The following is a 57,671-nucleotide window of genomic DNA, read 5'->3' as shown; positions in this document are numbered from 1 at the left end:
CTAGCGCCAATTCCAGAGCTGTCTGTCGGGCGGCATGAGAAGAGATAACTGGATAGCGGCCAATCAGAACTCGTTTAGTCTGCCCACCCACGTCTTTCTGGAAATACCAAGTCTTTGACCTTTTCCCAACAAAGAGCACCAGCCCTTTGATCTCCTTGTCCCAGTACTTCTGAGTGCCCGCCAGAGAGTGTGGGAGCTTCTTAGCATATGTTTCGGTGAGCTTCGGCATTTTGTCGGCTTTTTGTCGGAAACGGAAGGAAATACATGGCATTTATTGGCATGGCATGCCAAAATTAATCATTTATTTTCTGATAGTTGTCAACCTCTGAGCACACATGGAAACTCACATTTTTAGCTTGGAAGGCTAAGGTCTTACCACTACACAACGCCCGCTCAGTGGAATTTCGTGATATTTCATCGGCTTTGAGAGGTCAAGGCCGTGATGGTACAAAATATCGGATTTAGGAGCACCGAATATTTGGCCCGCGATCCGCTGTTGTAATGATGTAGATTTCGTTCACGTCCAATGCGCTCGTAAACACGAATTCAAACCGAATTCGCCGAAGGCAAGCGCTTACGCTCTCGTTGCAAAACCCGGTTTCGCCCAGTCGATCACGTTTTTGCGACATTATGTCGCAAATGGTCTACAAAGATACGAGGATGTGCAAGCCGATCTCTAATTCTCAGCACACAAGCATCCTTGATTGACTGAAAGGGAGAAGAGTAAATGTCAGTTAAACCACCCTTTACCGAAGTCGAGGTGCAGCGAGCTGCGTCCGGTTTCTACAAGGGACACAGTCTCGAAATTGCCTTGCTCAGCAAGGCGATAATGGTCGGACTTGTCCTTTGGGCGCTAATATTTCCCGCAAACGCAAACGGAGTTCTGGGCAGCCTGAACTGGCGTCTGCTCGAAGGTTTTAACTCTTTTTACATCATCATCGTTGGTTTGTTTTTCTTCTTTTTGCTGGTTGTCGCGGTTCTTCCTCAAACCGGACGGCGCGTCATGGGTCGCCCGGGAGAGGGCATAGAGTTTTCCAACTTTTCTTGGTTTTCCATGATGTTCGGCGCAGGTCTTGGTGTCGGCCTCATGGTGTTTGCCACGGCAGAACCACTCGGCCTTTGGGGATCCAACCCTATGGTGCTTGCGGGCAGCGTGGAGCCAAATACCGAAGGCGCATTGAAGCCGGCATACCGCTACACATATCTGCACTATGGATTCCACGCTTGGGCAATCTATGTGGTTACGGGGCTGTCGCTTGCCTATTATGCGTACACGCGTGGCATGCCGCTGACCATTCGCTCAGCACTGACGCCGCTCTTTGGCAAGCTGATGAATGGCATACTTGGGCACATCGTTGATGTTCTAGGAGTAGTCGCAACCATTCTCGGTGTTTCCGTAACCATCGGTTATGGCGTTTCCCAGTTCATCGATGGCCTTTATGCGATCACGGGCATGGACTGGATGATGGATATGTCGGGTGACACACCCGCTCCAGGTACTGTTGGCCTGATATCCGGGCTTGTGGTTATTATGGGTCTTTCGATCATTTCGGCGGTATCTGGTGTGGGACGTGGTGTGAAATACCTCTCAAACCTCAATTTGGTGCTGTCCCTGATCCTGCTTATGACCTTCGTGGTATTCGGGTCGTTCCTGTTCGCGATGACAACTTATGCCTCTGCGATGGTTGATTATATCCTGAACTTTCTGTCGCTCAGCTTTGCGGCATATAGCCCGCAAGCGGCGGCTGATTTCGCCGCCGGACTGCCCGCAGAGGCTGCTCCATTTGCGGATGCGTTGCGAGGTGGTGCGACAAATGCTTGGGGGTCGTTTGACGGATTCCGTTCAGGTCTAGAAGGGGACGCGGCGGCGTTGCCCGACGAAGTTCTTCAAGCCGCCTACGCAGCCGGAGAGCAGGGGCGACAATTCGGCTGGCAAGCTGGTTGGACAACGTTTTACTGGGCCTGGTGGATTGCATTCTCACCGTTTGTTGGCCTCTTCCTCGCGCGTATCTCGCGTGGTCGCACGGTGCGTGAGTTTATCGTCGGTTGTGTCTTCGCGCCTGCGCTGGTTTGTTTTGCCTGGATGACCATATTGGGCGGCACTGCGATTGACCTAGAACTGACAGGTGGCGCCGAAGGCACCATTATTGGTGCGTCAAACACAGCCAAGCTCTTTGTGACCTTGGGCGAGATGATCTCAGGCGGGTTCTTATCGGCAATCACCATCATGTGTGTTGTGTTGATTATGACCTTCCTCGTCACGTCAGCTGACTCCGGTATTCTCGTCATGAACACAATCATGTCTGGCGGCGATCAGGAAGTTGGCAACAAACACAAGATCATCTGGGGCGTCATCCTCACGGCTGTCATCGGTGCGCTATTGATGGCCGCGGGCGACAACAACCCGATGGATGCGCTGCGCAATGCCATGATCATCGGCGCATTGCCCTTTACAATGGTTATGGGGCTCATGTGCATTTCGTTAGGCAAGGCACTTTACCGTGATGGGCTGCGCGAGAAATCTGGCGATACTCAAGCGGCGGAATAATTACGCAAAAACAATTGGGCAGAGGCGCAGACTTCTGCCCGTTTTTTTAAGATACTCTAGACAACAGAGAGCCTCTGCCCGGCCAACCATTCCGGCGTCTACTGAGAGAACGTGTCAAATGCTTTAAGTGCCTTTGCGCTATAGGCGTAGGACGGTCCACCACCCATATAGGTTGCCATGGCCAGAGCCTCGCACACCTCCTCGCGGGTGGCCCCCAGCCGCACCAAAGAGCGCATGTGAAACCCGATGCAACTCTCACACCGGGTCGCAATGGCAATTCCCAACGCCATGAATTCTTTGGTTTTTTCGCTAAGCGCGCCATTGGCCTTGGCCGCCTTGCCCATTACACCAAAACCTTTGACCGTTTCAGGCACCTCTTTAGAAAACGAGTCTATGTCGGCCTCGGCTTCGGCCATGAATCTATTCCAGTCCATATTCGGCTCCTTATTGGCGCTCATCGGCCCCCATCCTTCGCTCTAACCAACGAACACCGGCGCTGATGATCAACACAAGGACCAGATATTCCAGTACTAGCAGAGTATAAATTTCCAGCGGTCGGTATTCGGTGACCACCAGCTCATTTGCCCGCCGGGTCAGCTCCTGCATCCCAATCACCGACGCAAAAGCGCTCATCTTGACGATATAGATAAACTGGTTTGCCAGAGGCGGCAGAATGCGCCGGATCGCCTGAGGCAAGATCACATAACGCATGGTCTGAAAGTAGTTCAGACCCACAGTCTGGGCGGCCTCACTTTGCCCTTTGGCAATCGACTGAATGCCAGCACGATAAATCTCGGCGGTGAACGCGCTATCAGACAAGGCCAAGGTGATAATCGCGCCCCAGAACGGGTCGATGGGAACGTTAATTCCCATTGAGCGGAAAATGATCGGCAGCCCATAAAACACCCAAAACAACATGGGCAGCAACGGAATGGACCGGACAAGTTCTACATAAACCCTGTTCACGATGCGCCAACCACGCTTGGTCGACAGACCGGGCAAGGCAACCAGCAGCCCCAAAGCAATCGAAATCACGGCGGCAATCACTGAAATCAGGATGGTATCGCCCATACCCGACAACAGGAACTTCACATTGATCCATCCAGTCTCGGACCTCGGATCAATCACATACCAGCCCCACGTAGATGAGGAAGAACAGCCCGCCAAAACCAATAACGGCAACAACATAAAGACGGTTCTTTTCATGAATCTGCCCTCAATGCTGCAAGATCTGAGACAGGAAAGTCCGGCAACGTTCTGATTTTGGTTTGGTGAAAAAATGTTCAGGTGGGCCCTGTTCGACAATCTCGCCTGCATCCATGAACACCATTTTGTCGGCCACCTTGCGGGCAAAGCCCATCTCGTGCGTGACAACTACCATGGTCATGCCATCCTCTGCCAAGGAAACCATTACGTCCAACACTTCAGAAATCATCTCTGGGTCAAGTGCCGATGTCGGTTCATCAAACAGCAACACTTTGGGTTCCATACACAATGATCTGGCAATAGCCACACGTTGTTGTTGTCCACCAGAAAGCTGCGCGGGACGCTTGTCCGCCTGATCTGGGATGCGGACGCGCTCAAGGTAGTGGCGCGCTCGTTCTTCTGCGTCCTTGCGGCTCAAACCCCTTGCTTTTATGGGTCCAAGGGTCAGATTTTCTAACACACTCAGATGCGGAAACAGATTGAATTGCTGGAAAACCATTCCAACTTCTGAACGGATCGCTTCCACTGACTTTGGATCATTTGTCAATTCGACCCCACCCAGACGAATGATTCCTTCTTGATGTTTTTCCAGTTTGTTAATGCATCGCACGACTGTGGACTTACCCGACCCGGACGGCCCGCAAATCACTACCTTTTCGCCGCTGCCAACCTTCAGGTCGATATTTTTGAGAACGTGAAATGTGTCGAACCATTTGTTCACGCCGATCATCTCGATCGCGGCCTGTGACATTCGCTCTCCAGTCCCTGATTGCTTCACGGTTAGGTCAGTTCGTGAGGTTATTCTTGTCTTAACTTTTAAATCAAGGCCAATATGGCAGCGATCAATCACAAGAATACCAACACGGAGCACATGATGAGAAACCTGATGAAAGTCGCCGCAGTTGCAGCGGTTAGCCTAGCGCTAACTGGTGCAGCGCATGCCCAATCCGCCTTGAACGAGATACTGGACACTGGGGTTCTCAAGGTAGGCACAACCGGCGATTGGAATCCGATGTCGCTACGCGATCCGGCCACCAACAGCTACAAGGGGTTCGATATCGACATTATGACCGAGCTGGCCTCTGACCTCGGCGTTGAAGTTGAGTTCGTACCAACCGACTGGAAAACACTCGTAAATGGTGTTGTTGCCGGCAAATACCACATGACCGGTTCTGCGTCGATCTCCCCTGCAAGAATGAAGGTCGCAGGCTTTTCCGAAAGCTATATCTCGGTCGAACTTTTCCCCTTCACGACAAAGGAACAGTTCAACGATTTTGACGGGTATGACTCGATCAACCAGCCCGGCGTCAGAGTGGCGACAACACTTGGCACAACTTTCGAGAAATACGTGCGCGAATGGTTCCCCAACGCCGATATCAAAGTCGTCGAAGCCCCGGCGCGCGGTTTTCAAGAAGTTCTCGCCGGTCGCGCGGATGTCTTCATCACCTCAAACATCGAGGGGTCAACACTCGAAGCCAAATTCCCCATTGTACGTGTGAAAAACGCGGGACCGCGTTCGCCTTCTCCAATTGCAATGTTGCTTCCGCAAACCGATCAGGTTTGGATCAACTACGTGAACAATTGGGTCAAGGTGAAAACTGCTCAAGGATTCTTTGACGCAAACAAGGAAAAGTGGGGCCTTTAATCCCACCAATCACTAACGACAGCAACGCCCGGTCTTGTCAACGGCCGGGCGTTTTCTTTTTACCAAACGCTTTCGTCTGGAATCCATCGGCCACCAGACAAATGGTCAGCGGCGCAAGATTCACTTGGCCCTGAACAAAGTTCTGGTGCACAAGTGGCGCTTAAACCATTCCTTTTAGGGGCGTGTCGCAAAACAATGAAGCTTGCAGATATGACCTGGTATCAGGTTCAGGACCGCATCGATCAGCGGGCGGCTGTTATTCTGCCCACTGGCTCAACAGAACAGCATGGACCGATGGGGCGTATTGGCACTGACACCACCTGTGCTGAAGCGGTCGCATTGGAGACTGCGCATCTCTGCAACGCAATTGTTGCGCCGCCCCTTGCCTACACACCCGCCCCCTTCAACACCGGGTTTCCCGGCACCGTGTCCCTCTCGCCCACGCTGTTCGAAGCAATGGCGCGCGAGATCGTGAGCGGATTGCTGGACCAAGGGTTCGTCGGGGTCTTTGTCGTCAACGGTCATGGCGCAAATCTCGAACCGTTGCGCGCCATTGCATCAGAAAACGAAGCCCGGATGCACATCCTCAGCTGGTGGGAACCAGACGAGGTAAACGCCCTGCGCCAAAACCTCTATGGCAGTTGGGAAGGCATGCACGCCACACCCTCCGAAGTTGCCATCACTCAACATCTGCAAGGTGTCCTGCCTGAAAACGAGGCGGCCTCTCCGCCTGCACCCCTCAGCGCCGAGTATATTCGCGATCACAGCGGTGACCGCCACGGCCCTACGGATCAACACCGCGCCCAGTTTCCCGACGGGCGGGTCGGCTCTCACTCTGCGCTTGCCACCCCTGAGGATGGCGAACGCCTGCTGCGCCTCTCTGCACAGGGTGTGGCTCAGGCATTTGTCGCCTTTCAAACTCGTGCAATGGCCTTGTCCTAGGTGAAACGCTCCGGGTGAATATTGAGGGACGCACTTTCAACTGCGCCCCCCACTTGCTAGACTAGTGAAAAGAGCAGTTAACCAGACGGGGCTCACCTATGGGTTTGCAACATCCCGCCGATATCGCCGCCATGATTAAGGCGGCTGGAAAAAAGAACGGCAAACACCTGCAATACGGGGCCGTGCCTTTTCGCATTGTAGATGGCAAAACACAGGTTCTTCTAATCACATCACGGCGTACGCATCGTTGGATTGTCCCCAAAGGCTGGCCCATTACCGCATTAAAACCGCACAAGGCTGCCGCCACCGAAGCATGGGAGGAAGCCGGCGTGCGAGGCACGGCCTCAAAGCACTGTATAGGCGTCTATTCCTACCCCAAACTACGCAAAAACGGCCGCACAAAAATTTGCACCGTGCTGCTGTTCCCGATCGAAGTGCGCAAACTCGCCAACAGCTTTCCAGAGCGAGGACAGCGCAAACGCAAATGGCTGCGCCCGAAAAGGGCCGCCGCGCGTATCGAAAACACCGAACTTGCCAAGATCATTCGCCGCTTTGATGCGCAATTGCTGCGCTAGTCGCGCTTGAACACGTCTGTCACCGGGATTAACTTGATACACCCAAGCCATGCCGCCATAACGGGCGGCAACAAGGTTAAGACTTCGTATGATCAACTACACTCTCAAATGCGCCAACGACCACCGGTTTGACAGCTGGTTTCAGTCTGCGGACGCGTATGAAAAACTGCACAAGGCCGGAATGGTCGTCTGTGCGATCTGCGGTAATGGCGACATCGCAAAAGCCATGATGGCACCGCGCGTGCGACCAGCACGGAATGCCGCCGCAAAACGTCCCGATACAGAGCAAGCCGCGCAAGCGCCAGCCGATCGCCCCCTTTCTGCCCCAGCCAGCCCCACCGAACAGGCGCTGGCCGACATACGCCGCAAGGTTCAGGAAAACTCCGACTATGTCGGCAAAGATTTTGCCTCCGAGGCCCGAGCCATGCACGAAGGCACCGCACCCGAACGATCGATCTACGGCGAAGCCAAGCTGGACGAAGCAAAAGCCCTTATCGAAGACGGCGTGCCCGTCGCCCCTCTCCCCTTCAACATCGGTCGTAAAACCAACTGACAGGACACTCCTAATGCACGCACTTATCACCGGCGCCAATCGTGGCATTGGCCAAGCCCTTGATCAGACACTGCGTGCCAAAGGGTACGACGTTACCGGCACATCGCGCGCCGGTGGTGAATTCGAGCAACTCGACGTCACCGATTTCGCCAGCCAGTCACAGCTGGCACAGCGTTTAGACAGCCGCCCGATTGACCTTTTGGTCTGCAATGCGGGTGTCTACCTCGACAGGGGACAGAACCTTGCCGATGGCTACCCAGCCGACATGTGGGCGGCGTCCTTTGCCGCGAACGTCACAGGCGTGTTCCTGACGGTTCAGGCACTCTTGCCCAATCTGCAACTTGGCCACGTGCCCCGCATCGCGATCATTTCGTCGCAAATGGCGTCACAGGAACGCGCACCGGGGGGATCATACATATACCGCTCATCCAAGGCAGCTGCGCTTAATCTGGGCCGAAACCTCGCTGCTGACTTGCACCATATCGGCATCGCTGTGGGAATCTACCACCCCGGTTGGGTCCGCACTGACATGGGCGGCGAACAGGCCGACATCTCGGTTAAAGAAGCTGCCAATGGTCTCAGCGAACGTTTTGAAATACTTTCGCTCGACACCACAGGTTGCTTTGAAACCTGGGACGGACGTCCACACGCCTACTGACATTTATGGTGGAAACCACCTCTCAGGCCGTTGCACCCTGCCCTGCCTGCCCCTAACACTGTGTCCAACACATTTTTCAGAGGAGGTTTCCATATGTCCGACGGCCCCACATACGGCTTTGACACACTACAAATTCACGCAGGAGCGCGGCCAGATCCGGCCACTGGCGCACGCCAGACCCCCATCTATCAATCCACCGCGTATGTGTTCCGCGATGCAGAGCACGCCGCCGCCCTCTTCAACCTTCAGGAAGTTGGCTACATCTATTCCCGCCTAACCAATCCAACCGTCGCCGTGCTGCAAGAACGCATCGCAACGCTCGAAGGCGGCGTTGGCGCAGTCTGCTGTTCCTCAGGGCACGCGGCGCAAATCATGGCCCTGTTCCCGTTGATGCAGCCGGGATGCAACGTTGTGGCCTCGACCCGGCTATATGGCGGCACCGTTACCCAGTTCAGCCAGACCATAAAACGGTTTGGCTGGTCGGCAAAATTTGTCGACACCGACGATCTCGACGCCGTCAAAGACGCCATTGATGAAAACACGCGCGTGGTGTTCTGCGAATCCATTGCCAATCCAGGTGGCTACATCACAGATATCGAAGCGCTCGCTGGTATCGCCGATGGTGCGGGTGTCCCGCTGATCGTCGACAATACCTCGGCCACACCGTACCTGTGTAACCCCATTAGCCTCGGCGCGACGCTGGTTGTGCACTCCACAACAAAGTACCTGACCGGCAACGGCACTGTCACCGGTGGCTGCATCGTGGATTCCGGCAAATTCGACTGGTCCGCGAATGATAAATTCCCGTCGCTCAGCGAAGCAGAACCTGCCTATCACGGCCTCAAATTCCACGAAACGTTCGGTCCACTTGCGTTCACATTCCACGGCATCGCCATTGGCCTGCGCGACCTTGGCATGACCATGAATCCCCAAGCCGCACATTATACGCTGATGGGCATCGAAACTCTGTCGCTGCGTATGGAGCGCCACGTGGAAAACGCCAAAACCGTCGCGGGCTGGCTCGAGTCTCACGATCTGGTGGACTACGTTACCTACGCGGGCCTGCCCTCATCTCCGTATTACGAGCGCGTCGCCAAAGTGTGCCCCAAAGGCGCCGGTGGCTTGTTCACCGTTGCCCTAAAAGGTGGCTATGAGGCCTGCGTGAAGTTTGTGGATAGCCTCGAAATCTTCAGCCACGTAGCCAACCTGGGCGACGCGCGGTCGCTGGTGATCCACTCAGCCTCCACAACTCATCGCCAATTGACACCAGAGCAGCAAGAGGCCGCGGGAGCGGGGCCAAATGTCGTGCGCATTTCAATTGGGATCGAAAACTCAGAAGACTTGATCGCAGATCTTGATCAGGCGCTGAACACAGCGCATTCCTGATCTTTAAGTTCAGTGGGGCGAGGCTGATCCACGCCCCACTACTCGCCGACTACTCGGCCAATTCCCAAACAATCTGTACCTGCGCTTCCAACGCCAGTTCGCCTGCCGCAACCGGTACGGCCGCAGAATCTGCCATTGATGCGGCACGCATCATCTCAGGGCGTGGCCTGCTGCCACCGCTCTCGGAAATTGACACGATCCTGCCCAGACGAACCCCTGCGGCCTCTGCATACAGCTCAGCCTTGGCACGCGCGTCAACCACAGCCAGTTTACGTGCCTCATCCTGCATATTGCGCGGCTCGCGCACATCAAATCTGACACCGTTCACATCATTGGCCCCAACGGCCACCAGATCCCCAAGAATTTCGCCCAGATTATCCAGATCCCGCACGCGAACGCTGACTTGGTTGGACGCACTGAACCCAACCAACCTTGGCCCACCGTCATCATAACTGCGGTGATCCCGCACTGGATCAAGCCGGATACCGCTGGTCTGCATATCCCGCGGCTCAACTCCGGATGCAGACAATGTCACGAGGATCTTCTCCACCGTCCCGCTCACCTGATCCATGGCGGCCTTGGCCGACTTGGCCTGATGCGTCGCACCTACCGTCACCACAGCCATATCCGGTTCGGCATACACCGTTCCAGTTCCATTCATTGTTATTCGGCCCTGCTCTGCATAGGCCGTCCCAGTCATCGCCATCAGCAACACCATCACCATACCAAACCGCATGCAATTCCTCCTTTTTTCGGAGCATACACCCCAACATGTAGTTCTCACCCATGTTTCGACCAGCACCCCACAGGCTTTTTCTTCCCAATTGGCAATAACTTGCTATAAATCTCTTCGTAGCCCGCAGAAGACTCCAATCTGCCTCGTTCGAATGCTAGAGCCGACTAATGAAACCGAATTTTGCGCTTTCGCTTTCTTTTGAAGGGATCAGCCTGCTTTACCGCGTGGCTGAAGGCTGGCACCTATTGGGTGAGGTCGCACTGGATTCAGAGGATCTGTCGGGTGAATTGGCCAAACTACGCCAGCAAGGCGAAGAGCTTGCCCAAGGTCTATTCACCACAGCCGTCGTTGTCCCTAATGAGCAGATAAAATACCTGTCGCTTGACACCGGACGCATCCGCGAGGCTAAGCGTCGCGATGCAGCTGTTCAAGCTCTGGAAGAAGCAACGCCCTACAAGGCTCATGAACTGCGCTACGACCTGCTTGCGAATGGGCGCACAACACAAGTTGCAGCAGTCGCACGCGAGACGCTGGACGAAGCGCTCTCATTTGCAAATGAGCACGCTTTCAACCCGGTTATCTTCACGGCAATCCCCGCGGCCGACACATTCGCAGCAGCACCAAATTTCGGCCCCACAGCGACAGCAACCAAACTGCTTAACGGCACCCCGATTGAAATTGACACGACGCCAATTAGCATTGTCGCCAGCGGGCCGCTCCCCCTACCCGAAACGCCCGCGCCACGACCGCAAACACCTGAGAAATCAAACACAGAGCCGGCCAAGCCTGTTCCCGACACGGATGCTTCGCCCGAAGTGGCCAGCACGCGCGCTGACCGCGCAGAGGATCCAGTTCCCGAGGCACCTGTCTCATTCGCCTCTATTCGCGCCCGGCGCGACACACCCGCCCCGGCGCCCTCCGCATCCTTGAGCGGGACGACTCGAACCTCAACAGGTGCAAACGCACCAAACATACCCGACTCTGGCAGTCTGACAGCGGAACGGTCGGTTCGCTTTGATCCTGCCCGCGTCGCCGCGGGTTTGAAACATGATGCCGGTCCCCTCCCGGACCATGAGGAAGCGCCGCCGGCAAGCTCTGACGAGCCGACTGACATACCTGACAGCTCATTCTTTAGCCGTAGAGGCGCGTCAAAATCCCCGCCAAGGCCGAGGAAAAATGGCGGTTCCTCCAAAGACGCGAAACACAAGACCGCATCCGAAAAACAGCGACTGACGGTCTTCGGCGCGCGCTCCGAGCAACAGATAGGCGGCAAGCCGCGCTATCTCGGGCTGATCATGACAATTGTGCTCCTGATCTTTTTTGCGGCCGTTGCGCTCTGGGCAACTGTATTTCTAGAAGACGGCGTTGCAGGGTTGTTCAAAAAAGATGACAGTTCGCAGATTGTGCTGCTCGAACCTGAGGCTGCGGTTGTCCCTGATCAGCCCATCATCCCAACAGTTGCACCTGATACGGCGTTCCAAAACGAACCTTCCCGCCAGACTAATTCCGATGTCGTCAAACTAACGGAGCCATCAGAGCTTGTGCAGCCACTTGCGGAGGCTGAGGCACTTAATGTGGAAGCGACCACACCCTCTGAAAATGCCGACATCACAGACAGTGCCGAAGCAGAGGCATTGGCCAATGACGCGCCGACTGCACTGCTTTCTGATACCGAAGCCGAAGCTAGATATGCAGTGACAGGCATCTGGCAACTGGCGCCTTTGCCGCCAGAAACCCCAACATCGCAAGGCACCGAAGACATCTATGTCACTTCAATTGACCGCGTCGTAACCGCCTTTGATGCGGTTGCTTTGCCGTCCATTGACAGCCTGCTCAGCGATCAGGCCATGACGAGCCTGTTGAACCCTGTCGCGCCGGGATCCACTTTTGACCTTGATGACCGCGGCGTCGTGACAGCGTCTGCTCAAGGCACACTCAATCCCGAAGGTGTAATGGTATTTCTTGGCCGTCCCGTTGTTCTTCCACCCAGCCTGCCGGACCGCAGTGAAACCGAAGGCCGTGCGCTGTCTCGTGATGATGAACTTCGCATTGCGGCCATTCGCCCGCAAATCCGACCTACCGACCTGATCGAAAGCAATCAACGTGCTACGCTTGGGGGCTTGTCCCGGCAAGAGTTGGCAAGCCTGCGGCCCAACGTGCGACCGCTTTTGGAAAAAGAAGAGGCCGAGGCAGACACCACCGCGACGGAACTTGCGGTGCTGACATCCGTTCGGCCGCGTCAACGCCCGTCTAATATCGCACAGCTTGCTCAGCGCTCAAAACCGTCTGAGCCAGTCGTCGCTGTACCTGCGGCAGCGACGCTTACCCCCAAAATACCGTCCACCGCGTCGGTCGCACGTCAGGCAACCATCCAGAATGCAATCAATCTCAACCGGATCAACCTGATCGGCGTCTACGGAACGAGTTCCAATCGCCGCGCCTTGGTCCGGCTGGCCAGTGGGCGCTACAAAAAGGTTCAAGTGGGTGATCGCATCGATGGCGGCAAGGTCGCCGCGATTGGCGAACAGGAATTGCGCTATATTAAGTCAGGCAAGAACTTTGTTCTGAAGATGCCTAAGAGCTGATCTCTTGACCACCCTTAAAACGGCCGCCACGGCGATTACACGATAATTGGCCCATCGGTTTTACAAATGTGCTCCACCACATACAAAAACGCCGCGCAACCAACGGCTGCACGGCGCTTCCTCCCTCCGGTTGGACCGGCTTGTTATTCCGCAGCACTCAACTCGCCGTTTTCGATCTGCTCGCGCTCAATCGATTCAAACAGCGCCTTAAAGTTCCCCTCGCCAAAACCGTCATCCCCTTTGCGCTGAATAAACTCAAAAAAGATCGGGCCGATTACTGTTTTGGAGAATATCTGCAACAGGATTTTCGTCTCACCACCATCAACAACACCTTCGCCGTCAATCAGTATCCCGTGCTTCATCATGCGCTCCATGGGTTCGTCATGGCCTGCGACACGCTCGTAACTAAGCTTGTAGTAGGCTTCATTCGGCCCCGGCATAAACTTCAGCCCTTTTTCCGCAATTGCGTCTGTAGATGCATAGATATCGTCTGAACCGACTGCGATATGCTGAATTCCCTCGCCTTTGTATTTCTTGAGGTAGGCCACAATCTGCCCGGTTTCGCCGCGATCCTCGTTGATCGGAATCCGGATTTTCCCACAAGGCGACGTCAGCGCTCGACTCAGCAATCCTGTGAATTTTCCTTCGATGTCAAAAAAGCGGATCTCGCGAAAATTGAATAGATCGCCGTAGAACTTGAACCACTTATCCATGTTCCCCTTGAACACATTGTGTGTCAGGTGATCGAGATAGTAAAACCCATCGCCCTGCGGTTTGGACGTCACCAACCAATCAAATTCGTTATTGTACGGCGATGTGTCAAAATACTGATCGGTGAAATAGATCAAGCTACCGCCGATCCCCTCAATCGCAGGCCAATCCAGCGTTTTGTCCGCCGCGTCGTAAGGAACTGCGCCTTTTGAGACTGCATGGTCATAGGCCTTTTGCGCATCAACAACTCGCCATCCCATTGACGGCGCACAGGGCCCGTGCTCGTCAACAAACCGCATTGCAAAGCTGCCCGGCTCATTATTCAGAACATAGGTCACATCGCCTTGTTGCCACAACTCAATCGCCTTGGTCTTGTGATTTGCTACATGTGCAAACCCCATACGCGCGAACAAATCGCGCAGCTCTTGCGGCTCGGGATGGGCAAATTCAACAAATTCGAATCCGTCCGTGCCAGCAGGGTTATAATCCGAGATCTCGGCACGTGGCGCATCATGCGGGAAAGGGCCCATATCGCGTCTCCTGTTAAGGGAATGTCTGTATTTTGTTCGCTAAGGATAAAATACGTGCTCAGCTACGCTATTTTTCCGCAAACTGCCGTGCGTTTCGCTGTAAGAATGCGTATGGTGAGCGAAATTCCCGCAAGACACGCAAGGTTTACGCACGTGCTTGATCAAACAGATACCCGCCTGCTCTCGGCGCTTCAAAAAAATGCGCATCTCACAGCTCAGGAACTGTCCGAGATTCTCAACCTGTCGCCCAGCCAGATCGGGCGCCGTCGACAACGGCTCGAGTCCGAAGGGTATATCCAAGGGTATGCCGCACGCCTCGACCCGGACAAGGTTGGTCTGCATGTACAGGCATTTGTTCAGGTTCAGCTTGGCACCCATGGCCCCGAACAGGCGCAAAGTTTTTCGACCTTGATCTCCACGCGCCCCGAAGTCGTGAGCGCGTGGACGCTAACAGGTGATGCCGATTACCTGCTACGTGTATATTGTGGCGACCTAAATGCATTAAACCGCTTGATACATGAAATCCTTTTGCCCCACTCAGCCGTGAGCCGGGTGCAAAGCCAAATTGTCATGGACCAACTCAAGCGCGACGCACCATTGCCGACCTAGAAGGTCAGGACAGGACAGAACATGGAAAATATCCTCTATCAGGCGACAATCTTCCTGCTGACTGCGGTTATCGCAGTGCCAATCGCTGCGCGGCTGGGCCTTGGGTCGGTCCTTGGGTACCTCGCCGCTGGGATCCTTATCGGTCCTATTCTCGGCCTCGTCGGCTCCAACGAGACCGAAGACCTGTTGCACGTGGCGGAATTTGGCGTTGTGATGATGCTGTTTTTGATCGGGCTGGAACTTGATCCACGCGCGCTTTGGGCCATGCGACACAAGCTGATCGGGCTGGGTGGGTTACAAATTGGCCTGACCGGCGGGGCGGTCGTCGTCGCGGCAATGTTGATGGGAATGCACCTGAATACGGCCATCGCTGTGGGTATGATCTTTGCACTGTCCTCCACCGCCATCGTTCTGCAAACTCTGTCGGAAAAGGGTCTGATGCAAACTGGCGGTGGGCGCTCGGCTTTTTCAGTCCTTTTGACGCAGGACATCGCCGTCATCCCGATGCTCGCCATCTTGCCGCTTTTTGCCATGCCCGAGTTGTTTGAGATCGCCAGTGACGGATCAATCCACAAGGAAACAGCAGCACATCACGGCGAACACACGTTGTCGCTGGTCGAGGGTCTGCCCGGATGGGGTGTGACGCTGGTAACAATCGGCGTTGTTGGGGCCATTGTTATCGGTGGTATGTATCTCACCCGCCCGGTCTTTCGCTTCATTCACGCTGCCCGTTTGCCTGAGATGTACACCGCACTTGCACTGCTGATCGTTGTAGGCATTGCCTTTCTCATGATTCTCGTCGGCCTGTCACCGGCGCTTGGCACATTTCTGGCGGGCATGTTGCTGGCCAACTCCGAATTCCGACATGAACTTGAAAGCGATATCGAACCGTTCAAGGGCCTCTTGCTCGGCCTGTTCTTTATCACCGTTGGCGCACAGATCGACTTTGCTGTTCTGGCCCGCTCGCCCGGCCAAATCATCGGCCTTGCTGTTGGCCTGATTGCACTCAAGGCAACTATTCTATTTTTCCTTGGTCGAGCCTTCGGTCTGCGAAAACGCAACCTGATGCTGTTCACGCTCAGCCTTGCTCAGGCCGGTGAATTCGGCTTTGTACTGATTTCGTTTTCAACCCAGCAAAACGTGCTACCGCTCTGGGCCTCCGAGCGTCTTTTGCTTGTCGTGGCCCTGACAATGCTTATCACCCCGGCGCTGTTTATTCTCTATGATCTATTGTCGAAATACGCGTCAGACCAGACCGACGATGAACAGCACGAAGAAGACGAAGTTGACGAGCGCGGCACAGTAATAATAGCCGGAATTGGTCGCTTTGGTCAGATCGTTAACAGGCTGGTGCGATCCGCCGGTTTCCAGACCGTGGTTCTGGACCACGACATGCGCACCATAGAAATGATGCGCCAGTTTGGGGTCAAAGGGTTCTTTGGCGACCCGACCCGCCCGGAAATGCTGCACGCCGCAGGATTAGGCGAAGCCAAAGTGCTAGTTGTCGCGATGGACGATCGCGAGGCATCACTAAAACTCGTCGCTTATGCACGACGCGAGCGCCCTGACCTGCACATCGTGGCGCGGGCTTATGACCGCGGTCAGGTGTTCCGCCTCTATCAGGCCGGCGCCAACGACATTGTCCGCGAAATGTTCGACAGCTCCTTGCGGGCAGGTCGCTACGTTCTCGAAAATGTCGGCCTTTCAGAATACGAAGCTGCACAGGCCGAGCACATATTCTATCGACACGACCGCTATTCAGTTCAAGAGCTTGCCGAACTTTGGCGTGAGGATGTCCCCGTCGCCAAAAACAAGGCCTATATCGAACGCGCGAAAGAGCTGGAAACCGAGCTTGAAGCCCGGCTTCTCGCTCAGACCGAAGAAAACACCAAAAAAAGCGCTTAGACGTCTGACACGCCCGCCTCGGCAAAGGTGGCCATGCCCGAATGGCAGGCTACCGCTGCCTTTAGCACATTGATCGCCACCGCCCCGCCCGAGGCTTCGCCCAATCGCATGTTCAGCGACAACAAGGGTTCTTTGCCTAGCCTGTCCAACACAGCGCCATGTGCCGCCTCGGCACTGGCATGGCCCGCGATGGCGTGATCCAGCGCGCCGGGCACGGCCTCAGCCAAAGTCGCCGCAGCCGCAGAACAGATAAACCCATCCAATATTACCGGAATACGCAGATAGCGCGCACGCCCAATCGCTCCTGCCATTGCCGCCAACTCGCGTCCACCAAGACAGCGCAGCACGTTCAACGCATCCGCACCCTCGTGCAATGCCACTCCTTCGCGCACCACGCGCGCCTTGTTGGCCAAACCGGCATCGTCAACACCCGTGCCACGGCCAACCCAGTCATCTGCCGCGCCGCCATAAAGGGCATGTGCAATGGCTGCGGCCGAGGTCGTGTTGCCAATGCCCATTTCGCCCACAACCAGCAGATCCGTGTCAGCCTTCACGGCATTCCAGCCAGTTGCCAATGCCGCGACCACCTCTTTTTCGCTCATCGCGGGCGCATGCGTAAAATCAGCAGTGGGCGTTTCCAGCGACAACGCATGAACATCCAGCGTTGCACCCGCCGCGCGGCTCAACTGATTGATCGCCGCACCGCCATGCTGAAAGTTCAGCACCATTTGTTCAGTAACTTCCGCCGGAAAGGCCGAAACCCCTTGTGCCGTCACTCCATGGTTCCCGGCAAACACGATCACCTGCGGCGATGCGATTTCGGGCCGCGCCGTTCCACGCCAGCCTGCGTACCAGATCGCCATGTCTTCCAACCGGCCCAACGCGCCCGGAGGCTTGGTCAATTGACCGTTGCGTTCTTCGGCTTGCTGCACGGCATCCTGATCGGTCCCGGGCGCCTCTGCCAGCACTTTTCGAAATGCCTCAAGGGTAGAAAATTCAGCGGCCATGTCCAAGCTCCTGTTGATCTCTCAAGTCCATCGCTGTTTACCTGAATGCCAACGCTCGGCAAGGCAGGAAAAAGACGCAGCCATGTCCAACAACGACGCCCTTATCCGTCCCGGCGATATTCTGACGGCTATCGCATTGCTTTCGCGCCTTCCGGTTCGGGCCGACTTCACACGTGGCGCGCGCGCTGCCTGGGCCTATCCGCTCGCCGGGGTCGCCATAGCCGCAATCGCCGCCGCGCCGACCGCTGGCGCTCTTGCCCTTGGATTGGCCCCGTCTCTCGCGGCACTGATCTGGCTCTCCGCATCGGTCGTCCTGTGTGGGGCCATGCACGAAGATGGCCTCGCCGATTGTGCCGACGGGTTCTGGGGCGGCTGGGAACCGGCCCGCCGCCTCGAGATTATGAAGGACAGTCACATCGGCGCGTATGGCGTTATTGCAATGTGCCTTTCACTCGCGGCACGCTGGGGGACGCTCACCCTCATCCTGAGCAGTCAGAACTGGCTTTGGGGCCTCATCGCCATCGCCCTACTGTCGCGCGCAACAATGCCTGTATTGATGTCGGCGCTGCCAAATGCCCGCAACACCGGCCTCAGCCAATCCCAAGGGCGCCCGCAGCGCGCAACAGCAACCCTCGCTGCGGCCGTTGCTGTGCTCTGCGCGCTGGTCTTAACGGGGCTCAGCGGGCTCTGGCTCGCGACATTGGCTGGCCTGACTGCCGTCACATGCGCCGCTATCGCGCGCAACAAAATCGGTGGCCAAACCGGCGATGTCCTTGGTGCAACGCAACAAATCACGGAAGTTACACTGCTGTTTGCGTTGACCGTCTTTAGCGGCTAAAGCCCTTCAGTTTCGATATGGATTACCTCACCACAATGCTTGCAATGTACCGCATCCAAATCATGCCGCAGCAGCCCACATTTCGCGCACTCGCACTGTGCCTTCCTCGGCTTTAATATCGCGCGCGCCAGCTGCACAAACAACGTGACCCCAACCACCATGACGACCACCGAAAACGCCTTGCCTGCAGGTGTGTTCAGCGTGATATCGCCAAACCCCGTGGTCGTCAGCGTCGCGACCGTAAAGTAAAGCGCATCCAGATAAGGCGTCGTCGTTGCCTCCCGATCCAGAAAAAACACCAGAACCGCCAGCGTTGTGACCATCACAAACACCAACAGGTTCACCGTAGCGATCACCGTGTCTTCGTGTTCACGAAAAAATCGGCTGTCGCGTCGCATGTCGTCCAGCAATCGGTAAGAATGCACCAGCCGCAAGCCCCGAAGCACCCTCAAAAAGGCCAGATTACTGGTCAAAAACGGATCCAGTAACAGCGATAGAATCACCAAAATATCCGCAATTGTATAGACCCGGCGCAACAGCCAAATCGGATCCTCGGCAACCCACAGGCGCGCCAGCAAATCCGCCAGAATGATAAAGCCAACCGTCAGGCTGGTTGCATTCAGCCACAGCCCTTGGTCCAGATGCGCCGTGGCAACAAAAAACCCAATCGTTACAACGTCAAACAGGATCAGCGCATAACGAAACTGAACCGACCCTTTCGCGTCGCCATGATAAAGAGATGTCAGTTTTGCCTTCAGCTTCTGCATAGCGATATCATAACCGCGCCCACCCCGCATTGGGCAAGCCTCGTTTTGGCCAAGACCTCAAAAACAAACAAAAAAGGCCGCCCCAATCAGGAGCGGCCCAATTCAATTGATGTCTGATCAGATTACGCAGCCGCTGGCGCGCGCGAGGTCAGCACATCGCCAATTTGCTTAGCCGCAGCAACCTCGTCACCTCCGGCCACAGCACCAACTTCACGGGTCAAGCGCTCTAGCGCCGCTTCGTAAAGCTGACGTTCGGAATAGCTCTGCTCGCGCTGATCGTCACTGCGATGTAGGTCGCGGACCACTTCGGCAATTGCGATCAAATCGCCCGAGTTGATTTTTTGTTCATATTCCTGCGCACGACGGGACCACATGGCCCGCTTGACCTTGGCTTTACCCTTAAGCGTTTTCATCGCCTGGTTCACCACGTCGGGCGAACTCAGCGAGCGCATCCCAATCTCGGTTGCCTTGTTGGTTGGCACCCGCAGGGTCATCTTGTCTTTCTCAAACGAGATCACGAACAGCTCCAGCTGCATCCCTGCAACTTCCTGTTCCTCGATCGAAACAATCTGCCCAACGCCGTGGGCCGGATAGACCACATATTCGTTTGGGCGAAATTCATTCTTCTTGGCTTTGCTCATGCACACTTCCTAAGATATGTCCCGTCAGATCAGAAAAAAAACACCGCCGCAGAAACAAGCGTTTCCGAAACGGGGCACCTTCCGGTCAAAAAAACCACCCTTGGCAGAACGCGCAGGGATGGCTCACAGGCAGTTATTTTCTTTGTAACAGCAGTATAACACAAAATCAGGGCCGGTGAAAGCGCAGCGACCTCAACAGGTGATTAACGTCTTAACTTTCAACATGTTACACGGAAACCGCGCCACAAATTGTTGAAAAGGCAGAGCGAATCGATTCTCTGCTCTTACGTCACGGTATTTCGGGTCAGCCGCCCTCGCCGGGTGCTTCCGAGAAATACTTGTCCATCTTGCCTTGCTCGCCATCACGTTCATCCGCTTCAGGGAGCGGATCCTTCTTGGTGATGATCACCGGCCAGATTTCCGAGTATTTGCGATTAAACTCAACCCACTTTTCCATGTCCGGCTCGGTATCGGGTCGAATGGCGTCTGCCGGGCATTCCGGTTCACAAACACCACAGTCGATGCATTCATCCGGATGAATCACGAGGAAGTTTTCTCCCTCATAGAAACAGTCCACCGGACAAACTTCCACGCAATCGGTGTATTTGCAGGCTACACAATTTTCAGTGACGACGTAGGTCATGGCTCAGTTTTCCACATATGTTTGCGGACCTAGCTAAATCAGCGTGTCCTAATCTTCAAGGCGGGTGCTGCGCAAAGAAACGAGATTGCGGCGATCCTTCTTGGTCGGACGTCCTTTTTCGCCAGCTCCGGGCGCCCTTGGAACGGATTTCTGCTCTGGTGTCAAATCTTCGTATAATGTTTGCGCTTCAGGCGCCGGCCCCCGTCGCTCGCCAAGCTCCAGAACCTTGACCACCCGAACCTGTTTGGCCTGCGGAAACGTCAAAACATCCTCAAACTTGACCGCGTGGCTGGCCTTTGAAATCTTTTGTCCGTTTATCCGCAAATGACCGCCCGTAACCACCTTGGCGGCAAGCGAACGGGTCTTGAAAAACCGCGCGTGCCAAAGCCATTTGTCTACGCGCAGTTTTCCGACCGGGTCACTCACCCATCAATCCTTGGTTTTCAGCCCCATAAGCGCGGCTGCAAACGGATTGTCCGGGTCGATCTTGTCTTGTTTGGGTGGGCGCGACTGGAATTGTTTGGGTCCACTTTCACGACGTGGGCCTTTGCCCTTTGGTTTGCCACCTTTGCCTTGCGGCTTGGCGCCCTTGCCACGTGGTGCGTTCCCGCCCTGTTCGCGGCGGCCCTGCGGCGCACCGCGGCGCGGGCCGCGATTGGCTTGACGTCCAGCCCAGGTGAACGTGAAGAACACTTCCATCTCTGGCTCGGCCGCGTCCACCGCTTCACTGTCGCTTGCCTCAGTTGCAACCGGTTCCTCTGTGGGTCTTTCCCCCTCAACAGCAGACGGGACATCCTCGGATGTTTCCACCGATTCGTCCGCTTGAACAGGCTCAGCCGATGCGCTTTCCACGGTCTTAGCTGCATCTTCCTCAGTGTCAGTAGCGGGTGCGGCCTCAGCCGCGACCTTAACCTTGGCGCGCTCACCTTTCTCCGCCTTATAGCCCAGCCCTTGCATGAGATCGCCAAATTGCTCCAGCGTCATACCGGTAATCGACAGCATATCCGCCTTGGCTTCAAAACCACCACGGCTGTCTTCCACACGCAGCATATCCGCCAGACGTTCCAGCATATCGATCCGGATCGCCCGATCTCCAGCAGCGCGATAACCCGCCATTGCGTGATACCCACGCGGCGCGCCCTGACCAGCAGGTACCGTCACCAAACCCGGAGGTGGCGCTTCGGGAAACTCCTGCAAACCATTCGCCAAGGACCACAATACCAAACGCAACCGCGTTGGCGCTGGCTTCAACAGCAATGGCATAAATATCGTAAACTGGCCAAACCGGATACCGTGTTTGCGCAGCGCTCCCCGTGCATCCTGATCCAACTCTTTAACTTCATCGGCCACGTCACCGCGTGGAATAATGCCAATGTTTTCAACAATGCGGTACGCAAAACCACGCGCCAGCCCGGTCAATTCCTCATCACGGCTAAGGTTCAAAAGCGGCTCAAACAAAGCGGCCACTTTACGATCGATAAAGTGCTGCAGACGGCGTCGCACTTTTTCCGCAACATCGGTCCCGGCCTCTTCGTCGACAAACACGTCAACCAAGGGCTTCATCGGCTCAGCCCCGGCGACCAACTTGCCCACCGCGTGCTCGCCCCACATCAGGCCGCCCTGTTCGGTAAAATCGATCTCGGTATCAGGAGCGTTATAAAACCGATCTGCGCGCAGATGGAATTGCGGCGCCAGCGCCTTGATGGCTGCTTGCTGCAGCGTCTTGGCCTCTTGTCCGGTTTCAGCCTTATCCGCGCTAAAGCGGAATCCTTCGAGGCGCCCGACGAATTCACCTTCGACGGTCACTTCACCATTGTCATTCACTTCGGCCAAAAGGGCCTCCTTCTGCTTGAGCCGGCGCAACAACACTGACGTGCGCCGGTCCACAAATCTCTGCGTCAGACGCTCATGCAATGCATCCGACAGGCGATCTTCTACAGCGCGTGTCTCTCCGCGCCAATGGTTTTCGTCATCCACCCAGCCCTTACGCTGTGCGACATATGTCCAAGTCCTGATAAAGGCCAGCCGTTTTGACAGCGTATCGATGTCACCGTCCGGCCGATCCAACCTGCGCACCTGACGCGCCATCCAGTCATTCGGAACGCGGCCGGCCTCATGCAGATAGGCAAATATACCCTCAATCAAACTCGCGTGCTCTGCATGACTGATTCCCCGGAAATCCGGAATGCGACATACGTCCCACAACAACCTGACCGACGCTGCATCACTGGCTCTTGCGCGAATTTCCGCCTGCCCTGCCAGTGATTTAAGCGCCCAAAGATCATCAGCCTCGCGCGCCTTAACCAGTATCGGATCGTCAGGCGATGTCTCCAACGCCGCAATCAACGCATCAATGGTGCCGAATTCAAGCCGCGCACTACGCCAATTCAGTTTCTTAATGGGCGTAAAGCGATGCTCCATGATCGCGTCGGCGACCTCTTCGTGCAACGGCCCCGCTTCGCCCGTTACTCCAAAGGTGCCGTGGCTCATCCCGCGTCCGGCACGTCCGGCAATCTGAGCCAGCTCATTGGGCGCCAATGGTCGCATACGCCGGCCGTCAAACTTGGTCAGCGACGAAAACGCCACGTGATCAATATCGAGGTTCAGCCCCATCCCGATTGCATCGGTTGCCACTAGAAAATCGACATCGCCGTTCTGATACATCTCGACCTGAGCATTACGTGTGCGCGGGCTTAGTGCCCCCATCACCACCGCCGCGCCACCTTTTTGGCGCCGGATCAATTCCGCGATGGCATAAACATTGTCGACCGAAAACCCGACCACCGCCGACCGTGGCTGCATCCGCGAAATCTTGCGCGGACCTGAATAGCTCAACGTCGACATCCGTTCACGCCGCATAAACTGAACACCCGGGATCAGATCCGCTATAACGCCGCGCATGGTGTCACTGCCCAGAAAAAGGGTCTCGTGCGTACCGCGCGCGCGCAACAGACGATCGGTAAAAACATGCCCACGCTCGGGATCAGCACATAGTTGAATTTCATCAATCGCCAGAAAATCCGGCCCCATGCCCTCGGGCATAGCCTCAACGGTACAAACCCAGTATTGCGTACGGGGCGGCACTATCCGCTCTTCCCCGGTAACCAGCGCCACAACCGAAGGGCCGCGCACTGCGACGATTCGGTCATAGACTTCTCGCGCCAACAACCGCAACGGGAGCCCGATCACACCGGTGCGATAGCCCAACATGCGTTCGATGGCATAATGCGTCTTGCCGGTATTGGTCGGCCCCAATACCGCGGTAATCTGCTTTTCAGCGGCCATTTTTCCGCCCGTCCCGATTCAGCCCGTTGCCTCAGTTGATCACAAGTCGCGCCCGCGCACGCGCGGTTCGAGTCTTGCCAAGGCTTCTGTTAGGCCCGGCTGATGCGGATGTATAGCCTTGACCTGCATATATGCCTCATAAGCGCCTTCTGGCCGGTCCATGGAATCCAGGATAGAGGCCAACCCCATGATGGCGTCAAAATGCTGCGGATTCAGCGCAATTACATGTTCCAAATCGCCAATCGCCGGTCCGTAGAGGTCCATTTCATAATAAACCCGCGCCCTTTCGGCCCACCCCTGAGCAAATCCCGGCGCGTGGTCGATCACGGCTGTGAAATGCTCGACAGCCGATTTCAGATCCTCACGCTCAAAGGCGTCGCGCCCCCGTTTCAAAAGATAATCAGCCGAAGCTGATCCTGACAGGCTCCACTCCCGGCGTAACCGATCTGCATAGGTCTCCGCCGCGCCCGGCTCGGCATCGCGCAACTGCTCCAACAGCCCCGAAACACCGCCCATATCCGGATTAGCTTTGGGGACAGCTTCCTGCCCATAAACAACCACAGGCTGCGAAAGCGCAAAAAACATCATAAATGCCGTGACGACAGGTTTGAGATATTTCATTAAGGTGACCATAACGTAAGGGATTGTAGCCTGTGCCGCATCATAACCCAAGATGGGCACGACAAAGTGAAGGATCAACCACATGAGCGACCTCCTGACTGCCGCCGTAGCCGCACTGACTGAAAAACTTGGTGGAGACGCCTTTGACGGTTCGGCCAAATTTGCCATCGAAGATGAAGGTGCCATCATTATCGACGGCGACGGCGTACGCGCCTCGGACGAGGACGCGGATGTCACGCTGATGGCCGATGCAGATACGTTTCAATCCATCCTCGACGGCGAATTGAACCCAACTGCGGCTTTCATGTCGGGCAAGCTCACCGTGGACGGTGACATGGGCGCGGCAATGCGCCTTGGGTCAATCCTCGGCTAATGACATTCCGCGCCGCGCCTTTTTACCACGACGTCGCTGAAGGCCCACATGCCCAGGCATGGTGGCTTGATACGTCTGATGGCGTGCGCATTCGCGCGGCCTGCTGGGCGCATGAAAACGCCCGAGGAACGGTATTTCTGTTCCCCGGGCGCACTGAATACGTTGAAAAATACGGGCGAACGGCTGCGGACTTTGCGGCGCGAGGATTTGCACAGGTGGCCATTGACTGGCGCGGCCAGGGCCTTGCGGACCGACAGGTAAACAACCGCCTGATCGGCCATGTGCTGCATTTTGATGACTACCAGAAAGACCTCGCCGCCGTGATGGCGATGGCCAAAGAACAGGATCTGCCGCGCCCCTGGTTCCTGGTGGCCCACTCGATGGGCGGCTGCATCGGTCTGCGCGCTCTGCTAAACAACATGCCCGTGAATGCGGCGGTCTTTACCGGCCCAATGTTCGGCATTCGCCTGTCCACAGCACTCAGGCCGATTGCATGGGCCCTGTCTTGGTCCAGCCGCCATTTCGCACAAAGCCATCGCCTTGCACCCGGCACAATTGAAACCACATACGTGCTCGCCGAGCCGTTCGAGGACAACACGCTGACCACCGACCCGGACATGTACGCCTATATGAAACGGCAGATGACAGATCACCCTGACCTCGCACTGGGTGGTCCCAGCCTGCACTGGCTGTTTGCCGCGCTCACCGAATGCCGCGCCCTGCGGACCCTCCCCTCGCCGAAAACACCCTCGCTCACATTCCTGGGAACCAACGAACGCATCGTCGACACAGCGGAAATCCACGATCGCATGTCCCGGTGGCCAAACGGCACGCTGGAAATGGTGCCGAACGGCGAACACGAGGTCATGATGGACAGCCCCACCACTCGCGCCGCCATTTTCGACCAGTGCGCTGCACTCTTCGCCAAACACACTTAACCAGATCCTCAAGCCCATGCGGGCTTTCCTCGCCCCGAGCAATCCCCCTCATTCTCAATGTTCCCAAATACCCGGGGTGAATTGGGCCTTAGCCCAAGAGGGGCAACGCCCCACTGCCCCTTGAACCCCACGCCTCCCTCTGCCTATCTAACGCTCAACCTATTCCCATCAGGAGACGACCATGCTGAACCTTCCCTTTCCCGTTCGTGACGCCAACGCCCAAAGTGGCTCCGACGGCCTGGGCAGTTTGCCCGAATGGGACCTCAGCGATCTGTACAAAGGCGACGACGCCCCTGAACTGTCCGCTGATTTAGACTGGCTCGAAACTGAATGTGCCGCATTCGCCGCTGACTTCGAGGGCAAACTGGCTGACCTGTCAGCCAGCGAACTCCTGACAGCCGTGCAGCGTAACGAAAAAATCTCACAGGTCTCTGGCCGCATCATGTCGTATGCGGGCTTGCGTTATTACCAACTGACGACAGACGCTGAACGTGCCCAGTTCACGGCCAACTGTCAGGAAAAGCTGACAAACTTTTCCACGCCGTTGGTTTTCTTCACCCTCGAACTCAACCGGATCGAAGATGAAGCCCTCACGAGCGCCTTTGCAGAAAACACCGATCTGGCACGCTATGAGCCCGTATTTCGCCGCATTCGCGCAATGAAGCCACACCAACTTTCGGACGAATTGGAAAAATTCCTGCACGATCTGGGCGTGGTCGGCGACGCGTGGGAACGTCTGTTTGACGAAACCATTGCCGGGCTGATGTTCACGGTGAACGGTGAAGAGCATAATATCGAGGGCACGCTTAACTTTCTGACTGACCCCAATCGCGACAACCGCGAGGCTGCAGCATATGAACTTGCCCGCGTTTTCAACGAGAATCTCAAAATCTTCGCCCGAGTGCACAACACCGCGACCAAGGAAAAAGAGGTCGTCGACCGCTGGCGCAATATGCCCACCGCTCAAACCGGTCGTCACCTCTCAAACGACGTAGAACCCGAAGTGGTCGAGGCCCTGCGCGACGCTGTTGTCGCTGCTTATCCTAAACTCAGCCATCGCTACTACGAACTTAAACGCAAATGGCTGGGCCTTGATCGGATGCAGGTCTGGGACCGCAACGCACCCCTCCCGATGGAGGACCCATCCACCGTCTCATGGGAAGACGCCCAGAAAACCGTGATGGACGCGTACAATGCATTTGACCCGCGCATGGGCGACCTGGCCGAGCCGTTCTTTACCAAGGGATGGATCGACGCGGGTGTGAAACCTGGCAAAGCGCCCGGCGCATTTGCCCACCCCACTGTCACCAACGTGCACCCCTACGTGATGCTGAACTATCTCGGCAAACCACGCGACGTGATGACCCTTGCTCACGAACTCGGGCATGGCGTACATCAAGTTCTTGCCGCTGATCAGGGCGAGATGCTGTCCTCCACCCCCCTCACCCTCGCCGAAACTGCGTCCGTCTTTGGCGAAATGCTCACCTTCCGCGCTATGTTAGACGGTGCCGAAACCAAGGAACAGCGCAAGATCCTGCTGGCGGGCAAAGTCGAGGATATGATCAACACGGTCGTGCGTCAGATCGCCTTCTATGACTTTGAGTGCAAACTGCACGCCGCACGCCGCGAAAGCGAACTGACCCCGGATGACATCAACGCTATCTGGATGTCGGTACAGGCCGAATCCCTCGGCGAAGCGTTTGACTTTATGGAGGGCTATGAAACCTTCTGGGCCTATATCCCGCACTTCGTGCACTCGCCCTTCTACGTCTACGCCTATGCCTTTGGCGACGGCCTCGTGAACGCGCTCTACGCCGTTTACGCTGAAGGCGGCGAAGGCTTTGAAGACAAGTATTTCGACATGCTGCGCGCCGGTGGCTCCAAACACCACACGGAGCTGCTCGCTCCGTTTGGCCTTGACGCATCCGACCCAAAATTCTGGGACAAAGGCCTTAGCATGATCTCTTCGATGATCGATGAGTTGGAAGCGATGGAGGACTGATCCGCTTTCCTCACGGGAACAAAAGTAAAAGGGCGCAACCGATTAATTCGTTTGCGCCTTTTTTTAAAGATACGGCCGTTCGAAAGTAATGTTCTTATCACAATCAAGGCTATGATTATCCTCACTAAGCAGAATAGAATCTGAAGTACACAGCCTCAACACAGCAAGATTGCTCGCCACAACCGATAAGTGCATTCGGATGGAAGGCTATAGATCAATAATTTATGAAGAAATTACAGATATTTATATTGACGCCCAAAGGCGTCAAGACTAAGAAACCGACCATCGATCAAAACAAAGAAAATCCACTTTAGGTTGAACATGTTTAAGATTTCCACGGCTTCCGCCGCCACTATAACTATGCTTGCAACTCACCCTGCCAATGCAGTTGAAATTACCGGCGGCAGTATTAAACTTGGTTATTCCCAATTCACTAATCAGACCACGACTGGTCAGACCCTCAGCAACACTACACTCGACACCTCTACCGAACTGGGTTTCAATCGAAACACGTCGGCTCAGCTGGATCTAGGCCTCAACTCTTACGGTGCCTCCAATTTTGACGGTCATAACGTTGCGCTGCACGGTATTTACCACGCAAACGAAACCACTTCATTTGGCGCGTTTATTGGTCAAGACGGGCTGGAATCGAACGACGTCAATTTTGCTGGTTTTGAACTTGGTGTCGAGGCGCAGGCGCTGGATCTTGAGACCTTTTTCATGACCGATATCGACAACAACAGCGACGGGCGTATTTTTGGCATTTCAGGTGATTACGAAATAACGGACTCCTTTGAAGTTACGGGCCAAATTTTGCTTGGCGACTTTGGAAACCTGAACTTTGATCGTTATTCGGTCGGTGTGCGTTACAAAACTAGTAATTCTTTTGCGCTGACGGCTGATCTTGGCGCGGCACGGGCTGAGGCATTCGGGGTCTCAGATTCCGAAACCTTCATCGCTCTGGGTGCCGAATACAAGTTTGGCGCGGAGCGTGGCGCCACCTTCGGCAAACGAAGCCTGCTTTCGGTCATCCCGGGCCTTTAACCGACCACAGCACTGGTGCGTACCGAAATGCGGCACGCACCGCACATCCCAACTTGAAGCATGTGACCCATGTTTAGCCACATGGCGAAGTTGCACCAAAAGCACCTAGGCACGATCTCTAGCACTAGCTCTGCCTTAATCCAGAGTATTGCCCCACATAATCTTATGAGCAACTCATCGGTGCTCAGTCGGCGACCAGAAACTGGAGATGCACCGACAAACCGCTGAGGCCCCAGCGATCTGGCAGGACAATGAAGCCAGGTTCGAAGGAATTGAAGGTACGCCTTAGCGTAATAGATCGTCGACAATGCCGACCGCATCGACGACTGTCGACAGATCTTCGGTGACTTCCAGAATCTCGTTATCTACTTTGATATACCGGTTTCCATTTCCAGGAGGCTTCAGCTTCCATTTCGACAAGTCACCAATGCTGTCCCACTTTAAGTCACCGGGAAGCTTTGCACCACGTGTGTATTTCTTGATCTGACCCGGAGGTATTTTGTCCGCGCCTTTACCATTGCCTATGCTTTTAGCTTTGTTCTTGCCCGGCTTGTCCTTTGCTTTGTCCTTTGCAAACGATGGCACGGCGACCCCAGTCGCGCCCAATGCCAACATACTGGTCAAGAGTGTTCGTCTGTTATACATGATGCCCTCTTTCGATTTTCCCCAATGTGCCCAATCGGCGGCGCGCAAAGCGGCAGAATTGCCTCAGCAATTGTCGAATCAAACCAAATTTCGATCAATAATCTACAAACCTAACGTGCACACCATCGTAAGACACCACGTATACCACGTATCCGGATGTCGGTTATATGCGACCTTGGCCCACCAACCGCACAGAAGTGCTTTTTTTTTCAGCACAAATACGACTAACCTGTTTGTGACACCACATTCTGGCAGGTACGCCTTGTACCCAAAAAAGCAGGAGACGAAATGGACCCCATCGCGTTCACACTGGAAATGGGCGTCGTCTGCGCGATGCTAGCCTTCACGGTGTTTCTCTTCGTCTCCGAAATCGTACGAATTGATCTCGCCGCCATCCTCGTGCTCGTGATCCTCGGCATCCTCAGCTATGCACCGCCGCTGCACAACCTCGCCGACGTGAACCAACTATTCGACGGCTTTGCCTCAAACGCCGTGATCTCAATCATTGCGGTGATGATCGTGGGCGCTGGATTGGACAAGACCGGCATCATGAACAAGGTCGCCGCCACCATCATGAAACGCGGCGGCACATCCGAGGCGCGCATTCAGCCGATCATCGCAGGAACCGTTGGCGTGATCTCCAGCTTCATGCAAAACGTTGGCGCCGCCGCCTTGTTCCTGCCTGTAGTCAGTCGCATCTCCACCCGTTCGGGTATCCCAATCAGCCGCCTCCTTATGCCAATGGGCTTTTGCGCAATCTTGGGCGGCACCATGACTATGGTCGGCTCCTCGCCGCTGATCCTGCTCAACGACCTTCTGGCAACAGCCAACAGCAACCTACCCCCAGAACAACAAATGGACCTCTTTGGCCTGTTCTCGGTAACGCCAATCGGCGTTGTCCTTGTCCTGTCGGGCATTGCGTATTTTCGGTTACTTGGGCGCTGGGTACTACCGCGCGCCTCCGAAGGAGATAGCACCGGCACCGGTCAGGGCACGCAGGACTATCTAAAGCGTGTCTACGGTCTTAAGGCGGATGTATTTGAGGTTATCGTGCCCGAGAAAAGCGCGCTGGTTGGCCAGATTCTGGCCGATATTAACCACAATGAACACCTCTATATCATCTCGACATTCTATCGCGGCAAAACATCCATGGTTCAGGTGCTGACCGCCGAAATCGCCGCCCCGTGCCGCCTTGCCATTATCGGTCGCAAGTCTGTGGTCAAGGAATTCGGCGCCAAATACGGTCTAACAATCCTACCCCAACTCGACGTCTTTGCCGAAGAGTTTGCCCCTACGAATGCCGGCATCGCAGAAGTTGTCATCGCGCCTGACAGTAAGGCCATCGGCAAATGCCCACGCGAATTATTGTTTCGCAAAACCTACGGCATGTCGCTGCTGGCGATCCACCGTGGCGAAGACACCATGAGCCACGTCGAAACAGAAACCCACACGCCAACACAAATTGGGCTGGTCGAGTTTCAGGCTGGCGACATGCTTGTCGCCCATACCCGCTGGGACAGTCTGATGCGGGTCAAACGAGATCGCGATTTTGTTGTCGTCACAACCGACTTCCCCCAAGAGGAACTACGCCCGCAGAAAGTCGGCTGGGCGCTTCTTTTCTTTGCCATTTCGCTGTCGATGATCCTATTTACCGATGTGCGCCTTTCGCTCTGCCTTCTGACGGGTGCGGTCGGAATGCTGCTGACCCGCGTTCTGTCCATTGATGAAGCTTATGACGCCGTTGGTTGGAACACAGTATTCCTCTTGGCCTGCCTTATCCCGCTGGGACAGGCCGTGCAGAATACCGGAACGGCAGAATGGATCGCCCAGAAAATCCTTGTCCTGCTGAACGGGTGGCCGCTCTGGTCGCTTCAGGCTGGAATCGCAATTTTGGCAACGGCCTTTTCGCTGGTGATGTCGAATGTCGGGGCGACTGTGCTACTGGTCCCACTCGCGATCTCCATCGCCATCGCCGCAGGTGGCAATCCTGCAGTCTTTGCTCTGACTGTGGCGATCTCCACCTCAAATTCCTTCATCATCCCCACCCATCAAGTCAACGCCCTGATCATGGGGCCTGCCGGCTACAAGGTGGTCGATTTCGTCAAGAGCGGCGGCATCATGACTATCGTGTTCCTCGTGGTCTCGCTGACAATGCTGAACGTAGTTTTTTAAAGACGGTCCCGTTTCAGCTAATAGCCATTGCAACCGCGCCGGGGGGCGGGCAACGGAGTGGGTGGGTGGGCGTTGTCCGCCCCCCGGCTCAGACACTTGCAAAAATCGTATCAAGCATGGCTTGCGTGCCGCGCGCGTCCTCTAGCGTCCAGGCATAATCCGCCCCATCTCGCACACTGCGCCCAAAGGCCTCAACCTGTTTCACATACTGATTGATGCCAGTGAACCGCTCCACCACAACCCGTTGATCTGGATAAGACAGCCGCACCTCTGCCTGATCAAACACGTTGGCATTAAACGGACATGTCAGGCTCATCACTCCCTTATCACCGTGAAAATGCATCTCCTGCCGATTGGCCATGCGAATGCCAGTGAACCCCTGATACGTGAACCCCGGGAATGCAAAACCAACATCCGCAAACAAATCAAACCCGTCTTGCATTTGCACACGCGCATAATCCAGCTTTTCCGGCTCCTGCCCTGTCGCCCACCGAACGCTGCCCATCGTATAGACACCTATATCGCGCAACCCGCCGCCACCGGTGCCTGCCTGATTGCGAATATTGTCCATATCGTTGTTATAAAAAGAGAATGCCGCATTCACGTGCAAAAGGGTGCCAATGGCGCCCTCATCCAACAGCGCCTTGGCACGTTGCCACTGGGGATGGTGCACAATCATATACGCTTCTGCCGCCAACAGCCCCGCTTTGTCGCGCGCATCAATCAAACGATCAATCTGCCCAACATCCAGCCCAACCGGTTTTTCACACAAAACAGCCTTGCCCGCCTCCAGCGCCTTGATCGACCACTCAACGTGCAAATGGTTGGGCAGCGGGATGTAAACCGCATCGATGCTTGGATCTGCCAGTAACGCTTCATAGCTGTCATGCACCGCCACTCTGGGCGCAAATGCCTGAAAGCCCGCGGCTTTCTCTGCACTCGACGTGGCCAGCGCCGCCAACTCTGCGCCATGGGCTGCATTGATCGCAGGCCCCATGTGATTGCGCGCAAAATTTGCAGCCCCCAAAATTCCCCATCGTACAACCTGATCCATCTTAATATGCCCTCCTGTTACCGCTAAACCCTATGCAGCAACCCACCGACACACAAGCCGGTCAGACTATCCAAATCCCGACGGTGAAAACTGCCCCATGCGCTCACTCAATGTCCGTCGCCACACCTTTGACCTCAGGTCCAGCCCATTCTGACGAAAAAACCAAAACAAAAATGCCTCAAACGGCCAATCTGTCTGCAATGCACTTGCCACAGCCCGCCCTGTCTCCAAAGGCGTCTCAACAGTCACAGCGCAATGATGAAAATCCGTGCGCCCAAAAACCAATGCAGGCACTCTGTGCAACATGCCTTCAACCGATACGCTTGAGCTGATCGAGCAGCTCAGCGCAGCGCCCTCCAAAATGTCGTGCACATTTGCATCCACCAGCATCACCCGCTCATGATCTGCCGCCATTGCCTGAATATCAGACCAGCTTTCCTGCGCCTCATTGCGTGGATGGCGCTTGATCAGGATAGGGCGGTCGGGAGTAGCATCAATCACACCAGCAACCATTTCAACTTCGCTGACAAACCCTGCCCGCAAAACCGGCAGCGACTCACCTTGCAAGAAGACCGCAACATGACCACCGTCAAACGCCACTTTTTCGTCGGGCTGCCGGTGCTTTGAAAGTCGCTTGTTCAAAATACGTTCGCGCAGCCAGCTGAAATACTTGGCGGCCCGCTCTTTTCGCACAGAGGAAGGATCAAACATCTTGCTGCGCATCGAGCTCTCGCCAAACACACCCTTCGGGTCGGCATACCAGAAATCGCGCAAGTAACTGGGGCCCGTGTTCAGAACATTCGGCATGTCCACCAACCCCTGATGGACAAAATGGAATGCGTCATCCTCAAACGCAACGTGAGCGCGCAAAAAGGCGCGCTCACGAAACTCAACATGCCCGCCCGCCTCGTGCAGCGCGTGATGCAATTCGCCATAAAACCCTTTTGCAGCACGCGGAACACGCTGCAAAAGATGTGGCGGAAGGTGAAAAACTATGCGTGGCATCAGGCAGACAAAATCACACCTGATATGCGCGGTTCAATCCCTTCTTCGCATTCGCGCCTCACGACGCGCCCAGCATCCCCTTTGAGGCTGCCAGCTCGCGCATGCGCTTTTGCAACTTCTCAAATGCGCGCACTTCGATCTGGCGGATACGTTCACGGCTGACATCATATTGTCCGCTCAAGTCTTCCAACGTGACGGCCTTCTCGGTCAGGCGCCGTTGTGTCAGAATGTCCTTTTCGCGATCATTTAGCACGTCCATTGCATCAGCCAACAGCTCACGCCGCGCTTCCAGCTCGTCACGCGCTTCGTAATCGGACGCCTGATCAGCGCTTTCATCCTCCAACCAGTCCTGCCACTGCATCGACCCTTCGCCGTCAGAACCGACCTGAGCGTTCAACGACGCATCGCCGCCAGACAAACGCCGGTTCATCGAAATAACCTCGGTCTCAGTCACACCCAGATCATTGGCAATCCGCGCCACATTTTCCGGGCGCATATCGCCGTCTTCCAACGCGCCGATACGTGCCTTGGCTTTGCGCAGGTTAAAGAACAGTTTCTTTTGTGCGCTGGTTGTGCCCAGTTTGACCAGCGACCACGACCGCAGGATATATTCCTGAATACTCGCACGGATCCACCACATGGCATAGGTCGCCAAACGGAAACCTTTTTCCGGGTCAAAGCGTTTGACTGCCTGCATAAGCCCCACATTGGCCTCCGAAATCACTTCGGCCTGAGGCAATCCATAACCACGATAACCCATCGCAATTTTTGCCGCCAATCGCAGGTGGGATGTCACCATCTTATGCGCAGAATTTGAATCCTGCTCCTCCACCCAGCGCTTGGCCAGCATGTATTCTTCTTCGGGCTCCAAAAGCGGGAACTTGCGGATTTCCTGAAGGTATCTGTTCAATCCGCCTTCCGGTGTCGGGGCGGGAAGGTTAGCATAATTGCTCATGTCTCTCGTGCCTCCCATTCGGCGTTAGAATGTTATCCAAGCCAATGTTTACGTCATTAACATATAGATAATCAGCATTATCCCCCTATCAAGAGGAAGAGCCGTAATTCTTTAATAAAAGCCTAAGGCATCAATCGAACCCTGTCAGGCATTTGCTAAGCTATTCACAGCGATGTGCTCATCGTGACGATTGATCGGCAACTTAGCCAGAACAAAACTCCAGATTTTCATTACAATTACAGTAATCTAAGCCGTTCATCTCATCTGAGCGTTACCAAGCACCGCCCAGCGCTCGCAGCAAATTTTGCATATCTTGCGGCATCTGCGCTTCAAATCGCATCGGCTCACCGCTCACCGGGTGTGCAAACCCTAACACCGCAGCATGTAACGCCTGACGTGCGAATCCCCGCGCCGCTGCTGCACCGCCCACGCCCACAGCTTTCTCCGACAGCTTACGCCGCCCGCCATACACCGGATCGCCGACAAGCCCATGCCCCGCATGAGCCAGGTGTACACGGATCTGGTGCGTACGACCGGTTTCCAGCCAACATTCCACCAATGCCGCACAACTCGGCGTGCCAAGCGCCTCGACAATACGCACCCGTGTCACCGCATGGCGCCCGCCCTCAAACAAGACGGCCTGCCGTTGCCGATCGGTCTTGTGACGTGCCAGCTGCGTCGTAACGCGCATAATATTGCCCGCCTCAAAGTTCACGCCGCGAACGCCACGCAAACGCGGGTCGCTCGCGTCAGGAACACCATAGCAAAGCGCGCGGTAATAACGCTCCACAGTATGCGCCTCAAACTGTGCGGCCAGCCCTTGATGCGCGCCATCCGACTTGGCCACCACCAACAGCCCGCTGGTTTCCTTGTCGATCCGATGCACGATACCGGGGCGCTTCATGCCACCCACGCCGGAAAGGTTTTCTCCGCAGTGGTGCAACAGCGCATTCACAAGTGTTCCATTGGGCGAACCGGGTGCAGGGTGCACTACCATGCCCGAGGGCTTGTTGATCACAATCAGGTCGTCATCCTCAAACACCACGTCCAACGGGATATCCTCCGGCCCGATATGGCTTTCTGCGGCTTCTGGTACTGTCACTTCGACAATCTCGCCACCAGACACTTTGTGCTTGGGGTCACGCACAACCACGCCGTCCACTTGCACCGCACCTTCGCCGATCAGCCTGGCAAGCCGTGTACGCGACAACGCTGCGGCCTCTGGCACATCACGCGAAAGCGCCTTATCAAGACGGTTGGGCGGATTGTCTCCAATCTCAAAGGACAGCGCAGTGACGGACATGAACGAAACTCCCGAGCCGGTCGAACCGGCCAACCTGAAACTCCTGCGCCTGATGGTCACCGGGCTGACAGGGGTGATGATTGTCGGGCTTGTAGTCGTGGTTTCACTGATTGTCATCCAATTCCGTGATACAGGTCCGGTTCTGCCCGAAAACCTTGATCTACCCGAGGGGGCCGTCGCATATTCCGTGACGGTTGCAGAAGACTGGGTAGGCGTTACGACCAAAGAGGGGCGCCTGCTGGTGTTTGATCGCATCACCGGTGCGTTGCGTCAGGAAATCGATCTTTCGCACTAGGAGGGCAAGCCGCCATCGCAGAATGCTGCGATTCCCCCGGGGTATTTGAGCAACATTGAGAAATGGCGAAGACAGCCCGTCAGGGATGTATGACCGGCACCTCTTCCTCAGGCTCAAAATCAGCGAGGAACACCGGCACCGGATCGGCGTAGCCCTTTAGTTCCACGGCCTCTTGCGGTTCGACACGCAAATCCAGATCCACCAGGTCGGACGTAGAGCGATCAACCAAAACCTGCCATGGCCCTGCCTTGCTGCAAAGGCGCGCGGCCAGATTCACCGTAGATCCCAGAACCGTATAATCCATCCGCTGTCGCGCGCCCATAGCGCCCAGCACAACGCCCCCTGAGGCGATGCCAATTCCAACCGCCAGCTCTCGTTGCCCGTCATGGCCACCAAAGTGCTGCGCCAGCGCGTCACGGATTTCCACACCGCAGCGCACGGCGCGATCCTCTTTGTCGTCGCCCACGAACATCGCCATCAATTCGTCGCCGACAAACTTGTCGATATCCCCGCCGTGGCGTTCAACAATCTCGGCCTGAAATTCAAAATAACGGTTCAGAACCTCAATCACTTCTTCTGGCGTGACGGTTTCCGAAAACGCCGTATAGCCGCGAATATCTGAGAACAGCATGGTCACATCGCGCCGTTCTCCGCCGCGCGAGATCCCTTCGCCTTCACGCGACTGGATGGCTGTCATGGTTTCATTGCTGACAAACTTCATCAGCTCCAGCCGCTCGCCCAATTGGCTGGCCATCGTGTTCACCCGCTTGGCCAGATCCCCAATCTCGTCACGTGTTTTGACCTTCTGCACCCGCGCAGAGAAATCGCCTTCGCCTATGGCATCCGCCACCCGACCAATCTGGAGGATTGGCCCTGTGAGGCCGCGCGAAAAAACCAGCGCCGCCGCCGATGCGGCCGCAAATCCCAGCGCGCCAACCAGCAGGATACGCTCCATCATCTGATTGATCACCGCATAGGCCTTGTCCTCGCTCAGTTCAGTTATCACCGCCCACGGGAACCAATCCGGAAACGCATACGCGCCCAGCATCACGGTGCCATCGCGCCGCACATAGTTTTCCAAAGCATCCGCCCGTGCGCCGGCCACGATCAGCGGCATTGCAGACGCAACAATGGCGCGGTCGGCAAGCACCTCTGGAGCATCGACAAGCGCGCGCCGCCCTGCATGATCCACAATCGTAATCTCGCCTCTTTGATTAAAAGGATGCTGTTCAACCGTGCGTCGGAGCGATCCAAGATCGATCCGCGCGACCAGCGTCAGTTTTCGCCCCGCCAGCCGCGTTTCCATCGGCAAGGCCAAGGTAGCCAACCAATCCCCGGTCTCTGGCACCTGACTGATCAAAGGACGTCCAAATTGTCCGGTGCCCTCGATATTCGCGATCAAATCACCCGATGTCGACAACAGCGCCGTCGCCTCCAACCCAGCTGCTGAAAGCTTATCCACAAAACTCTGATCCGACACCATCACCGGAATGTCGGAACCCTCAAGGCTCAGCTGCAAAGCCACAACGCTTTCCATCTGCTCCATGCCCAGCGTCAGCAGCGATACCTTTTGCGCGACGTCGAGATCAGGGTTGTCCACACCGGATCGGATCACCATCAACGGCGCAAGCCAGCGTCCTTGATACAGGTTGTCAAATTCACCCCGCACCTGTGCCGCGACACCGGTCAGATCCTCGTTCGCCGCGCTCTTCAGCTCATCACGTGTGATTTTGACTAAGTTCTGCCCAACAAGAGCAAGTGGCGCCACCGCCACCAGCGCTGCAAAAACAAAGAACTTGAGCGGTAGTGGGAACCGCATCAATTGCCGATCTCGCGTTCAAAGGCTTCAATGCGCACCGTATCAGTCGATACACCGCAAGCCAGCCCGGTGCTGTCGCTTGCCGTGACAGTCACCGTGTAAGTACCAGCACTGGCAAATCTATGTCGTGAAACCGCGCCCGCAACGTTAGTCTGATCGCCGAAATCCCAATTGATCAGCACACCTTGCCCATCTGGATCCGTCGCCCCGCTGGCATCAAAACGCACCACGTCATGTGCCGCGCCGACTGGTGTTTGCTGATCTGGTCCGGCATCCACAATCGGCGCTGCATTCACCAGAATTTGCGCCGTATCAACGCCAGTGTCGCACATCGACCCGCTGTCGTCGACAACGCTCAGCTCAACCTCCAGCGGGCCCGTTTCCTCAAACGATCGGGTCACATCCGCGCCTTCCAGCGTCACCCCATCTGAAAACCGCCAGATATACTGTGTGATCGCACCATCCGCGTCATGTGCCCCTGCACTGAACGATATCGGAGCGCCCGGGCACACCACCTGGTCAGCCCCTGCATCAGCTTCAGGGATCGCATTCACCCGCGCATAGACCTCTTCACGGTAAACCGAATTGGCCAGCCCGCGCCCGTCATCCGTTGTCACAGATACGGGATACAATCCCGGTTTAGCGAACACATGTTCCAGCGCAGCACCCGTACCGGATTGGCCATCGCCAAATGCCCAATCCACCTTTACGCCCTCTTCGGTCGCAACGGCCCAATACTCCGGGATACCGGCACATAAGGCGGGTGGTGTTTCCAACCCGGCAATCGGAACCGGGTTCACCACCACTTCGCGCTCCAGCACAACTATCGAATTATCCACGCCCGCATCATCCTGAACCGCCAGTTGCAGCTTATACGTGCCCGCCTGCTCGTAACGATGATCACCCGCCACACCTTGACCTGTGGTGCCATCGCCAAAGTCCCATACGAAACTGGTGATAACCCCGTCCCGATCAGTCGATCCCGTGGCATCAAAGCTCACCAATTCACCTACGGCCAGCGTCTCTGGTCCGTCGATCCTGGGTTCTGGCGGATCATTAACAATGATTTTGTGTATGGTTTCAAGCGCCCCGCAATCTTGCAATCCGCCCTCCATTGTCGTCGTCAGTGTCGCTAAATACACGCCCGGCTCGGCAAACACATACTCTACCTCCAGCCCTTGCGCCGTACCGCCATCCGAGAAAACCCAGTCATAGGCAATCGGCTCGCCTGTGTTCGGCTCATCACCCAACACCGCGGCGAACGACACCGCCCCCCCCGCAGGCGCCCGCTCCACAGCCTCAATGGACTGGCTTCGCGCAGGCAACACCTCGACATTCACAACATCCGTGTCCAGAGGGCTGCATTGCCCCACTGTATCGCCTGTGATTGTCAGCGTGACCGCATAGGTGCCGGCACGGTCAAACGCTTTGACCGGCGTTGCGCCACTTGCCCGACTGCCATCGCCAAAGGTCCACTCAAACGCATTTACCGAACCATCCGCGTCCGTGGACGCTGTACCATCCATACGTACCTCTTGATTAACGCAAACCCTCATATCCGGTCCTGCATTGGCAATCGGCCCTTCTTGAACGATCACCGCTATGCGGTCCATGTCCGTGCCACGCTTGGAACCGCTCTCATCCGCCACGCTCAACGTGACCGGATAGGTTCCAGGCATCTCATAAGTTTTGGTCGGATTCACGATCTCAGACCCTGAATCGTCACCAAAATCCCACGCGTATCGCAGTAAATCACCGTCCTCGTCGCTCGATCCGCTCGCGTCAAACAAGATGGATTGCCCTGAACACACATTCCGGTTGCCACCAGCATCCGCTACAGGCGGCGCATTGATGATCACTGTTGTCGCATCCACGTCCCGCGCATTACTTAAACCCGAGCCGTCATCAACCCGCAATGTCACAGGAAAACGTCCGGCACGTGGGAACACATGCGCCACTTCGCGGCCATAGACCGGCTGCGAACCATCGCCAAAATCCCACATGTAAACAAGGTTGTCGCCATCCGCATCGCTTGACCCACCCGCGTCCAACTGGACCAGCAGGCGATCTGTATCAACCACAGGGCCGGCCTCGGCCTCGGGGCGATGGTTCACACGGATTGTCACGGTGTCCGTCGCGGTCGAGTTGGCCACGCCGCTATCGTCCCGCACCACAAGTCGCGCATTGAAAATGCCCGCCGTTGGCCAGGCACGCTCGATCATTGCGGCCTCCAGAGGCGTCTGAAGGTCATCAAACTCCCAGCGATATTCGGCCAGCTTGCCATCCCGATCAAACGATCCACGCGCATCAAATCGCACGGTTTCATCCGGCGCAATGCGCACATCTGGCCCCGCTTCAGCGATAGGTTGCGCATTCACAGTGATCAACACCTCGGACTCATCACTCGCCCCGCCCCCGGAAAAATCATCTGTGACTTTCAGCAGGATGCGGTGCAATCCAGGTTGCTCCAACACATGGCTGACACGCTCCCCCGGTTTCGTGGCACCATCGTTGAACCGCCACTCAAACCCAGCAATCCGCCCATCCGGATCAACCGACGCACCTGCGTCGAGCACAAATTCCTCACCCGGAGCCACTGTTAGCGCAGGCCCCGCATCCGCGATGGGCGACGCATTCACCGTAACTGTCATTGTATCGCGATGGCTGCTTTGGGGGGCACCACTATCGTCGGTAACAGTCAGCGCAACTTCGTACATACCTGGGCGCAAATAAGAATGCACCGGGCGCGGCCCCATGCCGGTTCGGCCATCGCCAAATTCCCAAAGATACTGAGAAATCTTGCCGTCAATATCGCGCGATGCACCGCCGTCAAACTGCACATCCGACGCGGTTACAAACTGATCCGCACCGGCATCCGCAATTGGGCGTGTGTTCACAATCACCTCAAACCGCGCGCTCTGTGTGGCCGAGGCGGTGCCCGAATTATCAATCACCGTCAGCGTGACCTCGTATACTCCGGGCCGCGCCCAAGCATATTCCGCCGCTTCACCTTCACCAATCGCCCCATCACCAAAGTCCCACAGATGGCTCAGGATCACGCCATCCGCATCGCTGGACTTGCGCCCATCCATCAGCACAGCTTCGCCGACCGCAATTGGCTCGGTTGGGCCTTCGATTAAGGGCACGGGCGGCGCGTTCACCTTGATCGTCAGATAATCGCGCGTTGTCTCGTTCGACACGCCGCTATCATCCGTCACTGCCAAAGCCACGCGGTAAACCCCTGGCTCGGTGTAGATATGCGTGACCCGTGCACCGTCAATCTCGGTGCCGTCCCCCATATCCCAGTCATGATCAACAACCGTGCCATCCACGTCATAGCTGGCTGATCCGTCCAGCGACACCGGGCGCCCAACAATCGAGCTCAGATCCGTGCCTGCCTCGGCCACCGGTGGGAAATTCACATTCACCAACCTCGTCGCAACGCCGAAATTACAGGGATGATTGCTGCCGTCCATGACCCGCAACACAACCCGATAGGCACCGGGCTCAGCATACATCTTGTCGGTTTGGGCCAGATTGGACACTGCGCCATCACCAAAGGTCCAGAGATAGCTGGTGATAGGGCTGTCGCTTGGCTGGCTGGCGCTGGCATCAAACGGCACCACATCCCCCGGTGCCACGGTTATCGGATTGCCCGCCACTGCACGCGGTGCCGATCGGACATGTACCGGGACCGTGTTTTCCCAACCGCGCGCCGCGCGCGTACCGGGCTCCAGCACCCTCAACCGCGCGTCGTAACGACCGGGGCTGAGATAGCTGTAAACAATCACCGGCTCTTGCGACGACGACCCGTCGCCATAATCCCAGCGATAGCCCAACAGCGGATCGGCCCCCTCATACGTGCCGTCAAACGCCACTGACGTACAATCCGCCAACTCTCTGGCCCTTGGCAGCGCCTGCGGCCGCTCTGGTTCCGGGGCCTGACGCGGTGGCATCATGATCGGCAGCACCTTGCCCGCTTGATCAAAAATCCGCAGCGTGATGTCGTTGGGCGTTTCAAATCCACCTTTCAGCGTGATCGCCAGCAGCTCTTCTTCCGGGCGCGCCTCTTCGCTGGCCCATGTATCCTGTCCCGACGCCCGCAGCGCAATATCCGAATACATCCGGTTCAACCGCAAATCCGCCGCAGCGCCGTCAAAGTTCTGAACGACGATCGGTCCACCACCGGGGTTCTGGAATTCAACCCTTGTGCCAATAGTGCCACCGGGCCAGCGAATGGTCGGCTGATAGGCCACCATCTGCAACCCTTCGGGGCGGCGATGCACATCTCGGGCAAGGCTCACATCCACGTTGAACCCGTTGCCATCGTCCCCATCCGCGCCCAGCACATCCAACCGGAACCATGCCCGATCCCCGATCACTTCGCCTTGGCGTGCCCGTACCGAACCAATCGATACCCACTCACCATCTGTCGCCGCATCACTGCCAAATGTCTCTTCGCGCAGCACCTTGCCCGGCATCTCCGCCATAAGCTCGGCCCGGCGTAGCTTTTGTGGCCGCGATCCATTGGCCACAGGCTCAGGCATCGCCATGTCAGAATAAGCGCCCTCGCCCCCGCTCACGCGGTAAATCGTTTGTGTATTACCTGCCCCGCCATAGCGGAAGTCATGTTCACCACTCATTTCCGGATCGAACACACGAACGTAAAACCGATCCCGCAAATCCTTGGGAACGCTGAAGTAAATCGTCTCCTTGTGGTCGATGTCGCCTTCGCGCGTCGGCGCAAGAACACCATAGACCACCAGCAAACCATGATCGGGCGGTGGGGCCAAGTCTTGTCCAGACGCACCCAGTGCGCCCCCCAAAACCATGGCCGCGCAAATCCCCAGCCGCGAAACGCAGCGTTTCAGTTCTTTCATTGCCATCACCGGATTGCCTCGTTCCCTGCATAGTCCTGCACGATCACCTCAATGAGGTTCATCTCGCCCGGCGTCGCAGGCACATTGGCCCGGCACACACCATTGGCGCTGTCACAGCGCAGGTATCCTTCAAATTCCTCGTCCCCGACCTCGACCAGATATGGAGCAGCCTGCCGCAGCCCCGACGCATCCTGCGCCTGCACCACGATCTCGATCGCACCACCCTTCCCATTCGGGCGCGTCATCTGAGCGTCCAGAATTTCGGGTGGCTCAAGGTCCAAAACCGTCTCAACAACCAACACACTCGCATTGCCTGCCGCGTCCTCGGCCTGGAACTCAAACACGTTGGTTCCCGGCTCAAGGGTCACTTGCGTAGCAAAAAACCCGTCAAAAATCTCCAACTCTTCCCCGCTCAGCGTTGCCGCCACCGCGTCACCAATCTCTCCGGTCAGGTCCAGCACATCCTCGGATGTTGCGCGTGGTGGCGGTACATCCAGCACGATCTCGGGCGCTACGCTGTCGCGCTGCACCTGAAACGCCACCGAACCCAGCCCACTACCGCCCTGGCTCAGCACCTCCAGCGAAAACCCTGCGACCACCTCGCTCACCGGCACCGTGATGCCAAATGCGCCGCCGCCGCCAATCCGTGTGCGCCCAATTTCGGCCCCTGCTCCGTCACGCAATAACATCTCTAATCCAGCCTGCGCCGAACTTGTTCCGAGCAACGTCATCTCGCCGGTTCGGCTGACCAGAACGTCGCCACTGCGTGGCAGGTTCGGATCAACTATGATCTCCACCGACGTTTTGGGTACATACACCACCTGCCGGCGCTTTTCCGACCGGTTGCCTGCCGCATCCGTCGCAACAATCACCAGTTGGTTGTTCCCCTCAATCAGCGCCGCTGCCAACAGAAAACTGCCGTCTTCCGCCACCTCGACCGCCTGACCATTCAATGTCAGCGTAACGCCGCTCTCAGATGCGCCCAGCAATTCTACGCGGTCCGCCTCGAACAATTCGCCTTCACCAGGCGCAAAAAGCGTCAGAAACGGCGGCGTATTATCGATGCGCAATTCAAACTCGCGCACCTCGCTCCATTTTCCGGGCAGTCCCAATTGGTCCAACGCCGCGACGCGCCAGAAATGCACACCGGGTTCAAGCGCGGCGACACGGAACCCGGTTTCTTTCACACCCCATTCAGATGCGATCATTCGATTGAACCCCGGATCCCCCGCAACCTCAAACCAATACCCCGCCGCGTCAGGATAGGCCTGCCATGCCAGCTCAACCGCATTGCCGTAAACATCCGCGCGATTGTCTGGGCTGGACAGCAATGTGCGCTCCAGCACCTCCGCTCGCGAGGTGGTCCCGTCCCGCCCAATCACGACGCCTTCGTCCTGACCAAGCGACACCGCCGCCCCCGCAGAATCAATATCCAGAGCAGCCGTGTCATAGTTCACAAACAAGGCACTATCGGCGTCATTCTTGATCCAGAAATCATCTGAATCCGTCGTTGTCTTGATCCCCGGCACATCAATCTCAAAGCTGTCGCGATCCGACAGCTGGTTCAAAAGCGCATAAAAATCACCCTCGGCCAAACTGACCTTGGTAACCTCCTTGCCGGTCAACGGGTCTGATCGCATTCGCTGGATCGTCGCGTTGGAATTGGGGTTCAGCCGCAATCGGCTCAGATCACGAAACGTCACCTGTGTGGTCGAATTGGACAGGGTGCGCAGCCGCTCAAACTCAACAAGAATGTCGTTCAAGTCCCGATCAGACCATGCTGCCTCTGTGGGGTCGCGCCCCTCAACATCACCATGAATATCAGTGATCAGCGCTTCCGCGGCCTTGTCCCGCTGTGCAACGGCAATCTCAAACGCCTCAGTTGCATGAACCGTTGCAGACCCGGCAAAGGCCACAACTTCGCGCCATTCACCATCACCGCGCCGCTCAACGGCGGCATCCCGATCATTGATCGCGCTGCCAATTTCGTCAGGAGCAAACAGGCGCGCCCCTTCTGCTGTCGCCCTTTGAATCGCCGCAAGCGACGTCATCAATGCGTCGTCCGCCAAGGCCACCTGCTGAACTGGCATCTCCAATACCGCTCCGGGTTCCAGATCCGCCGGAGACGCCATTTTGTTGATCTTCAATACGGTGGGCCACAGGTCAGGATCATTCAGGTGTTTCGCCACAAAATCGCGCAGCGTTTCATCGCCGCCATAACGCACCAATTCATAGGGCGCAGAGAATGGGTCCACCTCCGCACTTACAGGCTCGCGTCCGCTTGCGAACAAAACAGGTAACGCCACCAGCACAAAAACCAGAGCCGTACGTGTCCGTCGTCTCTTTGCGGCAGGACAAATCATTCCTGCTCCCCCGAATAAAAAATTGGCTGCAATTATTCCGTTTGCCGTCTTTAATCGTCAGCCAAAACGTCAAAATATTCAAGAATTTTAACATAACCCCGGCATCACTGATAAGTGAGAGAAACAATACCAATGGAAACCTAACCACTAATTCCATAATGGCGACAAAATACGCCTAATCACTGTTTTCTAAGGCCAATTCTTAGGCTTTCAACCCACTCATCCCGTCTATGAAGAGTCGCCCAAATGGCGAATTTTCCTCCGAATCCATATGAATCAGCAAGAACGATTTTGCGCTATTTGTCCCAATATCGCACCCAGCTCTCCGATGATCATCCGTGTTGCGCATGATCCCGACACATCCCGAAATAGGCCAACACTGCGCGCGCGCGCACGCCCCGCTAGCACACTTGCGCCCCGAACATATGGCAACTTTTGACTCTGGCCGCGACGCGATACTGCCCAGCGCACCGGCCTCTATGTCCCCTTCAAAAAACCCAATACCGCGCACAAACGCTGGCTCTGCCAGCCGGATATCCTCGGGCAAGGTCGCCGCTCTGCGCGACGGGTCAGTCCATCGCCAGATACCGCGTCCGGACATGCCGCCAGCCGCGATACACACGGCCAGCCAATCCGCTTGACCACCCCATGCCGTGTCCAATTTCAGCGGCACAGGCGCTTCGCGGGCCAGCCCCGGAACATCCATAATCGGCGCCACCCTTATCACCACCCATGCGCTGCAAAACCCATGCCGTGCCAACAAATGGCCCAACGAGACCCGCAATGGAAAATATCCGTCAATTGCCTCCTCAAAGACCTCAGCGCGTACCGGAATGCCCCCTGTCAAACAGATGCATCCCACGGGCACCCGGACCGCCGCTCCAGATCAGCCTCGCGGCTGGCTCCGGACCAATTCGCGGTTGGTGCAATCGTGTCGTTGGATAACGGGCCAATAATGCCCGATGTTTCTTCCCCCTGCATCGGCAACGCGTCGCGGTCGCCGCGGTCCAACGCTGCAATTGCCTCTCGCAACATGCGTCGATACCGAATGATCGCCACATCTGAGCGGCCCAAATGTTCCTGAGTGCGGTCCTGAATGGCCCCCATGCCTTCGACCGCCCATTGATCGTGCACGTTGATATCCAGCCCCATGCCCGTATAGGTCACGCTCTCCTGCTCCTTGGGATCGTACCCATAGTGATTGCCCTTATGTTTCAATGGCGCATAAGTGGGTAAAACATGTTCCTCGAGCCGCTGTTCCCGCATCAGCGCCTTGTTCACCGGGTCTCGAAAACTGGTGAACATCGTCATCCAATAACAGGTCTCGTCATCCACCGGCACATGCCACTGCGTGATCGTCATTTCACGCGACATCGGGATACAAATTGCCTCAGGGAAAATCTGGTTCGTGACCCGCACATGGGTTTGCCCATTCTCCAAATGCCGGAGCGCCGTGATCTTCAGTCCATAGTTGGTCTCATCCACCTCAATCTGTGGTCTAGGAAATTCTCGCAAGACACGAGTCATTGGAATGTTGGTATTGGCCACCTGGTCGCGAAACTGCTTGCCATAGCCCTCGTCCGGGTCTTCATCCTCCAGAAACCGATGTAAAAAAGACGCGTGCGCCGGATCGATGCCAATCTCCAGCGCCTGCAACCAATTGCACTCCCACAGCCCCTTAAAGGCAAAAACATGGCTGTCATCCGCGCGAAAACAATCAAGGTTTGGAAATTCGGGCACGGGACCGTCACCCAGATAGGCAAATACTACGCCCTTTTTCTCCACCACAGGATACACCGCCCCGCCCGGCTCCGCCTCTATCTGCTCCGGCCCCGGATGGTACACCGATGGCTCCCCCGCCTCCGCTTTTCGCGCCGCCAAAACGAAACTTCCCGTATCATCCCGCCACAATGCCAACCGCTCCCCCAAAAGGTTCACCGGTGCCGGATTCTGATACTCCAACTCCTCAATCAATGCAGCTGGTTGCCAATAACACCGCAGCACCGCCCCCGCCGCGCTGTCTGGCCCGACACGCGTGATCGAATCGTTCAACTGCTGTGAAATCATGAAACCTCTCCCAAATTGGCCCAGATCACCCCGTCTCGCACCTGCACCGGGATCATAGGCACCTTGATGGCCTTCCACATCTGCGAACCCTCAGGTTCGGCAGGCTGCTCTACGCATTGCCCTGTGCGATCAAAATGCCAGCCATGAAACGGACATCTCAACCCATTATCTTCCAACCGCCCATAGCAAAGATCAGCGCCTCGGTGCGGACACTGCCGCCCAATCAGGCCCATTTTTCCGTCGTCATCGCGAAACAGAACCAACCGTTGGCCATTCAACTCCACTGGAACGACAGGTCGCACAATCTCAAGCATCTCAACCGGGCCCAGCCTCAGCCAGGGGCCTGTGCCCTCAATCACAATTGTCCTAGGGATCGGGGTGTCTTTCATGCGAACACCTCCTATCGTTTTGTGCGTTATTCGACCAGTTTGACATCATTGCTATCTGCGCTGCCGGCAATCTGTCAACATTCGCTTGGCGCATCGCCGTCCCAGGCCAATACTGCACATCACGCAACCAAGGGGAAATCCTGTGCTTCTTACCAATGCGCAAGTCTATTGCGACGCCACTGACACAGCCCCGCATTCTGAAATCGCGCTGAATGGCGCTTATGTCGGGACGCACTTCGACGGCCCCAAACGCGACCTGGGGGGCCGTATCGTTTTGCCGGGTCTCACCGATGCACATCTCCATATCTTCCCTCTCGCGCTATTCCGCCTGCAGCTCGACATTGCCGCGGCGCGCATCACTTCGATCCCGGCCCTGATTGACGCGTTGCACCAAGTCCCGGATGCGCGTCGCCACGGCGGCTGGCTGCAAGCGGCCGTTCTGGTCGAAGACACCTTTACCGAGGCGCGCCTGCCCACCCGCGCCGAGCTTGACGCTGCCTTCCCCGACACCCCGGTATTCCTGCGCCGCTACTGTGGCCATGTCGCCATCCTCAACACGGCAGCGCTCAATGCGCTTGGCCTGCTAACCCGGCAACCCAATGTTGCATCTGGCAGTTTCCGACGCGACGCCGCTGGCAACCTGACCGGCCAAGCCGACGAAGCCGCGGCCGCGTGGATTTTCGCACGCGCACCAGCTCCGCCCGACGCTCAGATCCTGTCTGAAATTAGCGCAGTTATCGATCAATGCCTCGCCTACGGGCTCACCTCACTGGTCGAAGCCGCCGTCGGCTTCACTCTTGGCTATGACCGCGAGGCTGCAATCTGGACCAAACTGCGCGCCGCCGGAAACATCCCGGTGCGATTGGGGTTCATGAACGAACTCACCACAGATCAGGCCGCCGCCCGCGCACTCACGCCGCAATGGGATGCAAACTGGTCATCCGAAACCCTGAAATTCTTTGCAGACGGCATCATAGGCGGGCGCACCGGCGCGTTGTCTGAACCCTATTGCGACATCGACACGATGGGCGATGTCATGCATCCCCCCGGCGTCTTACAGTCCCAGCTCACCGCCGCCCACGCCGCCGGATGGCGTATTGCCGTGCACGCCACTGGCGACCGGGGCATCAGCCAAACCCTTGATGCCATCACCGCCGCCCAGGGCGATGACACATCACGCCGCCACCGCATCGAACACTTCTTTGTCGCACCCAAAGGAGGCCTGCATACTGCTGCCAATGCTGGTATCAATGTTGTCACGCAACCCGGCTTTCTGCACCGCATGGGCACCAGCATCGCCCGTGGCCTTGGCCCGCGCGCGCTTGGTTGTGTCTACCCCGGCGCCAGTGCATTGGCCGCAAACGTTGCCCTCGCGTTCAGCTCCGACGCCCCCACCGGCCCGCTTTCCCCTTGGGATGGCATTGCCGCCGCAATCACACGCCGCGCCCCCAGCGGCGAACCCATCGGCCCGAGCGAGTCCCTCCCCTTTGCTCAGGCACTCAATGCCTACATCTCCGGTGGTGCCCACGCGATGCGCCATGATCATTTCCGCAGCACACTCGCCCCCGGACAAGCCGCCGATCTTGTTGTCCTCAATATGAACCCCTTCACCGCATCGCCAGATGAACTCAATGACTGTCGTGCTGACTTGGTGATGAAGGATGGCAAAGTCGTCAAAGACGACCTTTAAAAACCTCACCCTTGCGAAAATAACCGCACCTCGGCCAATTCCACCGCAAGGCTTTGCAAGATGCCGCGAACCACACCCTCGCGCCCTACTACATCTCCATGCTCAAAGGATGTGCCGACAACCGCCTTCACCGCCCCCACTGCACCAACCGGAGCCGCAATCCCGGTCACACCCATTTCCAGCTCATCCACCACAACCGCAAACCCTTGCGTCCGGCACGCCGCAACCGCGCGCCGCACCGCGCCTCGGTCGACCAAGGACCGTTCCGTCAACGGCACCAACTCAGCGCCCTCCAGAACCGCCGCCGCCCAATCTTCAGCCCCATAGGCCAACATCATGCGCCCAATCGCGGAATGCGTCAGCGGCAGTCGGCTGCCCACCGTCAACCCAATCGTCACTGGTTGCGCCCGCGCCACGGCCTGCCCGACAATCACCGCCGCATCCCCGTCACGGATCGCCAGTAGAACCGGCCCGCCCAGCGCCTCGGACGCCCGGTTCAACAATGGCTGTACCTCGCGCCCAAACGCGTTGCCCTGCAAAAAACTACCCGCCAAGGCCAACACTTGCGGCGTGAGCGAATACTGACGCCCATCCTTGCGCGCATATCCCAGCGCCACCAAACTCAACACCAGCCGCCGCACCGTCGCCCGGTCCAGCCCGGTCTTTCGCGACAGATCAGACAGGGTCATATGCGTGTCTGCATCATCAAACGCCTTGAGCACTCGAATACCTTTGACAAAGGTCGTCGACATGTCGCGCGCGCCAATTTGGTCCATGTAGAATTCGCCTGATTTCCAGCACATACTTGACAAGTTAACCAAATTGCGCTTCTTTTCCTATGATTGCCTTAAACATAATCGTCATTCAGCGAGGTATGCAAATTGCATCCAAGCCACCGGAGCATAATACCAAACCCGCCATCTAACTGGACCGGTTCCACCTGAGATGACAACGGACCTCACCCAAGGCGCCCTGTACCACCTTGGCCTGCTCTCCCCGGAGCAGGTCGCCCGCGCACAGGACCTTTTGGCCGAGGTTGCCAGCTCAGAACTTGAAACCATCCGCGTACTGTTTGCCGATCAGCACGGGTTGTTGCGCGGCAAAACGATCACCTCCGACGCTCTGCCGTCCATCTTTCAATCCGGGATTAACATGCCCGGAACGCTTTTACTCAAGGACACGTCCCATCGCACCGTCTTTCCGGTCTGGAGCGACGGTGACACCCCCGGCGGTCTTTCGTCAGGTGCGGGCGACATCCTTCTCGTTCCTGACACCGAAACATTTCGCCGCCTGCCGTGGGCACCCCATTCCGCATGGATCTTCTGTGACCCTGTCACCCCAACTGGTGGTGCAATCCCATTTGCTCCGCGCCCTGTACTGCGCACCGCGATTGACCAACTCGCCGCCGCCAATCGCGCACTAACCGTGGGGCTCGAAGTAGAATTTCAGGTGTTCACCTGCACCGACCCGCGCTTGAACCATTCAGACTCCACCATGCCCGGCACCCCGGTCGCAACGCAAAACCTGACCCAAGGCTACCAGTTCCTGACCGCACAGGTTTATGACATCGCTGAGCCCCTTCTCGACGACCTGCGCCGCGCGGCCCAGTCACTGGGCCTGCCGATCCGCTCAATGGAAATCGAAATGGGGCCCAGCCAGTTCGAGTTCACCTTTGACCCCGCCGATCCGATGACCCATGCCGACAACATGATGATGCTACGCGCAATGACCAAGTCGATCTGCGCGCGCAAGGGCCTGCATGCCACCTTTATGTGCAAGCCCAACCACGCCAATGCCTGCGCCAATGGCTGGCACCTGCATCAATCTTTGACGGACACCGTCACCGATAAAAACCTGATGATACCAAACCCTGACGGATCGCTCAGCCAAACCGCCTCAGGCTGGATCGCGGGCCTGCTGGAACACGCCCACGCGTCCTGTCTGCTGACCACCCCCACGGTGAACGGCTATAAACGGTATCAGCCCCACCAGCTCGCACCCGACCGCGTTCTGTGGGGGCACGACAATCGCGGTGCTATGATCCGCGCCCTGATGGCCCCCGGCGATCCGGCCAGCCGCATCGAAAACCGCGTCGCTGACCCCACAGCAAACCCGTATTACTTCTTTGCCAGCCAAATACTCTCTGGCCTTGATGGCCTCTCCCGCGCCCTGACGGCCCCTGATCCTGTCGAAACGCCATACTTGGAAAACGCCCCCCGTCTACCCGGCTCACTGCTCGCGGCGATCCAGGCCTTTGAGGGGTCGACCTTCTACCGTAGAGTGTTGGGGGATCCCTTTGTCGACTACCTCTCTCATATCCGCCGCGCCGAGTGGGACCGTTATCACCTCGCCATCTCGGATTGGGAACAGGCCGAATACTTCAACCAATACTAAGATCAATATCTCTGGGAGGAAATATAATGAAAATCAGACACCTAACTCAACTCGCGAGCGCAACGCTCCTGTCTGCCGCAATGGCAACCGGTGCCCTCGCCCAAGATGTCACCTTGCGCTTTCACCACTTTCTACCACCTCAGGCCAACGTACCCAAAGACGTTCTTGGCAAGTGGGCCTCAGATGTCGAAGCAGCCTCAGGTGGCGACGTCGCTGTGGAAATCTATCCTTCCATGCAGCTTGGCGGCACTCCTCCCCAGCTCATGGATCAGGCACGCGACGGCGTGGTTGATGTGGTCTGGACGGTGGTCGGCTACACCCCCGGCCGCTTCCCCAGTACCGAAGTGTTTGAGCTGCCCTTCATGATGACCAACGCGGGCGCAACCTCGCGCGCCTATTGGCAAATGTTCGAAAAACATATGCAGGATACCGAGTTCAAAGACCTCAAAATCCTTGGCACTTGGGTACACGGTCCCGGTCTGATCCACTCCAAAGATCCTATCGCCTCGGTTTCTGACCTTGATGGTGTAAAAATCCGCGGCGGGTCGCGCACGGTGAACAACCTGCTGGTCGAACTTGGCGCCACGCCAGTCGGCATGCCCGTGCCTGCCGTGCCCGAGGCGCTGTCCAAAGGTGTGATCGACGCAACCACCATCCCGTGGGAAGTCACCGCCGCGCTCAAGGTGCCTGAACTTGTTGGCAATCACACCGAGTTTGGAGATCAAGCGCTTTACTCGCTGACCTTCGTTCTCGCTATGAACAAGGCCAAGTATGAAAGCCTGACTGACGCCCAGAAAAAGGCGATTGATGACAGCTCAGGCGAAGAGTTCTCGGTCTTTGCCGGTTCCACCCAAGAGGCCGCCGATGGGCCCGCGCGCAAGCTTGCGGTCGATAATGGCAACAACATCATTCAACTCACCGACACGCAGGTCGAAGAGTGGAAAGCCGCTGCCGAGCCGATCTATGCACAATGGGTCGCCGAAATGAACGAACGCGGTATCGACGGTCAGGCCCTGATTGACGAAGCACGCGCGCTTATCGCAAAATACACGAACTAATGTTCGCCCCGGCCCGAGGAGATGCTTCTCGGGCCGCTCTTTGACTATGTACCGAACTGATCACGCAGCCGTTCCCAGAACTGATCCAAGATGGGAAAAGACGCCGTCTTGCGCCGCGCACCACAGATATTCCACGTCATGGTTTCCTTTGTCTGCACTTGTTTCAAACGGCCTAGCGCCGCATGTTCTGCAAAGTCTGCCGCCATACCACCGCAAATCAAATTGGTCCGACACGCCAGATCACAGATAAAGCCAAAATCATCGCTTTCGATCTGCGGCAAGCTTGACACAATCTGCCACGCCTCTTCGTCTCCACCCAGAACATTGGCCACTGCGGCGCGCCAGTGTTTGTGCAAATGCGCGGTCATGAACGGACTGCGAAACACGTCCTTAACACTCACTTGGGATTGTTCGAAAATTGGATGAGCCGGATGCGCCCAAAACGACACCGGCTCTTTGCGCAGCACTTGAATCTCCAGATCACTCAGGTCAGGCGTGTGCGTCAGATCACACACCGCCACATCCAGCTGCCCCATCCTCAGCGCCTCCAGCGGCGCCTTACTTGCGCTTACCATGACGCGCGCTCGCATATCGGGGTGCGCCTCCAGCATGTCGGCCAAAATCGGCGAGATAATCGCGCGCGTCGTCAACGGCCCGCACCCGATATTCAGCATCTCCGGCCCTGTCTCGGTCAGCCGCCCGACACCGGCCTCAAACATCCGCGTCGCAACGTCCAACTTGTCCAGCAACACCATAAATTCACGCCCCGCGGACGTTAGTATCGTGTGCCGTCCACCCCGTTCGAACAACGTCTGCCCGGCATATTCTTCCGCCTGCGCGATATAGCGCGAGAAACTCGCCGGTGATGTCCCAACAGCCTCCGAAGCCGCCCGAAAGCTGCCCATCCGCGCCAAAGCGCGCACTGCCGACGTTGTTTTATCGTCAATCAAATCTTGCCCTCGTTTCAAAAAGCCAAACCCGCATACCAAATGCTGGAACGGCACACCTCTGCTCTAGATTGTCTATCAACACCCTGCAACACAAAGAAAGTTCGTGGCCCGACCTCGACATCTTTTCTTGTAACCGGAGTTCTTTATGGTTCGTTCCCTATCCCTTTGCACGTTGCTCAGCGCCAGCGCGCTTGCAACCTCAGCCGCGCTTGCCGCGACCGACGAAACCCGTCCCAATATCCTCATCCTGATTGCCGACGACATGGGCTTTTCCGATGTTGGCGCCTTTGGCAGCGAAATTGATACCCCTGCCATCGACCAGCTTGCCGCTGACGGAATGCTGTTTACCAACTTCCACGTTGGCGCCTCCTGCTCGCCAACCCGGACCATGCTCATTTCCGGTGTCGACAACCACTTGGCCGGTCTTGGCAACATGCTGGAAATCCAGGCCGACAACCAATTTGGCAAACCCGGTTACGAAGGGCACTTGAACGACAAGGTAGTCGCGATGCCCCGCCTGCTGCGCGACGCGGGCTATCACACCTACATGACAGGTAAATGGCATCTGGGCACCGAACCCGGCACCATTGCCTATGACCGGGGGTTCGAAAAATCCTTCATGCTCGGGGAAAGCGGCGCGGACAACTGGATCGAACAGCCCTACGCCCCGTTTTACAAACGCGTGCACTATTATCAGGACAACGAACTCGTCTCGCTGCCCACCGATGATTATTTCTCGTCCGATTTCTACACCCAGCAGATGATCGACTACATCGACAGCAATCTGGATGACGGCAAACCCTTCCTTGCATGGGTCGGGTATCAGGCAGTGCACTACCCACATCAGGCACCCAAGGAGTTCATCGACAAGTACGACGGTGTTTATGATCAGGGCTTCGAAGCACTGCGCGTCTCTCGCCTTGAAAAGCAAAAGGAACTCGGCCTGATTTCACCCGATGTCGAACTTGATCCGTCTTTTGACAAAACCTCTTTTGATCCATGGCGCATGCCCGACTGGGAGGCGCTGAGCGACGAAGAACAAACCTTCAACGCGCGCCGTATGCAGACCTACGCCGGGATGCTCGACAATATGGACGTCAATATTGATCGCATCCTTGGGTATCTCGATGAAAAGGGCATTGCCGACAACACAATCGTAATCTTCATGGCCGACAACGGCCCCGATCCCAACCAGCTGCCGCTCTCCGAAGCCTATCGTGACTGGTACAAGGCCAATTACGACAAGGTTTATATGGAAGACTTCGACCGCGACTATTCGGATATGGGACAAAAAGGTGTCTACGCCGATTATGGCCCCGGCTGGGCTGCTGCGGCGGCTGTCCCGGGCAGCTACTTTAAGACGTTCTCAACCGAAGGCGGCCTGCGCGTTCCCCTGATCGTGCGCTTCCCCGGTGTGGTAACACCTGGCGCCCAGGTCGATAAATTCGCCTATGTTCGCGATATCGTGCCCACACTGCTCGAAGCGGCTGGCGTTGAAACACCTGGCATCACCTATGAAGGCCGCGACATCTATGCGCCCGACGGGCTGTCGATGATGCCCGTACTGCGCGGCGACGTCGCCACTGTGCGCACCGAAGAACACCCCGTGGGCTATGAATTGGCCGGATCGTCGGCGGTGTTTCAGGGGAAATTTAAACTGATGCAAAACCTCGCGCCCAAAGGCGATGGCTCATGGGAGCTTTACGACATCGAAGCCGATCCTTCAGAACTCCATGATCTCGCCGCTGACATGCCCGAACGTGTCAATGAGATGCGGGCGTTTTACGACGATTGGGCGCAAAGCGTAAATCTCGTGCCCGTTCCCGAGGGATACAATCCGCTCGAGCAAACAGTGATCAACGCCAAACGCAACGGCAGCCACTAACTCCACCATCTTTCGTTTTGGGGTCGGGTTCAGGCACCTCTACCGTCAATGCATTGCGCCCAAACCGGCATCTGCATTGACGGTTCGAGCCACCTCGACCCACAGCAACGCGCCGACCAGAATGTGGGAAAAAGATTCAGGTCCCAATTGCGTGAAAGGAGCGGGAAAAACACGGTCTCGGTTTACAGCCGAAACAATGTTGAAGTGCCTGACATCCCGATATTTTTTCATGCTTCGGCAGACTATTGCACGCCCTTTCTACGTGAAGGGGCGTTTTTTCTTATACGCAACAGAGCCGTTGAAAGCCATTTGGGCCACCCGGACAAACAATCCCCACCCACAAAAAATGGCTGGGTCTGAACTCCATGCAAAAAGAGCAAATCAAACCATCGAAAATTACGTCAGCTTCCGATCCTTAGGTGGCGCGCGCCTTGCTGACGTTGCACAGAACTCTAAGACATCGTTGTTACGCAGGGGGCCGTGCCACGGGACAAATTTGGAGTTAAAATTGGTAGCTCCATCCGAATGTGGCGCCAATGTCAGGCTTGCTACTCGATCCCGATTGGGTTGCGAAGATGCCAAAATCGAAGTGTGATGGACCACTGATTAAATTTATTTCCAGCCCCAAAGCTGCATGACGGCTACTGCTGCCTGCCTTCTCAAGCACGTAGGTCGTATCAGGTGTATCAAGATAGGTAATCGTTTGACGGTATCCACTTTCATGATTGCGCCCAATCTCCGCCTGTATCGTCCCCGTTATCACCCCCCAACGCCGAGGAAATACCTTCTCCAAGGCTGCACCCACAACTGCGCGCTGCGACGTCTGGTTTGTGTTTCCGTATGCCAAGGACAGATCGCTAATGCCGGATTCGCGATAGGCGTCCAAGTTTGTTCGAACCGCCTCGTAACGCGCGTAGGGCGACAAAACCATGTTGTTTTGCATTGGGTAATCGCCAGAGAGCTTCAACGACCCAAATTGATAATCGCCTCGTCTTTCACTTGTTTCTGTCACGTCCCGCAGCAAAATATAGCGTCTGTCCTTAAACTTGATTTCGCCATGCCCCAATGCCCCATCGAGGTAAAACCCGCCGGGAAGCTTGGCAGCGAAATATCCCGCATAGATGTTTGTGGTCGCTTCCGAGTAGGTCCCAAGATTGCCTATAGATTCAGATGTTTGACCATACCCAAGCGAGAAACCAGCAAATAGATTGTCATTAAGACCATAGTCCGCACCCAGCACGAGAGTCGCAGTCGTCTCCTCTTCATTGCCTGAAACCTGACCTTCCTGCCAAATTCCCAATCGATTGCAATCGTCCTCAAGCCCCGTGCAATTCAACTTGTAGTGCAGAAAATCTGTACGTCGGTTCAGATGCCGTATCATGTGGCCCGCAAACTTTGTCGCTTTGCGAAAATGCCCATCGATCAACCTGCCGACATCTGGGTCAGTTGAAGGGTCCGGCCGCCCCTCTTCGATAATCAGGGCATAGTTTATCAGGCCAGAATTTCTTTGTGAATCGAGCACTTCAACAGAAATATTGAAGTCACCACGATCTCTTGTCGTTCCCAAAATCAACCCATCGGCAGAAAGCGCTATCCCCAGCGGCAGCGCGCCTTCAACAATCGAAAACACGTAATCACCACTGCCGCCTTGAGCACTTAGTTGTTGTTCGTACTCGATATAGGTCCGACCATTTGGAAGCGTGTCCGGCGTTAGATCGATGATGCCTTCGGCTGGAACTATTTCTATTGTATAGCTGCGCCGACCTGTGTTGCCCTGACTATCCACGGCCAAAACCTCAAGGTCAAAAGTGCCTGTCTGCAAAGGCACTCCATCGAACACACCATCGCGACTTAGTGTTATCCCTTCGGGCAATGTCCCGCCATCCAAGCTGAACTCGTAAGGCTGTCAACGGCGGATTAAAAACCTGCCAGTGTGGCGGAGTAAAAGCCGGCCATTTGGCGTGACGATGGCTTAGGCGTTTTTCTGATGGATTGAGGG

48 protein-coding genes and 1 pseudogene (1 of these 49 running past the window's edge) are annotated in these 57,671 nt (G+C 56.4%); 21 read left to right on the top strand and 28 right to left on the bottom strand.

The window, feature by feature from the left end; genetic code table 11:
• On the bottom strand, positions 1-229 hold the 5' portion of the coding sequence (locus CLV88_RS20880; protein WP_106610356.1) for a tyrosine-type recombinase/integrase. 848 nt of this gene lie to the left of the window's left edge; the window shows 229 of its 1,077 coding nt (coding positions 1-229); the start codon lies at positions 227-229; its stop codon lies beyond the left edge, outside the window.
• A 498-nt stretch (positions 230-727) separates the two neighbouring features.
• On the opposite strand from CLV88_RS20880, the gene CLV88_RS20875 reads away from it, so the two are divergent.
• Positions 728-2,548, top strand: coding sequence for a BCCT family transporter (locus CLV88_RS20875; protein WP_106610347.1), 1,821 nt, complete (start codon positions 728-730; stop codon positions 2,546-2,548).
• 98 nt (positions 2,549-2,646) lie between these two features.
• Here the strand turns inward: CLV88_RS20875 and CLV88_RS20870 are convergent, their stop codons facing one another.
• The 3 genes from CLV88_RS20870 to CLV88_RS20860 are packed head-to-tail and all read right to left on the bottom strand — an operon-like array spanning position 2,647 to position 4,505.
• On the bottom strand, positions 2,647-2,982 hold the full coding sequence (locus CLV88_RS20870) for a carboxymuconolactone decarboxylase family protein (protein ID WP_106610346.1): 336 nt from the start codon (positions 2,980-2,982) through the stop codon (positions 2,647-2,649).
• A 10-nt stretch (positions 2,983-2,992) separates the two neighbouring features.
• Positions 2,993-3,754, bottom strand: coding sequence for an amino acid ABC transporter permease (locus tag CLV88_RS20865; protein ID WP_106610345.1), 762 nt, complete (start codon positions 3,752-3,754; stop codon positions 2,993-2,995).
• Between the two features lie 10 nt (positions 3,755-3,764).
• Positions 3,765-4,505, bottom strand: coding sequence for an amino acid ABC transporter ATP-binding protein (locus CLV88_RS20860; protein ID WP_106610344.1), 741 nt, complete (start codon positions 4,503-4,505; stop codon positions 3,765-3,767).
• 123 nt (positions 4,506-4,628) lie between these two features.
• On the opposite strand from CLV88_RS20860, the gene CLV88_RS20855 reads away from it, so the two are divergent.
• The 6 genes from CLV88_RS20855 (at position 4,629) to CLV88_RS20830 (ending at position 9,513) form a co-directional block, all read left to right on the top strand.
• On the top strand, positions 4,629-5,399 hold the full coding sequence (locus CLV88_RS20855) for a transporter substrate-binding domain-containing protein (RefSeq protein ID WP_106610355.1): 771 nt from the start codon (positions 4,629-4,631) through the stop codon (positions 5,397-5,399).
• Between the two features lie 195 nt (positions 5,400-5,594).
• Positions 5,595-6,341, top strand: a complete 747-nt coding sequence (locus CLV88_RS20850; protein WP_106610343.1) for a creatininase family protein — start codon at positions 5,595-5,597, stop codon at positions 6,339-6,341.
• A 98-nt stretch (positions 6,342-6,439) separates the two neighbouring features.
• Entirely contained in the window at positions 6,440-6,916 is a 477-nt protein-coding gene (locus CLV88_RS20845) for an NUDIX hydrolase (protein WP_243403751.1), read from the top strand.
• A gap of 88 nt (positions 6,917-7,004) precedes the next feature.
• A complete protein-coding gene (locus CLV88_RS20840) occupies positions 7,005-7,469 on the top strand; it encodes a DUF1178 family protein (protein ID WP_106610342.1) in 465 nt (154 codons plus the stop codon).
• Positions 7,470-7,482: 13 nt separating this feature from the next.
• The gene (locus CLV88_RS20835) at positions 7,483-8,127 is read left to right on the top strand and encodes an SDR family NAD(P)-dependent oxidoreductase (RefSeq protein ID WP_106610341.1); all 645 of its coding nucleotides are present in this window, start codon (positions 7,483-7,485) and stop codon (positions 8,125-8,127) included.
• A gap of 93 nt (positions 8,128-8,220) precedes the next feature.
• Positions 8,221-9,513, top strand: a complete 1,293-nt coding sequence (locus CLV88_RS20830; RefSeq protein ID WP_106610340.1) for an O-acetylhomoserine aminocarboxypropyltransferase/cysteine synthase family protein — start codon at positions 8,221-8,223, stop codon at positions 9,511-9,513.
• 49 nt (positions 9,514-9,562) lie between these two features.
• Here CLV88_RS20830 and CLV88_RS20825 read toward each other — a convergent pair whose 3' ends face one another.
• The gene (locus CLV88_RS20825; RefSeq protein WP_106610339.1) at positions 9,563-10,249 is read right to left on the bottom strand and encodes an SIMPL domain-containing protein; all 687 of its coding nucleotides are present in this window, start codon (positions 10,247-10,249) and stop codon (positions 9,563-9,565) included.
• Between the two features lie 167 nt (positions 10,250-10,416).
• Between CLV88_RS20825 and CLV88_RS20820 the strand changes: the two genes are divergently transcribed.
• A complete protein-coding gene (locus CLV88_RS20820) occupies positions 10,417-12,834 on the top strand; it encodes a hypothetical protein (RefSeq protein ID WP_106610338.1) in 2,418 nt (805 codons plus the stop codon).
• 143 nt (positions 12,835-12,977) lie between these two features.
• Here CLV88_RS20820 and hppD read toward each other — a convergent pair whose 3' ends face one another.
• Positions 12,978-14,075 (bottom strand): 4-hydroxyphenylpyruvate dioxygenase, encoded by a 1,098-nt coding sequence (hppD, locus tag CLV88_RS20815; protein WP_106610337.1) that lies wholly within the window; start codon positions 14,073-14,075, stop codon positions 12,978-12,980.
• Between the two features lie 153 nt (positions 14,076-14,228).
• Here hppD and CLV88_RS20810 point away from each other — a divergent pair, with 153 nt between their 5' ends.
• Both CLV88_RS20810 and CLV88_RS20805 read left to right on the top strand, forming a co-directional pair.
• A complete protein-coding gene (locus tag CLV88_RS20810; protein ID WP_106610353.1) occupies positions 14,229-14,684 on the top strand; it encodes an Lrp/AsnC family transcriptional regulator in 456 nt (151 codons plus the stop codon).
• A 21-nt stretch (positions 14,685-14,705) separates the two neighbouring features.
• A complete protein-coding gene (locus CLV88_RS20805; protein WP_106610336.1) occupies positions 14,706-16,589 on the top strand; it encodes a cation:proton antiporter domain-containing protein in 1,884 nt (627 codons plus the stop codon).
• On the opposite strand, the gene cobT is transcribed toward CLV88_RS20805, so the two are convergent.
• On the bottom strand, positions 16,586-17,596 hold the full coding sequence (gene cobT, locus CLV88_RS20800) for a nicotinate-nucleotide--dimethylbenzimidazole phosphoribosyltransferase (RefSeq protein ID WP_106610335.1): 1,011 nt from the start codon (positions 17,594-17,596) through the stop codon (positions 16,586-16,588). The genes CLV88_RS20805 and cobT overlap by 4 nt on opposite strands.
• Before the next feature lie 82 nt (positions 17,597-17,678).
• Here cobT and CLV88_RS20795 point away from each other — a divergent pair, with 82 nt between their 5' ends.
• Positions 17,679-18,434: an adenosylcobinamide-GDP ribazoletransferase gene (locus CLV88_RS20795; RefSeq protein ID WP_106610334.1), complete on the top strand. Its 756-nt coding sequence runs from the start codon at positions 17,679-17,681 to the stop codon at positions 18,432-18,434.
• On the opposite strand, the gene CLV88_RS20790 is transcribed toward CLV88_RS20795, so the two are convergent.
• The 6 genes from CLV88_RS20790 to CLV88_RS20765 form a co-directional block, all read right to left on the bottom strand.
• Positions 18,431-19,201, bottom strand: coding sequence for a potassium channel family protein (locus CLV88_RS20790; RefSeq protein ID WP_106610352.1), 771 nt, complete (start codon positions 19,199-19,201; stop codon positions 18,431-18,433). The two genes, CLV88_RS20795 and CLV88_RS20790, sit on opposite strands and share 4 nt — an antisense overlap.
• 122 nt (positions 19,202-19,323) lie before the next feature.
• On the bottom strand, positions 19,324-19,842 hold the full coding sequence (locus CLV88_RS20785) for a CarD family transcriptional regulator (protein WP_106610333.1): 519 nt from the start codon (positions 19,840-19,842) through the stop codon (positions 19,324-19,326).
• A 304-nt stretch (positions 19,843-20,146) separates the two neighbouring features.
• A complete protein-coding gene (gene fdxA, locus CLV88_RS20780; RefSeq protein WP_106610332.1) occupies positions 20,147-20,485 on the bottom strand; it encodes a ferredoxin FdxA in 339 nt (112 codons plus the stop codon).
• A gap of 48 nt (positions 20,486-20,533) precedes the next feature.
• Positions 20,534-20,911 (bottom strand): RNA-binding S4 domain-containing protein, encoded by a 378-nt coding sequence (locus tag CLV88_RS20775; RefSeq protein WP_106610331.1) that lies wholly within the window; start codon positions 20,909-20,911, stop codon positions 20,534-20,536.
• Positions 20,912-20,914: 3 nt separating this feature from the next.
• On the bottom strand, positions 20,915-23,770 hold the full coding sequence (locus tag CLV88_RS20770) for a helicase-related protein (RefSeq protein WP_106610330.1): 2,856 nt from the start codon (positions 23,768-23,770) through the stop codon (positions 20,915-20,917).
• A 39-nt stretch (positions 23,771-23,809) separates the two neighbouring features.
• The gene (locus CLV88_RS20765; RefSeq protein ID WP_106610329.1) at positions 23,810-24,475 is read right to left on the bottom strand and encodes a tetratricopeptide repeat protein; all 666 of its coding nucleotides are present in this window, start codon (positions 24,473-24,475) and stop codon (positions 23,810-23,812) included.
• Between CLV88_RS20765 and CLV88_RS20760 the strand changes: the two genes are divergently transcribed.
• From CLV88_RS20760 to CLV88_RS20745, 4 genes are all read left to right on the top strand, one after another.
• Positions 24,474-24,764: an SCP2 sterol-binding domain-containing protein gene (locus CLV88_RS20760; RefSeq protein WP_106610328.1), complete on the top strand. Its 291-nt coding sequence runs from the start codon at positions 24,474-24,476 to the stop codon at positions 24,762-24,764. The two genes, CLV88_RS20765 and CLV88_RS20760, sit on opposite strands and share 2 nt — an antisense overlap.
• Complete coding sequence (locus tag CLV88_RS20755; RefSeq protein ID WP_106610327.1) at positions 24,764-25,702, top strand: alpha/beta fold hydrolase; 939 nt, start codon at positions 24,764-24,766, stop codon at positions 25,700-25,702. The genes CLV88_RS20760 and CLV88_RS20755 overlap by 1 nt, the downstream gene beginning before the upstream one ends.
• Positions 25,703-25,883: 181 nt before the next feature.
• Complete coding sequence (locus CLV88_RS20750) at positions 25,884-27,704, top strand: M3 family oligoendopeptidase (protein WP_106610326.1); 1,821 nt, start codon at positions 25,884-25,886, stop codon at positions 27,702-27,704.
• 321 nt (positions 27,705-28,025) lie between these two features.
• Positions 28,026-28,748, top strand: coding sequence for a hypothetical protein (locus CLV88_RS20745; protein WP_106610325.1), 723 nt, complete (start codon positions 28,026-28,028; stop codon positions 28,746-28,748).
• A 285-nt stretch (positions 28,749-29,033) separates the two neighbouring features.
• Here the strand turns inward: CLV88_RS20745 and CLV88_RS20740 are convergent, their stop codons facing one another.
• Entirely contained in the window at positions 29,034-29,393 is a 360-nt protein-coding gene (locus CLV88_RS20740; RefSeq protein WP_133170022.1) for a hypothetical protein, read from the bottom strand.
• A 288-nt stretch (positions 29,394-29,681) separates the two neighbouring features.
• On the opposite strand from CLV88_RS20740, the gene CLV88_RS20735 reads away from it, so the two are divergent.
• Entirely contained in the window at positions 29,682-31,565 is a 1,884-nt protein-coding gene (locus tag CLV88_RS20735) for an SLC13 family permease (RefSeq protein ID WP_106610323.1), read from the top strand.
• A gap of 88 nt (positions 31,566-31,653) precedes the next feature.
• Here the strand turns inward: CLV88_RS20735 and CLV88_RS20730 are convergent, their stop codons facing one another.
• The 4 genes from CLV88_RS20730 to CLV88_RS20715 form a co-directional block, all read right to left on the bottom strand.
• Positions 31,654-32,619 carry a Gfo/Idh/MocA family protein gene (locus CLV88_RS20730; RefSeq protein WP_106610322.1) on the bottom strand — a complete coding sequence of 322 codons (966 nt, stop codon included), beginning with the start codon at positions 32,617-32,619 and terminating at the stop codon, positions 31,654-31,656.
• A gap of 66 nt (positions 32,620-32,685) precedes the next feature.
• Complete coding sequence (locus tag CLV88_RS20725; RefSeq protein ID WP_106610321.1) at positions 32,686-33,624, bottom strand: capsular polysaccharide export protein, LipB/KpsS family; 939 nt, start codon at positions 33,622-33,624, stop codon at positions 32,686-32,688.
• Positions 33,625-33,682: 58 nt separating this feature from the next.
• Positions 33,683-34,579, bottom strand: a complete 897-nt coding sequence (gene rpoH, locus CLV88_RS20720; protein ID WP_106610320.1) for an RNA polymerase sigma factor RpoH — start codon at positions 34,577-34,579, stop codon at positions 33,683-33,685.
• A gap of 271 nt (positions 34,580-34,850) precedes the next feature.
• The gene (locus CLV88_RS20715; protein ID WP_106610319.1) at positions 34,851-35,882 is read right to left on the bottom strand and encodes an RluA family pseudouridine synthase; all 1,032 of its coding nucleotides are present in this window, start codon (positions 35,880-35,882) and stop codon (positions 34,851-34,853) included.
• Here CLV88_RS20715 and CLV88_RS20710 point away from each other — a divergent pair.
• On the top strand, positions 35,881-36,177 hold the full coding sequence (locus tag CLV88_RS20710) for a DUF6476 family protein (protein WP_106610318.1): 297 nt from the start codon (positions 35,881-35,883) through the stop codon (positions 36,175-36,177). The genes CLV88_RS20715 and CLV88_RS20710 overlap by 2 nt on opposite strands.
• 79 nt (positions 36,178-36,256) lie before the next feature.
• On the opposite strand, the gene CLV88_RS20705 is transcribed toward CLV88_RS20710, so the two are convergent.
• From CLV88_RS20705 to CLV88_RS20680, 6 genes are all read right to left on the bottom strand, one after another.
• On the bottom strand, positions 36,257-37,996 hold the full coding sequence (locus CLV88_RS20705; protein ID WP_106610317.1) for an adenylate/guanylate cyclase domain-containing protein: 1,740 nt from the start codon (positions 37,994-37,996) through the stop codon (positions 36,257-36,259).
• Complete coding sequence (locus CLV88_RS20700) at positions 37,996-42,876, bottom strand: PKD domain-containing protein (protein ID WP_165798967.1); 4,881 nt, start codon at positions 42,874-42,876, stop codon at positions 37,996-37,998. The genes CLV88_RS20705 and CLV88_RS20700 overlap by 1 nt, the downstream gene beginning before the upstream one ends.
• 5 nt (positions 42,877-42,881) lie before the next feature.
• Positions 42,882-45,239 (bottom strand): FecR domain-containing protein, encoded by a 2,358-nt coding sequence (locus CLV88_RS20695; protein WP_106610315.1) that lies wholly within the window; start codon positions 45,237-45,239, stop codon positions 42,882-42,884.
• 202 nt (positions 45,240-45,441) lie between these two features.
• Complete coding sequence (locus tag CLV88_RS20690) at positions 45,442-46,086, bottom strand: hypothetical protein (RefSeq protein WP_106610314.1); 645 nt, start codon at positions 46,084-46,086, stop codon at positions 45,442-45,444.
• Positions 46,083-47,306: an aromatic ring-hydroxylating oxygenase subunit alpha gene (locus CLV88_RS20685; protein WP_106610313.1), complete on the bottom strand. Its 1,224-nt coding sequence runs from the start codon at positions 47,304-47,306 to the stop codon at positions 46,083-46,085. Before CLV88_RS20685 ends, CLV88_RS20690 begins: the two co-directional genes overlap by 4 nt.
• A complete protein-coding gene (locus CLV88_RS20680; protein WP_106610312.1) occupies positions 47,303-47,695 on the bottom strand; it encodes a Rieske 2Fe-2S domain-containing protein in 393 nt (130 codons plus the stop codon). The genes CLV88_RS20685 and CLV88_RS20680 overlap by 4 nt, the downstream gene beginning before the upstream one ends.
• Positions 47,696-47,837: 142 nt before the next feature.
• Between CLV88_RS20680 and CLV88_RS20675 the strand changes: the two genes are divergently transcribed.
• On the top strand, positions 47,838-49,385 hold the full coding sequence (locus tag CLV88_RS20675) for an amidohydrolase (RefSeq protein ID WP_165798966.1): 1,548 nt from the start codon (positions 47,838-47,840) through the stop codon (positions 49,383-49,385).
• A 5-nt stretch (positions 49,386-49,390) separates the two neighbouring features.
• Here CLV88_RS20675 and CLV88_RS20670 read toward each other — a convergent pair whose 3' ends face one another.
• Complete coding sequence (locus CLV88_RS20670; RefSeq protein ID WP_165798965.1) at positions 49,391-50,161, bottom strand: IclR family transcriptional regulator domain-containing protein; 771 nt, start codon at positions 50,159-50,161, stop codon at positions 49,391-49,393.
• Positions 50,162-50,330: 169 nt separating this feature from the next.
• On the opposite strand from CLV88_RS20670, the gene CLV88_RS20665 reads away from it, so the two are divergent.
• Positions 50,331-51,779 carry a glutamine synthetase family protein gene (locus tag CLV88_RS20665; protein ID WP_106610309.1) on the top strand — a complete coding sequence of 483 codons (1,449 nt, stop codon included), beginning with the start codon at positions 50,331-50,333 and terminating at the stop codon, positions 51,777-51,779.
• A gap of 26 nt (positions 51,780-51,805) precedes the next feature.
• Entirely contained in the window at positions 51,806-52,837 is a 1,032-nt protein-coding gene (locus CLV88_RS20660) for a TRAP transporter substrate-binding protein (RefSeq protein ID WP_106610308.1), read from the top strand.
• 44 nt (positions 52,838-52,881) lie between these two features.
• Here CLV88_RS20660 and CLV88_RS20655 read toward each other — a convergent pair whose 3' ends face one another.
• Entirely contained in the window at positions 52,882-53,787 is a 906-nt protein-coding gene (locus CLV88_RS20655) for a LysR family transcriptional regulator (protein ID WP_133170021.1), read from the bottom strand.
• Between the two features lie 145 nt (positions 53,788-53,932).
• Here CLV88_RS20655 and CLV88_RS20650 point away from each other — a divergent pair, with 145 nt between their 5' ends.
• Entirely contained in the window at positions 53,933-55,672 is a 1,740-nt protein-coding gene (locus tag CLV88_RS20650; RefSeq protein WP_106610306.1) for a sulfatase family protein, read from the top strand.
• Between the two features lie 502 nt (positions 55,673-56,174).
• Here CLV88_RS20650 and CLV88_RS20640 read toward each other — a convergent pair.
• Positions 56,175-57,194, bottom strand: a complete 1,020-nt coding sequence (locus tag CLV88_RS20640; RefSeq protein WP_341477198.1) for an autotransporter outer membrane beta-barrel domain-containing protein — start codon at positions 57,192-57,194, stop codon at positions 56,175-56,177.
• Positions 57,195-57,422: 228 nt separating this feature from the next.
• Positions 57,423-57,563, bottom strand: a pseudogene (locus tag CLV88_RS23700) (putative Ig domain-containing protein); the annotation flags it as partial.
• Between the last annotated feature and the right edge of the window lie 108 nt (positions 57,564-57,671).

This window comes from Shimia abyssi (assembly GCF_003014475.1).
Classification (GTDB): Bacteria; Pseudomonadota; Alphaproteobacteria; order Rhodobacterales; family Rhodobacteraceae; genus Shimia; species Shimia abyssi.
The sequence above is the reverse complement of the archived record's forward strand: the minus strand, read 5'-3'. Positions and strand labels throughout refer to the sequence as shown.

Excerpts from the sequence above, each read along its gene's own strand:
- CLV88_RS20875 (WP_106610347.1), top strand. The coding sequence starts at position 728 with ATGTCAGTTAAACCACCCTTTACCGAAGTCGAGGTGCAGCGAGCTGCG.
- CLV88_RS20870 (WP_106610346.1), bottom strand. The coding sequence starts at position 2,982 with ATGGACTGGAATAGATTCATGGCCGAAGCCGAGGCCGACATAGACTCG.
- CLV88_RS20865 (WP_106610345.1), bottom strand. The coding sequence starts at position 3,754 with ATGAAAAGAACCGTCTTTATGTTGTTGCCGTTATTGGTTTTGGCGGGC.
- CLV88_RS20860 (WP_106610344.1), bottom strand. The coding sequence starts at position 4,505 with ATGTCACAGGCCGCGATCGAGATGATCGGCGTGAACAAATGGTTCGAC.
- CLV88_RS20855 (WP_106610355.1), top strand. The coding sequence starts at position 4,629 with ATGAGAAACCTGATGAAAGTCGCCGCAGTTGCAGCGGTTAGCCTAGCG.
- CLV88_RS20850 (WP_106610343.1), top strand. The coding sequence starts at position 5,595 with ATGAAGCTTGCAGATATGACCTGGTATCAGGTTCAGGACCGCATCGAT.
- CLV88_RS20845 (WP_243403751.1), top strand. The coding sequence starts at position 6,440 with ATGGGTTTGCAACATCCCGCCGATATCGCCGCCATGATTAAGGCGGCT.
- CLV88_RS20840 (WP_106610342.1), top strand. The coding sequence starts at position 7,005 with ATGATCAACTACACTCTCAAATGCGCCAACGACCACCGGTTTGACAGC.
- CLV88_RS20835 (WP_106610341.1), top strand. The coding sequence starts at position 7,483 with ATGCACGCACTTATCACCGGCGCCAATCGTGGCATTGGCCAAGCCCTT.
- CLV88_RS20830 (WP_106610340.1), top strand. The coding sequence starts at position 8,221 with ATGTCCGACGGCCCCACATACGGCTTTGACACACTACAAATTCACGCA.
- CLV88_RS20825 (WP_106610339.1), bottom strand. The coding sequence starts at position 10,249 with ATGCGGTTTGGTATGGTGATGGTGTTGCTGATGGCGATGACTGGGACG.
- CLV88_RS20820 (WP_106610338.1), top strand. The coding sequence starts at position 10,417 with ATGAAACCGAATTTTGCGCTTTCGCTTTCTTTTGAAGGGATCAGCCTG.
- hppD (WP_106610337.1), bottom strand. The coding sequence starts at position 14,075 with ATGGGCCCTTTCCCGCATGATGCGCCACGTGCCGAGATCTCGGATTAT.
- CLV88_RS20805 (WP_106610336.1), top strand. The coding sequence starts at position 14,706 with ATGGAAAATATCCTCTATCAGGCGACAATCTTCCTGCTGACTGCGGTT.
- cobT (WP_106610335.1), bottom strand. The coding sequence starts at position 17,596 with ATGGCCGCTGAATTTTCTACCCTTGAGGCATTTCGAAAAGTGCTGGCA.
- CLV88_RS20795 (WP_106610334.1), top strand. The coding sequence starts at position 17,679 with ATGTCCAACAACGACGCCCTTATCCGTCCCGGCGATATTCTGACGGCT.
- CLV88_RS20790 (WP_106610352.1), bottom strand. The coding sequence starts at position 19,201 with ATGCAGAAGCTGAAGGCAAAACTGACATCTCTTTATCATGGCGACGCG.
- CLV88_RS20785 (WP_106610333.1), bottom strand. The coding sequence starts at position 19,842 with ATGAGCAAAGCCAAGAAGAATGAATTTCGCCCAAACGAATATGTGGTC.
- fdxA (WP_106610332.1), bottom strand. The coding sequence starts at position 20,485 with ATGACCTACGTCGTCACTGAAAATTGTGTAGCCTGCAAATACACCGAT.
- CLV88_RS20770 (WP_106610330.1), bottom strand. The coding sequence starts at position 23,770 with ATGGCCGCTGAAAAGCAGATTACCGCGGTATTGGGGCCGACCAATACC.
- CLV88_RS20760 (WP_106610328.1), top strand. The coding sequence starts at position 24,474 with ATGAGCGACCTCCTGACTGCCGCCGTAGCCGCACTGACTGAAAAACTT.
- CLV88_RS20765 (WP_106610329.1), bottom strand. The coding sequence starts at position 24,475 with ATGTGGTTGATCCTTCACTTTGTCGTGCCCATCTTGGGTTATGATGCG.
- CLV88_RS20755 (WP_106610327.1), top strand. The coding sequence starts at position 24,764 with ATGACATTCCGCGCCGCGCCTTTTTACCACGACGTCGCTGAAGGCCCA.
- CLV88_RS20750 (WP_106610326.1), top strand. The coding sequence starts at position 25,884 with ATGCTGAACCTTCCCTTTCCCGTTCGTGACGCCAACGCCCAAAGTGGC.
- CLV88_RS20745 (WP_106610325.1), top strand. The coding sequence starts at position 28,026 with ATGTTTAAGATTTCCACGGCTTCCGCCGCCACTATAACTATGCTTGCA.
- CLV88_RS20740 (WP_133170022.1), bottom strand. The coding sequence starts at position 29,393 with ATGTATAACAGACGAACACTCTTGACCAGTATGTTGGCATTGGGCGCG.
- CLV88_RS20735 (WP_106610323.1), top strand. The coding sequence starts at position 29,682 with ATGGACCCCATCGCGTTCACACTGGAAATGGGCGTCGTCTGCGCGATG.
- CLV88_RS20730 (WP_106610322.1), bottom strand. The coding sequence starts at position 32,619 with ATGGATCAGGTTGTACGATGGGGAATTTTGGGGGCTGCAAATTTTGCG.
- CLV88_RS20725 (WP_106610321.1), bottom strand. The coding sequence starts at position 33,624 with ATGCCACGCATAGTTTTTCACCTTCCGCCACATCTTTTGCAGCGTGTT.
- rpoH (WP_106610320.1), bottom strand. The coding sequence starts at position 34,579 with ATGAGCAATTATGCTAACCTTCCCGCCCCGACACCGGAAGGCGGATTG.
- CLV88_RS20710 (WP_106610318.1), top strand. The coding sequence starts at position 35,881 with ATGAACGAAACTCCCGAGCCGGTCGAACCGGCCAACCTGAAACTCCTG.
- CLV88_RS20715 (WP_106610319.1), bottom strand. The coding sequence starts at position 35,882 with ATGTCCGTCACTGCGCTGTCCTTTGAGATTGGAGACAATCCGCCCAAC.
- CLV88_RS20705 (WP_106610317.1), bottom strand. The coding sequence starts at position 37,996 with ATGCGGTTCCCACTACCGCTCAAGTTCTTTGTTTTTGCAGCGCTGGTG.
- CLV88_RS20700 (WP_165798967.1), bottom strand. The coding sequence starts at position 42,876 with ATGAAAGAACTGAAACGCTGCGTTTCGCGGCTGGGGATTTGCGCGGCC.
- CLV88_RS20695 (WP_106610315.1), bottom strand. The coding sequence starts at position 45,239 with ATGATTTGTCCTGCCGCAAAGAGACGACGGACACGTACGGCTCTGGTT.
- CLV88_RS20685 (WP_106610313.1), bottom strand. The coding sequence starts at position 47,306 with ATGATTTCACAGCAGTTGAACGATTCGATCACGCGTGTCGGGCCAGAC.
- CLV88_RS20680 (WP_106610312.1), bottom strand. The coding sequence starts at position 47,695 with ATGAAAGACACCCCGATCCCTAGGACAATTGTGATTGAGGGCACAGGC.
- CLV88_RS20670 (WP_165798965.1), bottom strand. The coding sequence starts at position 50,161 with ATGGACCAAATTGGCGCGCGCGACATGTCGACGACCTTTGTCAAAGGT.
- CLV88_RS20665 (WP_106610309.1), top strand. The coding sequence starts at position 50,331 with ATGACAACGGACCTCACCCAAGGCGCCCTGTACCACCTTGGCCTGCTC.
- CLV88_RS20660 (WP_106610308.1), top strand. The coding sequence starts at position 51,806 with ATGAAAATCAGACACCTAACTCAACTCGCGAGCGCAACGCTCCTGTCT.
- CLV88_RS20650 (WP_106610306.1), top strand. The coding sequence starts at position 53,933 with ATGGTTCGTTCCCTATCCCTTTGCACGTTGCTCAGCGCCAGCGCGCTT.